This window comes from Streptomyces sp. NPDC006208, from assembly GCF_040613775.1.
In the GTDB taxonomy this organism is placed as follows: Bacteria; Actinomycetota; Actinomycetes; order Streptomycetales; family Streptomycetaceae; genus Streptomyces.
Genome location: NZ_JBEXSW010000026.1, coordinates 57,672 through 113,882 on the forward strand (window position 1 = coordinate 57,672; position 56,211 = coordinate 113,882).

Consider the following 56,211-nt stretch of genomic DNA (forward strand, 5'->3'; position numbering starts at 1 on the left):
GAAGTGCCGAGTTCTGAGGATCACGGCCAACGCTAGCGTGATGAGGGACATTCGAGTCGAGGGGGTTGACAGGCGAGGAGCGGAGCTGTAAATCGCCAATCCGGCGACCTGCACCACTCGGGAAGGGATCCGAGTGTCACGCAATACTGCGAATGCCGGCCTCCGCACTCGGATCCGCCGACGGCGCGTCCGCCGAGTACTTCCCGGAACTGCTGGAGATCGGCCTGGGCGACAGTCCGGCAGGAACATCTGGAGGAAGCCGACGAGCGTGGGCACCTATGTCCCGGGGCGGGGCACCATCATCGAGGATTCCTACCTCAAGGGTGTCGAGGAAGGGCGCACCGCGGAGCGCTCGCAGATGATCACGCGCGTTCTTGAGAAGCGCGAGATGCCCACGCCGGCGGATGTCCGTGAGCAGATCACCGGCTGAGCCGACCCCGAGCTCCTTGATCGCCGGCTGGACCGCGCCTTCACCGCCACCGACGCCGCGGACCTGTTCGCCGGGGGCTGAGCGGCACAGCAGTCCTGCGCCGGGCACCGGCAGTGGTTAGGGTGCCTGGCATGGGCACAGGCAACGGTGCACACATAGGCCGGCGTCGTTTCCTCGGAGGGCTCGGCGCCGCGGCCACCGCGGCCGTGCTGCCCGCGTGCGGGGCTTCGGAGCGCGCCTCGCCGTCGCCGGCCCCTGCCCGGCCCCCGAGCGGGCCGCGCAGGGCGCGGCCGCTGTTCCTGGGGACGTACACCTCCGCCGAGGGTGGCGGGACCGGGATCGGGATCGCCACGTACGACGACCGCACCGGGCACATCACGGGGACAGGGGTCGTCGACGGCGTCGCCGATCCCTCGTACCTCGCCGTGCATCCCTCCGGGCGTACGCTCTACGCGGTCAACGAGCGCGAGGACGGCGGCGTGACGGCCGTGCGGCTCGCCGAGGACGGCAGGCATCAGGTACTGGGCACCCGCTCCACCGGCGGGGACGCCCCCTGCCATCTGTCGGTGCACCCGAGCGGGCGCTGGCTGCTGAGTGCCAACTACGGCTCCGGAAGCGTGGCCGTGCATCCGATCGGGGCATCGGGTGCGCTCGGGGAGCGTACGGATCTTGTCGCGCATACGGCCCCGCCGCCCGGGCCGGGTCAGGACGGGCCGCACGCCCACCAGATCGTCACCAGCCCGGACGGCGGCCATGTCCTCGCCGTCGACCTGGGCAACGACACCGTGTACACATACCGCCTCGACACGTCGGCAGGGCGGCTCGCCAGGGTCTCGCACGCGACCGTGCGACCGGGGGCGGGCCCTCGCCACCTCACGTTCCATCCCTCCGGCCGCTTCGCGTACCTCGCCGCCGAGGTGGACAACACGGTCGTGGTGTGTGCCTACGACCCGCGCACCGGCGCACTGCGCCCCGGGGCACCGCAGCCGACCGGCACCGGGCCCGGCACCAGCTACCCGGCCCAGCTGGTGGTGACCGGCGACGGTGCCTACGCCTACCTGGCCAACCGCGGTCACAACAGCCTGACCCGGTACGCCGTCGAGGCGGGCGGCGCCCGTCTGCGGCTCCTGGGCACCGTCCCCGTCGGCGGCGACTTCCCGAGGCACATCGCCCTGTCGCCCTCCGGCGGACTGCTGTTCGCGGCGAACCAGCGCTCCGGCACGGTGACGGTCTTTCACGTCGACCGTCGTACGGGCGAACTGCGTTCCGCGGGCCGGGGCTTCATGTCGCCGGTCGCGGTGTGTGCGCTGCCGCTGTAGCCGGTCTCGGCACCGGGGCCGTTTTGCAGCGGCAATGATGATCACACTAGAGTCGCCGTCGCCGCGATCCAAGGTCGTTCACTCGGGGGAGCCGAACTCATGCGTGTCAAGCCGTTGTTCGCCGCTGTCGCAGCCCTGTTCGTGCTCACCGCCTGCGGAGGTGACGGAGGTGACGCAGGCGGCATCGGCCCGGGGGGCTTCGGGAACGGCGCAGGGCAGGCGGCACAGGGAGGCGACAACCCGGCGGACCCGAACGAAGGCACCCTGGAGAACCCCACGAGGAACGGAGGGGTCAACGGATCCGCGCCCGATGATGCGACAGGCTTCCTGGGCCTGCCCAAGGCGGGCTCCATGGCTGCGGCCGCCGAGTTCATCAACGGCTACACGAGGTGCGACGACATCTCCGTGGATCCCCAGGACGACGACTTCTTCCCCGGCGACGAGGACTTCGACGCCGACTGGTCCGTCACCGAACGCGGCGCCTGCGGCCGCGGCACCCGTATCTTCATGATCAAGGATGCCAAGGCGTTCCAGGCCGCGTACAAGGCAGACCTCGACAAGCGTCTCGTCGACGACCCGGAGGAGGACCTCGGGGGCGGATTCGTCATCGGGCAGGACTTCGCGGTCATCTCCACCCAGGAGTCAGCGGCCTACTCCCTGCTCCAGCGTGGCGGACTCCTGATGCTGAACTGCCACCCGAGCTTCGGCCCGCCCAGTGGCTTCCGCAAGGAGAAGGCGCTCGTGGACGGGTGCGTGCTCACCGACTACTTCGAGGACTGAGCCGGGTCCACGCCGCTCCGGCCCGTCCTCAGCGCGGCGACGGCCCACTTGGCCCGGCTCGAGAGCTCGCTCAGCGACCGCCGGGACTCCTTGGCGATGGTCTTGAGCAGGACCTTGCCGTGGGCCATGGCCTCCTCCGCGAGTTCGGGCCGGCCGGCCTCGACCGCCGCGAGCACCAGTTCCAGATGCTGCTCGGTGATCCTCCGGCCCAGGCCCCGACGGTGCCACTCGGCGGCACTCGTGTCCGGGGCGGGTCCCTCGGCGGCGCTGCCCAGGTCCAGGGCCAACTGGCGGTCCCGCGGCTGGGCGGCAGGTGCGTCCAGCCCTATCGCCGTACGCACCCGTTCCAGAGCGCGCCCGGCCGACGGGAGATCTCCCGCCAGCCGGTGCAGCTCCGCCAGCTTGGTGCAGGCCACGGCCCGGTCCCAGGCCGTGTCCTGCAACGAGACGAAGTTGTGGTGTGCGCGTGCCGCCTGCGGATGGTCGCCGATCAGCTCCAGTTCGCGGCTCAGCGCCGCCAGCCGCTCCGCCTTCGGGCCCGTGTCGTCCAGCATCCGGATCAGTGCGGCGCGTACGAACTCCGTCCGGCCCTGACGGCGGGCCAGCGCGATCCAGGTGAACTCGTCCTCCGCGGCAGGGTCCTGTCCGAACTCTGCCGCGTCCTCCTGCCGGGCCCACTCGGCCAGTTCCGACGCCGAGGACGGTGGCAGGTGGTTACCGGCCGCACGGACCAGGGGCAGATCCTCGGCGTGACCGTGCAGGCCGACCAGCACGGCCGCAAGCCGTCGCTCCCGGAAATGCTCGGTCCGTTCGGCCGCCTCGCGCTCCAGCAGGTACCGCAGCAAAGGAAGATCGTCCGCCCGGCGGTCGAACTGCGCCGCCCGCAGCACACCCGCCCGTCGCGCCGGGTCCGACCCGGCGTCCTCCCACGCCGCGAGCCCACCGGTGCGCATGCGCTCCAGGTCCGCCCGGCCGGGGGCGAGCGCGGCGTCGGGGAGCGGCACACGCACCCGATCGTCCAGGAACTGGTACGCCATCAGCTCCGCGGAGTTCAGCAGCACATGATCGGGATCGGTGCGCCGTGCCACGGAGTCCAGCCGGAAGGCCAGCTCGACGGGGGAGCGGCGGGGCAGGCCCAGGCCGTCGAGCAACGCGGCGCGCTGGGCGTCCAGATCGGGGGCGTAGGACGCGCGCATCTCGTCCTCCTCCTCGCGTATCTCCGCGAGCAGCTGCTTCTCGTCGAGGCAGGGGCCGATCTCCATGCGGTGAAGCCCCCCGCCCCCGATGATGATCTCGAGCGCGTCGGTCACGCTCTCGCCGATCAGCCCGGCCTCCCCCTCCGACGACGCGTAGAGCACCGCGCCGTCCGCGCAGACGAAGTAGGTGCCGCCGGTGTCGTCACCGGCGACGGGCTCCAGCGATGCTCCCGAAGCGAGGCGGACGTCCTCGCAGTGGTAGGCCCGGTCGATGTCGAAGTCGAAGGGGAAAGCGGCCAGTTCGGCCAGATCAGGACGCTGCCGCAGCAGTGCGAGGGTGCGATCGATCACGCCTCCGGATCCTACTTCGGCTGCAGCAGGTCCCAGCGGTTGCCGTACAGGTCCTCGAAGACAGCGACCGACCCGTACGCCTCGTGCCGCGGCTCCTCCAGGAAGCGCACCCCGGCCGCCGTCATCCGGGCATGGTCGCGCGCGAAGTCCTCGGTGTGCAGGAAGAAGCCCACCCGGCCGCCGGTCTGTGCGCCCACGCTCGCGTGCTGCGTCTCGCCGGCGGCCCGGGCCAGCAGGAGGCCCGTGCCGTGCGGCGCGCCGCCGGGGCGGACCACCACCCAGCGCGAGCCTCCCCCACGGTCGGTGTCCTCGACGAGTTCGAAGCCGAGGGCGTCGGTGTAGAAGGCGATGGCCTCGTCGTAGTCGCGGACGACAAGGGTGACCAGAGCGATGGTGGGCATACGGAGAACGTTATACGTATGACGACGGTGGAACAATGCATGCCATGCCTCCGTCGCACGTGTCGCCGCTTCTGCCGCACCTCCTGGACCGCGCCCGGGCCCTCGCGGTCCCCGGCCGCCGTCGCATCCTGGGGCTGGCCGGAGCGCCCGGCTCGGGGAAGTCGACCCTCGCCGCCCGGCTGGTCGACGCCCTGGAGGGCCTGGCCGCCCTTGTTCCCATGGACGGCTTCCACCTTGCCCAGAGCGAGCTGGTGCGCCTGGGCCGTGCCCATCGCAAGGGCGCCCCCGAGACCTTCGACGCCGCCGGGTACGCGGCCCTGCTCGGCCGCCTGCGCCGCCCCGCGCCGGACGCCGTCGTCTACGCGCCCGCCTTCGACCGGACACTGGAGGACCCGGTCGCCGGCAGCATCCCGGTCGGTCCCGATGTCGCCCTTGTCGTCACCGAGGGCAACTATCTGCTCCATGACGAGGGCGACTGGGCGCACATCCGCCCCTTCCTCGACGAGGTCTGGTTCCTCGAACTCGACAGGGAGGTCCGGGTCCGCAGGCTCGTCGACCGGCATGTGCGCCACGGCAAGGAGCGCTCGTACGCCGAGCGCTGGGTGCGCGACTCCGACGAGCCCAACGCCCGCCTGATCGGCCGCGGCCGGGACCGGGCCGACCTCGTGGTCCCGATGGCGTAGCACCATCCCGGCCGCCCCGCCGTTCATCTGCGCTCGGTACGCTCGAAGTCCTGACACGTGCGAGCACGGAGGGCGGTTCACGTGGGGTTGTTCCGGCGAGGGCCGAAGCGTGACGGACGCGATGCGCCCCGCGACCCCGAGTTCTCCTTCTTCTCCACCGGTGAAGGCGCCCGCTTCCGCAGCCTCGTACGCGAGGCCTTCGCCGAACAGGGCCTGGAGGTGACGGTCTACGCGGACGTGGTGACCGACAGCTCGGGCCGTCAGTTCGGGCTCGGCAATCTCGCAGCGGTCTGTCACAACGACGAGCGCGGGCCGCGCGCCTGGTCCGAAGTGGTCCACCAGCACGTCGGTCTGGTGCTGCGCACCATGGAGGCGCCCTCCGCCCTGGACACCCTGCCCACCGAGCAGATCCGCGCGCAGCTCTACCCCCGCGTCGTGGGCGCCGACGGGCTGGACCCCAAGAGCTTCGGCTATGCGCGGCCCGTGGCCCCGGGGCTGTTCGAGATCCTCGCGCTCGATCTGCCCGAGAGCGTCATGATGCTCACCGACGAGGCGCTCGAACCGCTCGGCGATCTCCCGTACCTGCGTGACCAGGCGCTCTACAACCTCCGCGGACTGCCCGTCGAGGTGCACGAGACGATCGAGGACTCCGACGGCATGCGCTTCGAGGTGGTGCTCGGCGACTCCTTCTACACCGCCAGCCGCGTGCTGGCGCTGGACGCGGTCGTCCGTCAGGTCACCGGCGAGGAGCTCTCCGCGGACGGCGCCCTGGTGGCCATGCCCTTCCGGCACCAGCTGGCCTTCCACGCCATCCACGACCTGGGCATGGTCGCCGCCCTGAACGCGATGGCCGCGTTCGCCGCCGCGGGCTTCGAGGACACCCCCGGTGCGATAAGTCCGTATGTCTACTGGTGGCGCTCCGGCACGCTCACCCAGCTCAGCGACCGCACCGAGGACGGCGAGGGCCTGCGGATCGTGGTCGACGAGGAGTTCCACACGCTGCTGGCACGGCTCCTCGCCGAGGAGGACCCCGGGACCGGCGGTGAAGAGGCCTGAGCGCAGTGGTCACGCTGCATCGGACATCCGGCCGGACGAGCACGGTATGCCCGGGGCAGGCGGCCCGGTCCCTGCCTGGTTAGTATCCGCAAAGGGGGAGCCGCCGATGGAGGCGTCATGCGCAAGGCATCCCGTTCGCGCCTGGTGACCGACCGCGCCCGGCTCGGGCACAAGATGCGTTACGCCCTGAGCCACCCGCGGCGCGTGCTGCCCTACCTGCGGCGGGCGGGCCGGGACTGCTGGCTGCGGCTGCGGCACCGCGGGAGCCACATCGCCTACTACCGGGCCGTGATGGCGTCCGACACCGCGAGAAGTCCGGAGGCGGCGGTCGGCGGCCGGCCGTCGCATGCGCGCTGGCTGGCCATCGGGGAAATGCAGTACGACTACCTCGTGCGGCACGGTCTGAAGCCGCAGGACCGGATGCTGGAGATCGGGTGCGGCAATCTGCGCGCCGGATGGCGGTTCATCGAGCACCTGGAGCCCGGCCACTACTACGGCATCGACATCTCGCCGGACATCCTCGTCGAGGCCAAGAAGACCGTCGTCCGCTACGGCCTGCAGGACAAGCTCCCCTATCTGACGCCCGTGGACAATCTGACGCTGGACTTCCTTCCCGGGTCCTTCTTCACGGTCGTCCACGCGCACAGCGTGTTCTCGCACTCCCCGCTGGAGGTCATCGACGAATGCCTCGCGCACGTCGGGCGGGTGCTGGCCCCCGGCGGCTGGTTCGACTTCACCTACGACCGCACCGAGGGGAGCGAGCACCAGGTGCTGGGCGAGGACTTCTACTACCGTACGGAGACGTTGATCCAACTGGCCGAGAAGCACGGTCTCGCCGCCCGCCACATGGAGGACTGGGAACAGCTGCCGCACGGCCAGTCGAAGCTCCGGATCACCCATCGCGCAGCTGCCGCGTCCCCTGACACCAGGACCACCGAGGAGACTTCATGACGGCCACCGCCCCGGCTCCGTTCACCGCAGACGACTACCGGGCCCGGATGGCCCGCGCCGCCGGAGCCGCCGCCGACGCCGGGCTCGCCGGGGTGCTGATCGCACCCGGACCCGACCTGATCCATCTGACCGGCTACCGGCCGGTGGCCACCGAACGCCTCACCGTCCTCGTCCTCACCGCCGGCCAGGACCCCGTCCTGGTCGTCCCCACCCTGGAGGCGCCGGACGCCGAGCACGCCGCGGGCGCGTCCGCGCTCACCCTGCGCGACTGGACCGACGGCACCGACCCGTACGCCGCCGTCGCGCCGCTGCTCGATGTCTCCGGCCGGTTCGCGGTCAGCGACAACACCTGGGCGATGCATCTGCTGGGCCTCCAGCGGGCGCTGCCGGGCACCTCGTACACCTCGCTCACCGACGCGCTGCCCATGCTCCGCGCGGTCAAGGACGCGCAGGAGCTGGCCAGGATCGAGGCGGCCGGAGCGGCAGCCGACGAGGCGTACGGCGAGATCCTCAAGGTGCCCTTCGCGGGCCGCAGGGAGACCGAGGTCGCCGCCGATCTCGCCGCGCTGCTGCTGCGGTTCGGGCACTCACAGGTCGACTTCACCGTCGTCGGATCGGGGCCCAACGGTGCCAACCCCCACCACGAGGCGGGCGACCGGACCATCGCGGCGGGCGACATGGTCGTCCTCGACTTCGGGGGTCTCAAGGACGGCTATGGCTCCGACACCACCCGTACCGTCCACGTCGGCGAGCCGACCGTCGCCGAGCAGCACATCCACGACGTCGTACTGGAGGCGCAGCAGGCGGGCGTGGACGCGGTGCGGCCCGGCGTCGCCTGCCAGGAGGTCGACCGGGCCGCCCGCGAGATCATCGAGGAGGCCGGGTACGGAGATCTGTTCATCCACCGCACCGGCCACGGCATCGGCGTCACCACTCACGAACCGCCCTACATGATCGAGGGCGAGGAGCGGCCGCTCGTCCCGGGGATGTGCTTCTCCGTGGAGCCGGGGATCTACCTCCCGGGCCGGTTCGGCGTCCGGATCGAGGACATCGTCACGGTCACCGAGGACGGCTGCCGCCGCTTCAACAACACCGACCGCCGGATGGCGATCGTCTCGTAACCCATCGAAATGCCGAGCGCCCTCGGTGCGCGTCAGGGTGCGATTCTGGCCTGGAAGTCGTACGGATAGGGCGGCGTGCGCGCGCTTGCCGCGTCCAGCTTCGCGGTCTGGCCGGCCGTCAGTTCCCAGCCGGTCGCGCCCAGGTTGTCGGTCAGCTGCTCGACCGTACGCGGCCCGATGATGGGCGCGGTGACTGCCGGCCGCTCCCGTACCCACCGCAGCGCCACCTGCGAGGGCGTCCGGCCCGCCTCCTCGGCGACCTCGTGCAGGGCGTCGAGCACCCGCCAGGTCTCCTCGGTGTCGTTCCTGCGCCAGCCTTCCTCGCCCGACTGCTCCTGGACGCGGGCCTCGCGTGAGCCGGCCGGTGCCGAGACCATCCCGCGCCGGTATTTGCCGGTCAGCCAGCCGCCCGCGAGCGGGCTCCAGGGGATGACGCCGAGCCCTTCGTTCGCGCTGAGGGGGGCGAGCTCCCACTCCAGTTCGCGGTGCAGCAGGTTGTAGAGAGGCTGGAGGGCGGCGTACGGCTCCCAGCCGCGGTGGCGCGACACGTCGAGGGAGCGCTGCAGCTGGGAGGCCGTCACGTTGCTGGCGCCGATGTAGCGGACCTTCCCGGCGCGCACCAGGGTGTCCAGGGTGGCCAGCGTCTCCTCGATCGGAGTGGTCGGGTCCCAGATATGGGTCTGGTACAGGTCGATGTAGTCCGTGCCGAGACGCCGCAGGCTGGCCTCGACGGCACTGATGATGTGCTTGCGGCTCAGCCCGGCGTCGTTGGGGGCGTCGCCCATCCTCCCCCACACCTTGGTCGCGATGACCAGGTCGTCGCGCCGGCGGCCCGCCAGCCAGCGGCCCAGGATCTCTTCCGAGCCGCCGCGCGCGTACATGTCCGCAGTGTCGATGAAGGTGCCTCCCGCCTCGGTGAAGGCGTCGAGGACGGCATGTCCGCCCGCGTCGTCACCGAAGCTCATGGTGCCGAGGCACAGTTCACTGACGCGCAGTCCGGTCCTGCCGAGGTTCCGTTGCTCCATGGCTGCGACGGTAGGAGATGGAGTGGGCTCGAAGGCAACCGTATGCGGGAGACTCAGTCGTCGGCGAGCACCACGCAGCTTTCCGGCGGCAGCTCCAGCGCACCGTCCGCGCCCGGCGCCCGTACCTCCCCCCAGGCGGCCGTGACCCGGCCCCCGCCGCCCAGCGGGATACGGGCCGGCTCCTTGGCCAGGTTGACCGCGATCCGCAGATCGCCGCGCCGGTACGCCAGCCAGCGCGCCTGCTCGTCGTACGCGACCTTCACCGCCGCCAGATCCGGGTCGGTCAGGTCCGGCAGCGAACGCCGCAGGGCGATCAGTGAGCGGTGCCAGGCCAGCAGCTGTGCGTGCGGCTCGCGCTCCCGCTCGGCCCGGTCCAGGCACGAGCGGTCGCGCGTCGCCGGGTCCTGCGGATCGGGGATGTCGTCGGCGGACCACCCGTGGGAGGCGAACTCCCGCCGCCGGCCTGCCCGTACCGCCTCGGCGAGCTCCGGATCCGTGTGGTCGGTGAAGTACTGCCACGGGGTACGGGCGCCCCACTCCTCGCCCATGAAGAGCATCGGCGTGTACGGGCCGGTCAGCACCAGCGCCGCCGCACAGGCCAGCAGCCCGGGGGACAGGCTCGCCGAGAGCCGGTCGCCCAGTGCCCGGTTGCCGATCTGGTCATGCGTCTGGGAGTAGCCCAGGAAGCGGTGGGCGGGCGTGGAGACCACATCGACGCCGCGGCCGTGGGTGCGGCCGCGGAAGGTGGCATACGTACCGTCGTGGAAGAAGACGCGGGTGAGGGTCTTGGCCAGTGCGGCCATCGGGGCGCGCGCGAAGTCGGCGTAGTAGCCCTGCGACTCGCCGGTCAGCGCGGCGTGCAGGGCGTGATGGAAGTCGTCGTTCCACTGCGCGTGCACTCCCAGGCCGCCCGACACGCGAGGCCTGGTCGTCCGGGGATCGCACTGGTCCGACTCGGCGATCAGGAACAGCGGCCGGTCCGCATCGGCGGCGAGGTCGTCTACGGCGGCGGCGAGCTCCTCCAGGAACGTCAGCGCCCGGGTGTCCGCCAGCGCGTGTACCGCGTCCAGCCGCAGCCCGTCGATGCGGTAGTCGCGCAGCCAGGCCAGTGCACTGCCCAGCAGATAGGCGCGCACCTCGTCGGAACCGGGGGCGTCGAGATTGACCGCGGCGCCCCAGGGGGTGTGGTGCGTCTCGGTGAAGTACGGACCGAAGGCGGGCAGATGGTTCCCGGACGGGCCGAGGTGGTTGTGGACCACGTCCAGCACCATGCCGAGGCCGCGTCCATGGGCCGTGTCGACAAAGCGTTTGAGTGCCTCGGGGCCGCCGTAGGGCTCGTGGACCGCCCACGGCGACACCCCGTCATAGCCCCATCCGTGCACGCCCGGGAAAGGGCACAGCGGCATCAGCTCGATATGGGTGACACCCAGTTCGGCCAGTTCCCCGAGCCGTTCGGCCGCCGCGTCCAGCGTGCCTTCCCGGGTGTAGGTGCCGACATGCAGCTCGTACAGGACCGCGCCGCGCAGCCCGCGCCCCGGCCACGGGTTCCGCCAGGAGTACGCCCCGTGGTCGACCACCGCGCTGTGGCCGTCCGGGCCGTCCGGCTGGCGGCGCGAGCGCGGATCGGGCCGCACCGGCCCGCCGTCCAGCGCGAAGCCGTAGCGCGCGCCGTCGGCCGCCTCCGCCTCGACCGCCCACCAGCCCGTACGTCCCTCGGCACGCTCCATCGCATGCTCGACGCCCTCCAGCCACAGCACGACCCGCTCCGTGGCCTGCGGCGCCCACACTTCGAACAGCACTGGCGGTCCCCTCGTCGTCGATGCTCCTCCTTCCCCATCCTGGCAAGATCGGGGTCTTCAAGCGGGGTCCTTGGGCCATTAAGGTCACGGGCCATGACGACGTCGCCGCTGCCCGCCTTCCCGCCCGGCTTCCTGTGGGGCGCATCCGCATCCGCCTTCCAGACCGAGGGCGCGGCCGACGCCGAGGGCAAGGGCCCGTCGGGATGGGACGCCTTCGCGGCCCAGGGCCGTATCAAGGACGGCGCCGACGCCTCGCGCGGCACCGGCTTCCACGAGCGCTACCGCGAGGACGTGGCCCTGCTCACCGGGCTCGGCGCGGACGCGTTCCGATTCTCCGTCAGCTGGCCGCGGGTGATCCCCGGCGGCAGCGGGCCGGTCAACAGCCGGGGGCTGGACTTCTACGACCGGCTCGTCGACGAGCTGTGCGCCCACGGCATCACACCGGCGCCCACGCTCTACCACTGGGACACCCCGCTCCCGCTGGACGAGGCGGGAGGCTGGCTGCGGCGGGAGACGGCCCAGCGCTTCGCCGAGTACGCCGCGGTGGTCGCCGAGCGCCTCGCCGACCGCGTACCGATGTGGATCACCATCAACGAACCGGCCGAGGTCACCCTGCTCGGCTACGCACTCGGCGAGCACGCCCCCGGAAAGCAGCTGCTCTTCGACGCCCTGCCCGCCGCCCACCACCAGCTGCTCGCCCACGGTCTCGCCGTCCAGGCGCTGCGGGCCGCAGGCGCGGACAACATCGGCCTCGCCGTGTCCCATTCACCGGTACGCACCGCGGGGACGAGCGACGAGGACCGTTTGGGCGCCGAGCTGTACGACACCGTCACCAACTGGATGTTCGCCGACCCGATCCTCACCGGGGCCTATCCCGACGAGAACTTCGCCGCACTGATGCCCGGCCCGGTGGCCGAGGACCTGGCCGTCATCTCCGCGCCGCTGGACTGGTACGGGGTGAACTACTACCAGCCGATGCTGGTCGGAGCGCCCGCCACGGACGCGCTCGACGACTTCGCCGGGATCGCCATGCCCGCCGAACTCCCCTTCGGCATAAGGAGACTGGAGAGCGAGCAGCGCACCGACTTCGACTGGGCCGTCGTGCCCGACGGGCTGCGCGAGCTGCTCGTCGGCCTCAAGGACCGGTTCGGCGACCGGCTGCCGCCGATCCACATCACCGAGAACGGCTGCTCCTACGACGGAATCGACGACCAGCGCCGGATCTCCTTCCTCGACGGTCATCTGCGCGCACTGCACCGGGCCATCGACGCGGGGGTCGACGTACGCGGCTACTTCACCTGGTCGCTGACCGACAACATCGAGTGGGTGGAGGGCGCGTCGCAGCGCTTCGGGCTCGTCCACATCGACTACGACACGTTGGAGCGCACTCCGAAGGCCTCGTACGCCTGGTACCGCGACGCGATCGCCGCCCAGCGGGCCGGGTCAGGGAACTGAACGGATCTTCCAGACGAGGATGCCGCCGAGCGCGGTCACCACGGTCGCCGTCAGGTACAGGCCCGCGTATCCGCCCGCGTAGGCGACCACCGGCGCGGCGAGCGCCGGGCCGAGGACCTGGGGCGCCGAGTTGGCGACGTTGATGACACCCAGATCCTTGGCGCGGTCGCCCGCCTGCGGCAGTACCTGGGTGATCAGCGCCTGGTCGACCGCGATGTACGCACCGAAGCCGAGCCCGAGCAGCGCGGCCGCGCCCATCGCCACCGGCCAGGTGTGCCAGAACGTCAGCAGCAGCGACGCCACCGCCATCACCGCGGAGGAGACCGCCACCAGGGCCTTGCGCCGACCCAGCCGGTCGGACACCACCCCGCCGGCCACCGCCGTCACCACGACGCCCGCTGTGTACAGCAGCGTCAGGATCAGCACGCCCTTGTCCGGATCCGGATGGTGCACCGCGTCCTTGAGGAAGTACAGCAGATAGAGCGTGCCCATCGCGTTCCCGAGCATCACCAGGAACCGGGTGAGCCAGGCCCAGCCGAAGTCGGGATGGTCCCGCGGGCTCACCCAGAAGTCCTTCAGCCGCACCGATTCCCTTGCGGTCGGCCGCACTTGGGGGTCCGGCATCAACAGGACGAAGGGCAGCGCGAGCAGGACGGTCAGCGCGGCCAGCAGCAGATAGCCGGGCACGATCCCGGTCGCCACCGTGGTCACCAGCAGCGCGCCGACCACCAGTCCGAGCGTCTGCGGAATCCCGATGAACCCGGACACCGCTGCCCGCTGGTCCACCGGCACCTGGTCGGGCACCACGGCACTGGTCCCGGCCAGCATCGCGTTCAGGCCGAGCTGCGCCAGGCACCACCCGAGTGCCACACCGGCCACGGTCGACTGCACCGCCGTGACGGCGAGGCCGACGGCGCCGAGGGCCGCACCGCCGACGATCCACGGCCGGCGGCGACCGAATCGCCCGCCGGTACGGTCCGACAGCGCGCCCGCGAGCGGGTTGGCGACCACCGCGACCAGCGCGCCGAGCCCGGTCACCCAGCCCAGGGTGACCTCCTTGCCCGACGGGTCGAGCGTGTCGATCTGCTCGGCGAGCAGCACCTGGATCGGTGTGAAGAAGGCCATGTACAGGCCGAGGTTGGCCAGGACGAGGGCGGATGTCCAACCGCCGCCGACTCGCGTCAGCGGGCCGGTCCGAGGCTCGTGCGTCTCCATGGGCGGCTCGCCATCGCTCAGTGCGGTGCGGTGCGGTGCGGTGAGGTGAGGGGTGGCGCTGTGCGGTTGTGTGCGGCGGTGTTCGCCGCGGGGCGGTTCTGCGCGGGGGTGTCCGGAGCTTACGGACACCCCCGCGCGCGATCAATGCCGCGGACCGGGAACGAAGTGGACGCGTTCCTGGATCACCGGATGTCCGGCCTTGGCGAAGTTCGCCGCCATCGGGAAGTTGCCCTGGTCCGTCGCTCCCGCGATGAACTCGGCGCCCTGCTCGGCCAGGAAGTGCGTGCACTCCACGAGCAGGTCGTACGCATGGCCCCTGCCGCGCTGCTCCGGTACCACACCGATGAAGCCGACGCACGGCCCCGACGGATTGCGCGCCGGGACATGCAGGCCCACCAGCTCACCGCCAGGGGTGAAGGCCAGCTGCCACCACTCGCGCGGCGAGGGGCACCAGTGGAAGAAGTCCAGCTCCTCCTGGGCCGCCTTGTCCAGGCCCTCCTCGGCGATGGCGGCCAGGGCATGCGCGTCCAGCGTCACGGAGTGCACCCGGCGCAGTACGTCGAGGATCACGGCGTCGTCGGGCTCCGGGCGGAACTCCAGCCGCCCGGGGCGCTCCGGCAGCCCGCACTGCGGGGTCCACCGGTACTGGTACCGCTCGACCAGCACCTTCATCCCGGCCTCCGAAGCGGCCCGCATCCGGGCCTCACCGGCCGCCAGGGCCGCCGGGTCCTCGCGCCAGCCGGCGGGCAGGATCAGTTCGTACTCGACCTGGAAGGGGGAGGTGCGCAGCAGTTCCGCACTCGCCTCCTCCTCGCCCTCGGCCATGTCGAACCAGTTGAGATTGACCGGGGTTTCGTCGTCGGGTCCGCCCCACCAGGCGGCCCGCGCGACCACCTTGCCGTCGCGCAGCGCGACGCGCTTCCAGTCGGGGCGGTGCGTGGCGCGGGCGAGCGCGCGGCCCACGCCGAGCGGGTCGGGCAGGGTGTCGAAAAGATGCGCGTCGCTCGCGTCGAGCGCGCGGATGACCAGATCGGTCATAGGAGATGTCCTCCGGGAGAGAGTTGTGTGATGCGCTCCCGGTCAGACTGCGAACGCCGGGCGGACGGGGCGGGAGCGCGGGAATCGTGTGGCGTGCACGGCACTCGCCTCCTTCCGTCGGGCACGGGCGTCGGGATCACGCTAGACGGAGCGAGCTGCGGGCGTCCAGCGCATTCCGGACGCCCGCACAACAGGCCTACTCCCAGACGTAGTTGATCGCGCGCTCGAAGTTGACGTAGCCGCCCCGGGCGAAGGCCTTCGCCATCGGCACGTTGGCGAGATCGGTCGCGGCCCGGATCCTCGGCACGTCCTGGGATGCGAGAATCCGGGTGCCCTCGGCCAGGATCTCGTCGATGTGGCCCCGGCCGCGATGGGTGGGCAGCACACCCACGTAGGCGATGATGTGGTGGTAGTTGTTCCTGGCCGGCACCACGAAGCCCACCGGCTCGCCGGTGCCCGGGAGTTCGGCGATCCGCCACCACTCGCGTGGTGAGGTGAAGCCCGCGAGTTCCTCGTCGAAGTGCTTCTCGGCCGCCTCGCGGTGGCTCAGCCCGGTCGCGAGATCGGCCTGGCTATGGGCGTCGAGCGTGCCCGCCGTCACCGGAGTCATCAGGGCGAGCAGATCCTCGCGGTCCGTGACCTGCCGGAAGGCCAGGGTGCCCGAGGGCTCGGGTACGGGCGTCCCGGCGCGCCATTCGAGCCGCAGCCGCTCCACGAGCAGCCTCGCCCCGGATTTCTCCAGCACGCCGGTACGGGCTTCGACCGCCGCGCGGGCGGCCGGGTCGTCACGCCAGTCGGGCGGGATGAACCGCCCGTACTCGGGGCGCGGGTGACCCGCGGGGACGACGGCGGCGGTCGCGGTCTCGAGCAGTCGCAGTCCGATGTCGGCCTGCTCGGCGACGGGCAGTTCGGCGTCGATGTCGAAGAAGTCCAGTGCCACCGGGGCCTCGCCGTCGGCCGTGGTCCACCAGGCGATTCTCGCCAGCACGCGGCCGTCGCGCTGCGCGATCCACAGCCACTCGGGACGGCGGCGCCCAGTTGCGAGATCGTCCTCGAGTTCATGGTCGAGGGTGTACGAAAGCCTGCGGAACAGCTCGAGTTCGTCCGGGCCGGAAAGCGGTCGGACGGTGACGCCGTCGTCGGGCGTCGGCACCGATGGTGCAGAGGTCATATGTGCTTCTCCAGTGAATGGCCGTGCGGAAATGGTCGAACCAGCGCTTGGACCCTAACCACCCGGCGAATGCCGTGCGAAAACCTTTTCGTAGCGGAATCATTGCTTCCATGCAGGTCAGCGGCTGGTGAGTGAGGGACGGGGCCGTCGGCTCTTCTGGACACCCACCGACTTCGGACCGACAATCACGGTTGTGACGTCCTCCTACGAATTCCACACGTATCCCGCTCCGGCCCGGGTCTCCGACGCCGAGCGCGAGCGTGTCCTCGACGTGCTCAGGGAGGGCGCGGCGCAGGGCAAGTTGTCGCACGAGACGTTCGTGCACCGGATGGAGCTGGTCCTGGCCGCGCGCAGGCCGGAGGAGCTGGAGCCGCTCACCGCCGACCTCGTCCAGGAGAGCCGCTGGTCCCGCGCGCTGTACCGGACGGTGGGCCGGATCTCGGCGTTCTCGGTGCGGCTGCGCCGGGCGTGGCAGGCGGAGAAGCTGCCACCGCTGCAGCTGCCCGAACCGAGCCCGTTCCCCCTGCGGATCGGGCGCGACCCGGCCAACGGACTGCGGCTCAGCCATGACACGGTCTCCAGGCTTCACGCCGAACTGAGCCGCCAGGGCCAGGTGTGGGTGCTGCGCGACCTCGGCTCGACCAACGGCACCACGGTGAACGGCATCAGGGTGACCGGCTCGATCGTCGTGCAGGACGGGGACATGGTCGGCTTCGGACGGATGAGCTTCCGCCTCACCGCACGCTGAACCGGACGTGGGGAGTGTGGGTCCGCCCCCGACCGGTGGGCCTGCCGGGGGCGGACGCCGGCAGGCCGTTTCATGAGCGCGCCGTCGGCGCGCGGGGCCCCGTGAACCGGTCCCGTCCGAGCGGGTGGACGCGTGCCCGGCGCGGGGGCGACGGGCCGGCCGTTACGTGAATCCGCTGTCGGCAAGCGTGGCTGCGTGCGGTCGGTCCGACCGGCATCTGCGCTCCCGGTGCGGCGCGCGGACGACGGGGCGTGCCGGCCCGGCTGCTCAGCCCGTCCCCGCGGCCACCTCCGAAGCGTCCCCGCGGATGAGCAGCGCCACCGGGCACTCCGCGAACAGGTCCGACAGCCGCACCCCCGAGCCGCCCGTGAACGTACGCGCGGGATCCAGCAGATCGCTCCAGCCGCCCTCGGGGAGCGTCAGCGCCGTCTCCCGCCAGCCGCCCGACTGCTCCAGCCGCAAGGAGAGCCGTGTGACCGCCGTGAGCACCTTGCCCGAGCGGATGAACGCGACACAGTGGCCGGCCGCCGGGCCGTGCGCCCGCAGCGGTGCGTACGTCCCCGATGACCCGAACAGGTCGGGACGGGCCCGTCGCAGCCGCAGTGCCGTGGCCGTGAGCGCCAGCTTCTCGTCGGAGAGCCAGCGCCGGCCGCGGAGCTCGTCCAGCCTTTCCGGCAGCGGTTCGCCGAGGCGGGCCGGCCGGCGGTTGTCAGGGTCGACCAGGGCGAGGAACTGCCGCTCGGAGCCCTGGTACACATCGGGCACCCCCGGCATCGTCAGATGCAGCAGCGTCGCTCCGAGGACATTGGCCCGTACGTACGGATCCAGCTCTCGCGCGAACTCCGCCACGTAGTACAGCGGCGGGCCTGCCGGGCCCGCGTCCACGAACGCGGCGACGGCCCGCTCGTACGCCGCGTCCGCCTCCGTCCAGCTGGTGCGCAGCCCCGCCTCACGCACCGCCTTGAGCAACGCGGGCTCCAGCCGGTCCGCGCGCGGGACGCCGAACCCGACGGCCGTCTGCCACGTCACCCATGCCAGATGCGGATCGGGGGCCCGCCCGCCCTCCAGCCCGGCGGCCGCCTCGGTGATCCGGGGCAGGAACTCCGCCCACCGCTCGGGGCACTCGGACAGGACCGCGATCCGCGCCCGCACGTCGGCGCTGCGCTTGGTGTCGTGCGTGGTGAGCACCGTGCCGGTGGCCGGCCAGTCGCGGGCCAGACGGGTGCAGTACCCGTGGAAGTCGTCGGGAGTCAGCGCCGGACTGCCCGGGTCCCCACCGACCTCGTTCGCCGAGAGCAGCGGCGTATAGCGGTAGAAGGCGGTGTCCTCCACGGACTTGGCGCGCAGCGCCGACGCCGTCTGAGCGAACCGGGCCCGGAACGCCGTGTGGTCAGGACCGTCGCCGAGCCGTCCGAGTGCCAGGTCCCGTACGACGTCGACCGCCGCCGCCTCGTCCGTCACCGCGAAGGTCTCCTTCGCGCGGCGGGCCGCGGCCTCGGTCAGTGCCGCCTCGCCGTCGAGGAGGTACGGGCGGTAGACGGGCACCCGTACGAGCAGCTCCCGCACCGCCGCGCGCAGCGCCCACGGCGCGTGGTCGCGCAGCGCGGGATCCGCGGCGCAGATCCCCCGGGCGAGCCGTCCGAGCGCAGCCGTCTCGGCGGCCAGCTCATGCGTGACCACCTTGTACGCAGCCCGCCGCACCGTCGCCGCCCAGCGGCCCCCGCGGTCGGCGGACGGCTGGGTGAACTCCCGGTAGCGCTCGGCCAGTTGCCCGGCGCCGTCCCGATCGGTGAACACGCCCTCGACATGCCGCAGCGCGTCGTACCCCGTCGTCCCCGCGACCGGCCAGCCGGCCGGCAGCCGCTCGTCGCCGGTCAGGATCTTCTCGACCACGATCCAGCACGCCCCGCCGGTCGCCTCGTCGAGCCGGCGCAGATACCCCGCCGGGTCGGCCACCCCGTCCGGATGGTCCACCCGCAGCCCCTCCACGACCGCGTCGTGCACCAGCTCGAGGATCTTGGCGTGGGTCGCGTCGAAGACCTCGGGGTCCTCCACCCGCAGGCCGATCAGATCCGAAACGGTGAAGAACCGGCGGTAGTTCAGCTCGGTACGGGCCAGGCGCCACCACGCCAGCCGGTACCACTGGGCGTCCAGCAGCTCGGGCAGCGGCAGCTTCGCGGTGGACGCGCGCACCGGAAAGCGCTGCTCCCCGTAGTGCAGGACATCACCGTCGACGCGCATCCCGGACAGCTCGTCGCCGATCCGTCCCGCCAGGACCGGTAGCAGCACCTTGCCCCCGCCCGCCTCCCAGTCGATGTCGAACCAGCGTGCGTACGGCGAACCGGGGCCCTCGCGCAGCACCTCCCACAGGGCACGGTTGTGGCGCGGCGCAGCGGCCATGTGGTTCGGGACGATGTCCAGGACGAGGCCGAGTCCGTGCTCACGGGCGGTACGGGACAGCTCCCGCAGACCGGCCTCGCCGCCCAGCTCCTCCCGTACCCGCGAGTGGTCCACCACGTCGTAGCCGTGGACCGAGCCGGGCACCGCCTCCAGCACCGGTGACAGATGCAGGTGCGAGATGCCGAGCGAGGCGAGATAGGGCACTGCCGAGGCGGCGGCCGAGAACGGGAAGTCCGGCTGGAGCTGGAGCCGGTACGTGGCGGTGGGCGTCATGCGAACGTATGTACCCGGATCGCGGGCTTCTGTGTCATCCGTCCCTGCGTCGGGGTGAACCCGCGGGGGCAGCACGGCCCCGGCCGCGGTGCCCCCGGGGAGACGGCACGGGGCCGGTCGCCGACCGCCCCGCTACGCCGGTCTCCTCAGCACGGTCAGACTCCGTCCGATCATTCTGATCCGGTCGCCGGCCTCCACCTTCGGCCCCTGCCCGGGAGGCACCCCCTCCGGGCGGGCCGTGTCCACCACCACCTGCCACTGTGCGCCGTGGTTCACCGGCACCGTGAAATCCAGGGTCTCCGCACTCGCGTTGAACATCAGCAGGAACGAGTCGTCGGAGATCCGCTCGCCGCGCGGACCGGGCTCGGAGATCGCGTGGCCGTTCAGGAACACCGTCAGGGCTCTGGCGTGAGCCGCCTGCCAGTCCCGCTGGACCATCTCCTCGCCGTGCGGGGTGAACCAGGCGATGTCGGTCAGCTCGTCATGGGTGCCCTCCACGGACCGGCCGTGGAAGAAGCGCCGGCGCCGGAACACCGGGTGGTCGCGCCGCAGCCACACCATGGTCTTGGTGAAGGCCAGCAGCGTGCCCTCCTCGTCCGTGTCCTTGTCCGGCCACTGGACCCAGGAGATCTCGTTGTCCTGGCAGTACGCGTTGTTGTTGCCGCCCTGCGTACGGGCGAACTCGTCGCCGTGACTGAGCATCGGCACGCCCTGCGAGAGCATCAGCGTGGCGATGAAATTGCGCATCTGGCGTTCGCGCAGCTCCAGCACGTCCTCGTCGTCGGTCCCGCCCTCCGCGCCGCAGTTCCACGAGCGGTTGTGGCTCTCGCCGTCCCGATTGCCCTCGCCGTTGGCCTCGTTGTGCTTGTTGTCGTACGAGACCAGATCGTGCAGCGTGAAGCCGTCGTGGCAGGTGGTGAAGTTGATGGAGGCCAGCGGCCGCCGGCCGTCGTCCTGGTACAGATCGGAGGAGCCGGTCAGCCGGGAGGCGAACTCCGCGAGCTTGCGCGGCTCGCCGCGCCACAGGTCGCGCACCGTGTCGCGGTACTCGCCGTTCCATTCGGTCCACAACGGCGGAAAGTTGCCCACCTGGTAGCCGCCCTCGCCCACGTCCCACGGCTCGGCGATCAGCTTCACCTGGCTGACCACCGGATCCTGTTGCACCAGGTCGAAGAACGAGGAGAGCCGGTCCACCTCGTGGAACTGCCGGGCGAGTGTGGCCGCGAGGTCGAAGCGGAAGCCGTCGACATGCATCTCGGTCACCCAGTAGCGCAGCGAGTCCATGATCAGTTGCAGCACATGGGGGCTGCGCATCAGCAGGGAGTTCCCGGTGCCGGTGGTGTCCGTGTAGTAGCGGCGGTCCTCGGAGAGCCGGTAGTACGAGGCGTTGTCCAGGCCCCGGAAGGAGAGTGTGGGCCCCAGATGGTTGCCCTCCGCGGTGTGGTTGTAGACCACGTCGAGGATGACCTCGATGCCCGCCTGGTGCAGCGCCCGTACGGCCTGCTTGAACTCCAGCACCTGCTCGCCCCGGTCTCCCCAGGAGGCGTACGCGTTGTGCGGTGCGAAGAAGCCGATGGTGTTGTAGCCCCAGTAGTTGTTCAGCCCCGAGTCCACCAGCCGGTGGTCGTTGACGAACTGGTGCACCGGCATCAACTCGAGTGTGGTGACCCCCAGTTCGGTCAGATGGGAGATCACGGCGGGATGCGCGAGCCCGGCGTAGGTGCCGCGCAGCTCCGGCGGCAGCTCCGGATGCCGCATCGTCAGACCCTTCACATGGGCCTCGTAGATCACGGTGCGGTGGTAGTCCGTGCGCGGCGGCCGGTCGTCGCCCCAGTCGAAGTACGGATTGACCACCACGGAGGTCATGGTGTGCGGTGCCGAGTCGAGGTCGTTGCGGGAGTCCGGCCGCCCGAAGTGATACCCGTACACCGCCTCGTTCCACTCGATCTCGCCACTGACCGCTCGGGCGTAGGGGTCGAGCAGCAACTTCGCCGAATTGCACCGCTGGCCGCGCTCGGGCACATAGGGGCCGTGGACCCGGAAGCCGTACCGCTGACCCGGCATCACCCCAGGCAGATAGGCATGCCGCACGAATGCGTCGGTCTCGCGCAGCTCCACCGCCGTCTCTGAGCCGTCGTCGTGCAGCAGACACAGTTCGATACGTCGCGCGGCCTCTGAGAACACCGCGAAATTGGTTCCGGCGCCGTCGTACGTGGCGCCGAGCGGATACGCCTGTCCCGGCCAGACCTGCATAGATATGACTCTTCCACTTCTGATCCGGGTACTGGGGGCAACTTGGCCAAGATCCTCCCCCAAAGATGGGCAAGCTCCTAGGACTTCGGGCCGTCCTACCGGGTGACCGCACGAAACAATGGGAAAAAGGGGGACAAGTGCTCAGATCAGCGCACCGCCATCTGGGGAAATTGGTGGCGGGTGCCGCCATAGCGGTGACCGCGACCGCTGCCATGATCGCCATCACACTGCCGGGCCCGGCGGGTGCCGACGACCCCGGCGACGAGCGCCGGAACGGGATTCAGGGACCGCCCGGCGCCGGTGACAGCGCCGGGAAGGGCCGGGGAGCCGCCGACACGCCGCACGCGGGCGTCATCGCCGCTTCGCCGCGGGAGGGGGAACACGGCGTGGGCCGGGACCCCCTCACCGACGAGGAGTTGAATCGGGCGGAAGCGCTCGCGCTCACCCCGGCCGCCCGGACGGCCGGGGAAGATGTCACGGGTGACCGCGGCCCGCACCACCTGACCACCAACCTTGCCGAACCGCTGCCGTCGGAGGCGGACTCCGGACCGCGCCGTGCCGAGGTCAGTTTCTACGACTACCGGACCGACGAGCTGATCACCAAGACCGTCAACCTCGACACCGGCGCGGTCGAACGGACCGGCACCCAGCGCGGTGTCCAGCCCTCCCCGCACCGCGAGGAACTGCGCGAGGCGCTTGCCCTGATCCTGGCCGACCCGCTCGGCGGCGACCTCAAGGGCGACTACAAGCACGCCACGGGCCGGCCGCTGACCACACCCGACCAGCTGTGGTTCAACGGCGACGTCTACCGCACGTACCGGGAGGAGCACGTGCCGGACAAGCTCGCCGCGTGCGGTGAGCACCGCTGCGTCCGCATGGTCACCAAGGTCAAGGACGGCGCATGGATCGACACGCGCGATCTGATCGTGGATCTGAGTGCCAGGACCGTTGCTCGCGCCGGCTGACCCGCTCCCGCCTCGGACCGCCGCACGGCCTTCCGTTCCGCACGGATCACCCGTGCACATGTGCGTTCCGTATGGCCGTATGCCCGCACTTCCGTACGTCCGTACTTCCGTACTTCCGTCACGAGGAGTTCGTACCTGATGCACGTCAACAGAGTCTCGCGCGCCCGCAGGCGGGGCGCACTGCTCGCCGCGGCCGTGCTGCTGGGCAGCGTCGGCGCGGCGGCCGGCCCTGCCTCCGCCGCTCCGTCCGGCGAGGTCACGGCCGCCAAGGCCGCTCCGGCCCGGCCGGACTGCAGCAGCGCCTACCGTATCGAGCAGACGCTCGACGGCGGCACCACCTGGCGCATGTGCTGGCGCTACGACACCGAGTCCGGCCTGATCCTGGACAAGGTGTCGTACCGGCCCAAGGGCGAGCCGCGTCCGATCCGGGTCATCAACAGCGCCAAGCTGGCGCAGATCCATGTGCCGTACGACGACGGCCGTGCCGAGTACGACGATCTGACCGGGGCCGGGTTCGGCTGGGGGCTGCAGAACATCAAGGGCGCCGAATGCCCGGGCGGCACCGTCAAGAAGGTGAAGGTGCCGGAGATGGGCACCTTCAACGGCCTGTGCACGACCACCCGTTCCCGTGGTCACGCCTACCGGCTGGCGAACGACCTGGGCAGCAAGGTCTGGCAGGCGCAGGGCAAGGACCTGCTGCTCTACACCGTCAACAAGGTGTCCTGGTACGAGTACATCACCGAGTGGCGCTTCTCCTCCGACGGCACCATCGCCGCCAACGTCGGTGCGACGGGCAAGCTCGCGCCCGACGACTACAACGGGACCGACGGACGTGGCTGGCCCATCGGCAAGGGTGCCCGCGACTACGCGACCAGCCACTCCCACAACGTCTTCTGGCGCCTGGACTTCGGCCTGGACGGCAGCAACAAGGGCCGGGTCGAGCAGTACGACTCCAAGGTCACCCCGCCGAGACGCAACGGTGCACCGAAGGTGAGGACGACCCGGACGCCGGTGACCAGGGAACTGGCCGGGGACGCCCGCACGATGCGCTGGTGGCGGGTGGTGAGCGCGAGGGGAAGGAACAAGGACGGGCACCCCCGCTCGTACGAGATCGTGCCGGGGCCCTCCGCCAAGCACGCGGGCCGCGGATTCACCAGGCACGACATCTACTTCACCCAGAACCGCGCCTGTGAGCAGTTCGCCAGCAACAACATCCGCGACTGCGGCCAGGGCGCCCCCAAGAGCGTGGACGGGTGGGTCAACGGCGAGAAGCTCGTCAACCCCGTCGTCTGGGTCAACATCGGTTTCCATCACATCGCCCGGGACGAGGACCAGCAGCCGATGCCCGTCCACTGGCAGGGCTTCCAGCTGGCCCCCAGGGACGTAACCGCTATGAATCCGCTCACTCCGGCCGATCTCGCCGGTCAGAACGGGCATCACAATCATGGGAGTTGAGGAACCAGCCTGACGATCCTGCTGCACCGCCTCCTGTACCCGGAGTACGCTTCCTTGATCGTTGAAGGGGCCAGGAAGGCGGTGCGCGGGTGAGCTCGGGAGGGCTGGAGCTACCCCCAGGTGACACAGGTCATGAGGGGGACTCCGCCGAGGTCACGCCAGGAGCGGTCTCGCTCGCGCGGCCGATGGAGATCGGGGCGGAGCTGGACTGGGGCGCGGACGCCTGGAGCGAGGTGCGTACGCGCGCCCAACGTGCCGGGCGGGCCTACATCTGGCTGAATCTGGTGGAGCAGCGTCTGCGGGCCGTGGTGGCCGCCGTGCTGCGCCCCATCTACGAACCGGTCCACGGCGACGACTGGGTGGTCGCGGCGGCCGGCCCGGCGGGCCAGGAGTGGGTCCAGCGTGCCGTTGCGGTACGGGAGGTCTCCCGGCGCAAGGGTTATCTGCTGGACCCGGCCGACGACAATGTGCTGTCCTTCCTCACCCTCCCGCAGCTGCGGGAGCTGATGGTCCAGCACTGGCCCTGCTTCGAGCCCTACTTCGACGACCGGCGCGACGTCGAACTCGCCCTGGACGAGCTCGAGGTCGCCCGGAACGTGGTCTCCCGCAACCGTGCGCTCAACGAAGCGGTCCTCGCCCAGGCGGAGCGGGCCTCGTCCCGGCTGCTCGAGATACTCGGCAGCGGGGCCGGTGTGCCCTCCGCGGACCGCCTCCGCGTGGACGCTGTCGAGGATCTGGTCGGTGACCGGTACGCGGACGTCGTCTCCGTCCACCCCGACCGCGTCCGGCTGCAGCGCCAGCTGCCCGCCGAGGACCTCTTCGGCGGCGCGCGCCGTGTCGACGCGATCGGCATAGGCCTGAACCTCCTGGTCCAGAACTTCTCCGGGCGCAGACTTGTCAGGCTCGCCGAGTCGGGCTGCCGGGTCCGGCTGCTCTTCCTCAATCCCGCGAGCAGTGCCGTCAAGCGCCGTGAGCGTGAACTCGGAATCAAGAAGGGTGAGTTGAGCCGCACGGTGGAGATGAACATCCTCCATATGCGCCGGGTGCGCTCGCGGCTGCGCGACCCCGACGCCTTCGAGATCCATGTCTTCGACGAAACCCCGCGCTTCACCGCGTATCTGGTCGACGGCGACGGACCCGACGGGCTCGCCGTCGTCCAGTCCTATCTTCGCAAGGCCCGCGGCATGGAAGCACCCGTCCTGGTGCTTCGCGGCGGCGGACGCGCGGTGGTGCGCTCGGGGCACGACAGCGAGACCGGACTGTTCCAGACGTACCGCGAGGAGTTCGAGTCGGTCTGGGCCGACTCGCGGCCCGTGTCCTGACTGTCAGTGGTGCGTGCCAGAGTGGTCGACGACTGGGGGAGCACCACCGCACCACCGCACCACCGAGGAGGGGGCACCATGGCCTGGCACCGTGAGCCGCTGGTCGGCTTCGACCTGGAGACGACCGGCACCGATCCGCTCGACGCCCGCATCGTGACGGCCGCCGTTGTCGGTCTGCGGGCCGGGGGGCCGGTGCGGCGGCGCACATGGATGGCGGACCCCGGCATCCGGATTCCGGCGCAGGCCTCGGCCATCCACGGCATCAGCAGTGAGCGCGCGGCGGCGGAGGGGCGGCCCGCGCCCGAGGTCGCCGACGAGGTCGCCGAAACGCTGACCGGCTACTGGGCGCAGGGCGTACCGGTCGTCGCGTACAACGCCGCCTTCGATCTGACGCTGCTCAGCGCGGAGCTGCGGCGCCATGGCCTGCCGTCGCTGAGCGAGCGGCTCGGCGGCCGCCCGATCGGTCCGGTCATCGATCCGTACACCATCGACCGGGCGGTGGACCGCTACCGCAAGGGCAAGCGCACGCTCGAAGCGGTCTGCGTGGAGTACGGCGTGACACTGGACAGCGCGCACAACGCGGAGGCGGACGCGCTCGCCGCCGTGCGGGTGGCCTGCGCGATAGCCGAGCGGCACACCTCGGTCGCGGAGCTGTCCCCGGACGACCTGCATGAGCGTCAGGTGCGCTGGTACGCGCAGTGGGCGGCCGACTTCCAGCGCTTCCTGCGCAAGAAGGGCACCGAGGACGCCGTCGTCGACCCGTCCTGGCCGCTGCGCGAGCACGCGCCGGTCTCCGGCTGACACCGCCCGGGAGGGCCACAGACCCTTCTATCCCGGTCCTGCCGGGCTCGCGTGCGAAAGAAAGGCTCTGGAAGGACTAGAAGGCATACCAGCGCACCTCGGGGTCGTCTTCGCGCAGGGACGCCACCCGGCGGCGGAACTCGGCAAGGGCTTTGGGGTCGGCCGGGGCGTGCTGGGCCACCCAGGCGCAGCCGGCGGTCTCGCGGGCGCCGCGCAGGACCGCGCAGCCGTCCCATTCGCGGACATCCCAGCCGTATGCGTCGGTGAACGCGTCGTAGGCGGCGGGGGCGAGGCCGTAGCGGTCCCGGGACAGAGCCATGACCACCAGGTCGTGCTCGCGCAGGTCCGACGAGACCGTCTCCAGATCCACCAGTACGGGACCGTCCGGGCCGACATGGACATTGCGGGGCAGGGCGTCCCCATGGATCGGGCCCGGCGGGAGACGGGGCGTGAGCGTGGCCGCCGCCTCGGCGAAACCGTCCCGGCGCGCCCGCAGATACGCCGCGTCGGCCGGGTCGATCGCCTCGCCCGCCAGGCGCAGCCAGCGCTCGACCCCGCCGAGGAGGTCGCGGCGGGGCAGCTCGACGGCGGGCGACGGCAGGGCGTGGATCAGGAGCAGCAGCCCGGCCAGGTCCGCGGGCTCCGCCGGACGTACCGCATCGGCAAGCCGGTGCCACAGCGTCACCGGATGGCCCGCCACGAGCCGGGGCTTCGGCTCGGCGGCCCGCACGGCAGGGACACCGGCCTCGGCCAGCCAGGAGGCGACGGCCAGTTCGCGCTCGGCCCTGGGCAGCAGCTCGGCGTCCCGGCCGACCTTGACCACCAGGTCGCCGGCCGCGAAAACCGCGTTCTCGCCGAGCGCCAGCAGCGTCGCACCGGCCGGGAGCCCGGCGGCCACCAGTACCTCGCGTGCCCGCGTCTCGTCCATCCGGCCTCCTGCCTCTTGCGCGAATTCGCCAAAGTTTCGCATCCGCGCAGGCCGTCTTGACGAACCGACGGGCCGTCAGCACGATGACCAAGGCCCGCCAGGGCGGCAAGATCCGCCGGATACACCCATGTTCAGGACGAGCCGCCCGAAGGAGTCGATGACGTGACATTGGCGACCGCAACGGCGCGGACGGGCAAGCGCACGGACCATGGCGCCTGGTTCCTCGTCCTGCCGGCCCTGATCCCCATCCTTGTGCTGAGCGTCGGCCCTCTTCTCTACGGCATCGCGCTCGCCTTCACCGACTCCCAGGCAGGGCGCACCGAACCCACCGAGTGGATCGGGACGCTGAACTTCCGGGACCTGCTGCACGACACCCTGTTCTGGGAATCGTTCCGGATCGGCCTGCTGTGGGCGGTCGGCGTCACCGTCCCCCAGTTCCTGCTCGCCCTCGGCCTCGCACTGCTGCTCAACCAGCAACTGCGGATGCGCTGGCTCGCCCGGGCTCTCGCGATCATCCCCTGGGCCATGCCCGAGGTCGTCGTCGGCATCATGTGGCGGCTGGTCTACAACCCCGACGCGGGCATCCTCAACGAGACCGTGCGGGACCTGGGCCTCGGCGACGGCCGGGACTGGCTGACCGGCCTCGCCACCGCGCTGCCCGCCGTGATCGCGGTCGGTGTCTGGGCCGGTATGCCGCAGACCACCGTCGCTCTGCTCGCTGGCTTGCAGAACACCCCGCACGAGCTGCACGAGGCCGCCGCGCTGGACGGCGCCGGCGCCTGGCGCCGGTTCCGTACAGTCACCTGGCCCGCGATCAGACCCATAGCGCTTGCCGTCACCGCCCTCAACCTGATCTGGAACTTCAACTCGTTCGCCCTGGTGTATGTGCTCACGGGCGGCGGCCCCGGCGGCCGTACCCGGCTTCCCATGCTCTTCGCCTACGAAGAGGCCTTCCGCTACGGCCAGTTCGGATACGCGGCCGCCATGGGGTGCGTCATGGTCGCCGTCATCTCCGTGATGCTCGCCGTCTTTCTCGCAGGGCGACTCAAGGGAGGGGATCAGTGATGGCGGCCCTCGGCACCGGCAGGTCCGCACGCGCCGGCCAGTACGTGGCGCTGCTGTGTTACCTCGCCTTCCTGGCCTTCCCGTTCCTCTGGCTCATCTCCACCGCCTTCAAGCCGGCGCGCGAGCTGGGCTCGCTCCACCCCACGTGGATCCCCGAGAACGCGACGCTCGACAACTTCCGCCAGGCCTTCGACGAGCAGCCGCTCCTGCAGGCCGCGGGCAACAGCCTGGTCGCGGCGCTCGCCGCCGCACTGATCGCCGTCGTCATCGCGACGCCCATGGCGTATGTGATGGCCCGCAACCGCAACAGACTCACCGCCGCGTCGACGGGATGGGTCGTCGTCAGCCAGGCGTTCCCCTTCGTTCTGGTGATCATTCCGCTGTTCCTGATCCTGAAGAACCTGCATCTGATCAACACCCTGTTCGGAGTGGTCATGGTGTACGTGGTCTGGTCGCTGCCGTTCGCTCTGTGGATGCTGGTCGGGTACGTACGGGCGGTGCCGCTCGAGCTGGAGGAAGCCGCGGCCGTCGACGGCGCGGGCCGGCTCCGCACCCTGGTCTCGGTCACCGCGCCGCTGCTCGCACCAGGCATCGTGGCCACCGCGCTCTTCGCGTTCATCACCGCGTGGAACGAGTTCTTCTTCGCGCTCGTCCTGCTCAAGACCCCGGAGAAGCAGACCCTGCCGGTCGTCCTCACCCACTTCCTGGGCGCTGAAGGCGTGGCAGACCTCGGGCCGCTCGCCGCGGCGGCCTTCCTCGCGACGCTTCCCTCTCTCGTCGTGTTCGCGGTGATCCAGAAGCGGATCACCGGCGGGATGCTGGCCGGGGCGGTGAAGAGCTGATGCGTGCACGACTGCTGACGGCTGCGGGCGCCGCGCTGGCACTGCTGCTGACCGGCTGCGGCGGCGCCGACGGCGAGGGGGACGGACGGATCCGGCTCCGCTTCCAGTCGCTCGCCTGGCAGAAGGAGTCGGTCGACGCCAACAGAGAACTGGTGCAGGAGTGGAACGCCGCCCACCCCGATGTCCAGGTGGAGTATGTCCAGGGCAGCTGGGACAGCGTGCACGACCAGCTGCTCACCTCCTTCGAGGGCGGCGAGGCACCGGACATCATCCATGACGCCTCCGACGACCTGGCCGACTTCGCGTACGGCGGCACTCTCGCCGATCTGAGCGAGTTGCTGCCCGAGCGGCTGAAGAACGACATCCCGCAGCAGAGCTGGCTGACCACGACGTTCGGCAAGGGGATCTACGGCGTCCCGTTCCTTCAGGAACCCCGGGTCCTGATCGCCAACAAGAAGATCCTCGAGGCGTCCGGCGTACGGATGCCGACCGCCGAAAGGCCCTGGAGCTGGGAGGAGTTCCGTCAGATCACCGCGGAACTGACCCGGCAGATGGGGGACGGGAAGTACGGCGTCGCCTGGCCTTTGAGGGAGCCGGTGTCGGTGACCCTCAACCTCGGACTCTCCGCGGGCGGGCGGCTGTTCCACCGCGGTGACGACGGCAAGGTCACCATCGACTTCACCGACGGCGACGGCGTGGTGGCCCGAACGATCCACGACCAGATCAACAGGGACGGGAGCGCGGCCCGCAGCACGCTCGGCATGGGCGGCTCGGATACTCTCCCGGGGTTCTTCGGCGGCAAGTACGCGATGGTGCCGCTGGGTTTCTCCTACCGGCAGCAGATCGTGCAGCAGGCGCCCGAGGACTTCGAGTGGACGGTGCTGCCCGCACCGGCCGGTCCGGGCGGACCGGCTCAGGGCGTGAGCCCGCAGACCCTCTCGGTCGCCCAGGACAGTGCGCACAAGAAGGAGGCGGCGCAGTTCATCGACTTCATGCTGCAGCCCGCGAACATGGTGCGGCTGGCCCAGGGCGACTGGATGCTGCCGACCGGCACGCAGGCGCTGCGCGATCCGGCGCTGCACACGCAGAAGGACGGCTGGGCGACGGGAGCGGAGCTCGCGACCCATCTGCGTCCGGCGCCCGCCCAGTCGGTGCGCGGCTATCCGGAGTGGAAGGACAAGGTCGCCACCCCGGCGTACCAGGAGTTCTACAGCGGTGCGATCGATGTGCAGGAGCTGGAGAAGCGGCTGGTCGAGGACGGGAATCTGGTGCTGGCCCGCTATCAGCGCTGACTGCGGGCCGGCCGGCAGCGCTGCCGCTCGACCGGGTGCGGGCGAGGGGGCGTTGAACGCCGTCTTCTCCCTGACGGCCGTGCACTGCATGCGACCTATTGGGCGAGACGTCTCGTCTCGTTTATGCTGACGCCATGACGACCACCGATCGCGCCCATATCGCCATGTTCTCCATCGCCGCCCACGGGCACGTGAACCCGAGCCTCGACGTCGTACGGGAGCTCGTCGCCCGTGGGCATCGCGTCAGCTACGCGATCCCCGCCTCGTTCGCGGACCGGATCGCCGAGACCGGCGCGGAGCCGGTGGTCTACGCCTCCACCCTGCCGACGGACGATGAGCCGGAGGCCTGGGGGACCGAACTGATCGACAACATCGAGCCGTTCCTGCACGACGCCGTCCAGGTGCTGCCTCAGCTGGCCAAGGCGTTCGAGGGGGACGAGCCCGACCTTGTCATCCACGACATCACCGCGTACCCCGCGCCGGTGCTCGCCCACCGCTGGGGCGTGCCCGCCGTCTCGCTCTGGCCCAACCTCGTGCCGTGGGAGGGGTACGAGGAGGAGGTGGCCGAGCCGATGTTCGCCGAGCTCAAGGAGTCGGTGCGCGGCAAGGCGTACTACGCGCGCTTCGGGGCCTGGCTCGCGGAGAACGGTATCGACACCCACCCCGACCGGTTCGTCGGGCGCCCGCGCCGCGCCGTCGTCCTGATCCCCAAGGTGCTGCAGCCGCAGGCCGACCGGGTCGACGAGTCGGTGTACTCGTTCGTCGGGGCCTGCCAGGGCGACCGTGCCGGCCAGGGGGAGTGGGAGCGGCCGGCGGACGCCGAGAAGGTCGTGCTGGTGTCGCTCGGGTCCGCCTTCACCAAGCAGCCGGCGTTCTACCGCGAGTGCGTGAAGGCGTTCGGTGACCTGCCCGGGTGGCATGTCGTGCTGCAGATCGGCAAGTACGTCGACGCGTCCGAGCTCGGTGCGGTCCCGGCCGACGTCGAGGTCCACGACTGGGTACCCCAGCTGTCGGTCCTTCGGCAGGCGGACGCGTTCATCACCCACGCGGGCGCGGGCGGCAGCCAGGAGGGACTCGCCACGGCGACCCCGATGGTCGCGGTCCCCCAGGCCGTGGACCAGTTCGGCAACGCGGACATGCTGGTCGGCCTGGGCGTCGCACGCCGCCTGGACACGGAGTCGGCGACGGCGGACGCGCTGCGGGAGGCGGTGGTGTCACTCGTGGACGACAAGGAGGTGGCCGCGCGGCTGGCGACGATCCAGGCGGGCATGGCATCCGAAGGCGGTACGCGACGAGCGGCGGATCTGATCGAGGCGGAGCTTCCGGCCCGGTGAGGCCGCCGGGGCAAAGGCCTGCGCGGTGTTCCGGTCTCGCTCCTTCACGCCTGCCCGGCGCCCCGGAGGACCTCGTGTGCCAACCGCTGCCGGGCCTCGGCCGGTTCGGCGAGGATCGCGGTCTGCCGGAGCAGCGTGTTCGTTGCCCCCACCCGCGGGCCGACGGCGCCGAGCCGCGGTTCTGCGGAGTGCGTGAGCGCCGGGTTCCCGTTGCGCGGCCCGGCCCCGGGAACAGGAGTGTGCCCCGCCCGGCCGGGAGGGCGGGGCGGGGCACAGGTGGAGTGTCAGACGCGGACCGGCTCGCGGTGGCCGTCGTCGTCCCGGTGCGGGGCACGGCCCGCCACGGGCGCCGCCGGCTCCTCGTGGGACAGGTCCGGCAGCCAGTTCAGCCACTTCGGGAAGTACCAGTTCCGGTCTCCCAGCAGTGCCATGACGGCCGGCAGCAGCACGCCCCGGATGACCGTCGCGTCGATCAGGACCGCGGCCGCCAGGCCGATACCCATCTGCTTCATCGACTGCATCGACAGCGTGCCGAAGATCGCGAACACCGCGACCATGATGACCGCCGCGCTCGTCACCACGCCCGCCGTGGTCACCACGCCGTGCGTGATCGCCTCACGGGTCCCTCGGCCCTGCAGCTTCGCCTCGCGGATCCGCGACACCACGAACACGTGGTAGTCCATCGACAGACCGAACAGGATCACGAACAGGAACAGCGGCAGCCAGGAGATGATCGCGCCCACGCCCTCCGCGCCGATCAGGGACGCGCCCCAGCCGTGCTGGAAGACAGCCGTCAGGATGCCGTACGCCGCGCCGACCGACAGCAGGTTGAGGACGATCGAGGTGACCGCGATCGTCAGCGACCTGAACGAGAGCAGCATCAGCCCGAAGGCGAACACCACGACGAAGGCGAACACCGGCGCGACGGCCCCGGCCATCTGGTCGTTGAAGTCCATCGAACCGGCGACCTGACCCGTGATAGGCGCCTCGAGCCCGTCGACCTTGCCCAGCGTGGCCGGCCGTACCTCGTCCCGCAGCATCGTCAGGCTCTTCTCGGCCTTGTCCTGGTCGGAGCCGCCCACCAGGGGCACGTACACGAACGCGAGGTTCTCCGCGTCGTGCTTCACGACCTCGACCGGACCCTGGGACGCACCCGAACTCACCGCGCGCTCACGGAAGTCGGCGATGGCCTGCTGCACCGGCGCGGCATTGATGTCGTCCGCCTTGACGACGACCTCGGCCGGATCCGCCCCGCCGGGGAACGCCTCGTTGAGACGGTCGTACGTCGCCACGATCGGCAGTGAGTCGCCGAACTCCTGGTCCAGCGTGAAGTTCTGGGTCTTCATGCCCACCGCGGGCAGCGCTATCGCCACCAGCGCCCCGGTCGCCACGAGGAGGGAGACCAGCGGCCGCTTGAGCACACCGCCGAGGACCCGGGTCCACACGCGGCTCTCACCGCCGCCGCCGTTGCTGCCCCGCTTGATGCGGTTCAGGAACGGGATCCGGCCCTTCTCCACCCGCTCGCCCAGCAGCGAGAGCAGCGCGGGCAGCACCGTCACGGAGCCGACCATCGCGACCGCCACCACGATCAGCGAGGCGAGACCCATCGACTCGAACTCGCCGATCCCGGTGAAGAGCATGCCCGCCATCGCCACACACACCGTCACGCCGGAGACGACGATGGCCCGGCCGCTGGTCGCCGCGGCGATCAGGATCGCCGTGCGGCCGTCGCGACCCGCTGCGCGCTCCTCGCGCTCGCGCCGCAGATAGAACAGGCAGTAGTCGACGCCGACCGCCAGACCGACCAGCAGCATCACGGAGTTGGCCGAATCGCCCATCGGCATCAGATGGCTGGCCAGACCCATCAGACCCATCGTCGCCATGATGGCGGTGATGGCGAGCAGCACCGGCAGCAGCGCCGCCACCAGAGCGCCGAAGGCGATCAGCAGAATGCCGAGCGCCACCGGCACCGCCGAGTACTCGGCACGCTGGAAGTCCTTGCCGAAGGCCTCCTCGAAGGTCTTGCCCATGCTGGCGCCGCCGATCTGTTCGATCCGCAGCTCCTTGTGCTTGTCCTGGACGCCGGCGACGGCGTCGAGCACCGGCTCGATCCGCTCGGGCGCCGTGTCGGGGTCGCCGCGCACATCGAACTGCACCAGCGCGCTGAACCCGTCCCTGGAGATGGACTTGCTGTCGTACGGCGAGGTCACCGCGGACACTTCACCGGTGTCCTCGACCGCCTTCATCACCTCGTCGACGGCCTTGCGGAAGGCGGGGTCGGTCGCCTTCACCGAACCGTCCCTCGCCTGCATCAGCACCGTCTCGCCGGCCGGCTCGTCGATGCCGGCCTCCTCTGCGATCCGGGCCGCCTGGGTGGTCTCGCCCGACAGTTGGTCGCTCTCCTTGAGTTCGACCCTGCCCGCGGCCGAGCCCGCCACCATGGCAAGCAGCACGAACAGCACCCAGATCCCCACGGCGGCCCAGCGGTGCTGAGCGCTCCAGCCGCCTGCCCGCGCGGCTATGCCGCGCGGACCCCCTCCTGCTCTCCCCATGACCCGCCAGTCCCCTCATGCGTCTGCGTGCGTGTGTGTCCGCGTGTCTTCGCGTATTTGCGTCTTTGCGGGCGTGTGTGCGCGATGTCGGCGATGGACGACTGGTGCAGGTCTGCCGACGGTCCGCACGCAGAGCCCTCTATGAAGCTAGGGGCAGAATCCGGTCGTCTCGTCCTGCTGGCCGGTGACTCGAACAGTCGGGTGTCTCCTCCTTACGGACGGGGGGCATCCCCGACAAGGAGGATGGAAGCCCCTTACATCTAAAGGCGGTTGGGGGTGCAGTCCGTTGTGCGGGGACCTGGCCGGTTTCTTATTGCGAAAGGTTGTTGAGTAAGTCACAGCTGCATGAAGGTCTTGATCTGGGCGCGTCAATCGGTCAGGGTTTCGAACCAGTCCCCGCAAGATTTGCGTCCGCGGGGGCGTTCCCCCCACAAATTGATGACGAGGAGTCCCCTCTTCATGGCAACTCACAAGCGCTCGAGCAGGATCAAGCTGACCGCGGCCATCACCGCCGTCGCTGCCGCAGCCGGAGTCACGCTTCTCAACACCTCGTTCGCAGGCGCAGCGGCGCCCGCAGAGGGCAAGATCTACGGCGCCAACGCCGAAGGTTCGGTCACGGGCAGCTACATCGTGCTGCTGGACGAGAAGGCCGACAAGAAGGATCTGGCCACGGAGTACGGCGGCACGCTGAAGCGCAGCTACAGCTCTGCCGTCAACGGCTTCTCCGCGAGCGGACTTTCGGAGACCGAGGCCAAGCGTCTCGCTGCCGACCCGGCCGTCGCCAAGGTCGTCCAGAACAAGAAGTTCTCCATCAACGCCACCCAGGACAACCCGCCGTCCTGGGGTCTCGACCGGATCGACCAGGCCGACACCGCGGGTGACAGCAAGTACACCTACCCGGACGCCGCGGGCGAGGGCGTCACCGCCTACGTCATCGACACCGGTGTCCGCGTCTCCCACAAGGACTTCGAGGGCCGTGCCTCGCACGGCTTCGACGCTGTGGACAACGACGACTCCGCCGACGACGGCAACGGCCACGGCACGCATGTCGCCGGCACCATAGCCGGTGCCGCGCACGGCGTCGCCAAGAAGGCGAAGATCGTCGCCGTCCGCGTGCTCGACGACAACGGCTCCGGCACCACCGAGCAGGTCGTCGCCGGCATCGACTGGGTCACCAAGAACCACCAGGGCCCGTCGGTCGCCAACATGAGCCTCGGCGGGGGCGTCGACGAGGCCCTCGACGAGGCCGTCCGCAAGGCCATCGCGGCCGGTGTCACCTTCGGTGTCGCCGCCGGTAACGAGTCCTCGGACGCCGGCCAGGGCTCGCCGGCCCGGGTGAAGGAAGCCCTCACCGTCGCCTCCTCCACCAAGGAGGACGGACAGTCGGACTTCTCCAACTTCGGTGAGGTCGTGGACATCTACGCGCCGGGCTCGGACATCACCTCGGCCTGGAACGACAGTGACGAGGGCACCAAGACCATCTCCGGGACCTCCATGGCGACCCCGCACGTCGTCGGCGCCGCCGCGGTCTACCTGGCAGGCCACCAGGAGGCCACCCCGGAGCAGGTCGCCGAGGCCCTCACCGGGGGCGCCACACCCGACAAGATCACCAACCCGAGCGCGGGCACGCCCAACAAGCTGCTGAAGGTCGTCGAGTAACCGACTTCTCGCGGCTGCCGTGCCCTCCCCCACGGGGCATGGCAGCCGCCCTATCGTTGGCACATGACGACGAGGCATGCGGCACTGCTGCGCGGCATCAACGTGGGTGGACACAGAAAGGTCCCTATGGCCGAACTCCGCGCCCTGGTCGAGGAGTTGGGCCACACCGACGTGGCCAGTCATCTGCAGAGCGGCAATGTCGCCTTCAGTAGCGCCGGCGAGGACGAGCAGGAACTCGCCGACGGCCTGGAGCGCGCCATCGAGCAGGTATTCGGGTTCCATGTCGACACCCTGGTGCGCAACGGCTCCTACCTGAAGGCTGTCGTCGACAACTGCCCCTTCCCGGCCGCCGAGCTGGAGGCCAAGCAGCTGCATGTCACCTACCTCTCGGAGCAGGCCGACCCCGAGCGGCTGGCCTCGGTCGACCCCGCCGCCTTCCTGCCGGAGGAGTTCCGGCCGGGAGACCGGGCGCTGTATCTGTACGCGCCGGACGGCCTCGGCCGCTCCAAGCTCGCGGATGCCCTCAGCAGGCCCAGCCTGTTCAAGGGCGTCGTCGCCACCACCCGCAACTGGAACACCGTCGTCAGACTGGCGGAGATGACCCGTGACTGATCCCTTGTCCACGGACGCCGTCAGTGCCGCGATGGAGGCGGAGTTCCGCCTGCTCGATCCGACGGTGCGCTCCTCGGCCGAGCAGCTGGCGGAACTGCTGCACCCGGACTTCCTGGAGGTCGGCACCTCGGGTCAGCTGTGGGACCGGGAGTCGGTCATCGCCGCGCTCACCGCACGGAGCGCGCCCGCGCCGCGGACGATCACGACATCACGGATGAGCGGCGTACAGCTCGCCCCCGATGTCGTCCATCTGACCTTCGACACCGAGTCGGGGGCGCAGCACGCGCACCGCAGCTCGCTGTGGCGGCTGACCGGGAGCACCTGGCTGCTCTACTTCCATCAGGGCACGCGCTTCGGCGACGAGGGCCCGATCGCCACGCACGACAACCACGGGCTCGCTGACGGGTAGGGCGGCCTCAGCGAGCACAAGTGGCCCACTGAACCAGTACTCATGTGGCCCGAGGTGATGTGACACTTCCGGCCTAGGGTCGCCGTATGACCGCACTCGGGCCTTCTGCCACCGTCGACTTCTACTTCGACCCCGCCTGTCCCTTCGCATGGATCACCTCGCGCTGGATCCTCGAGGTCGAGCAGGCGCGCGGCCTCGATCTGCGCTTCCGTGTGATGAGCCTGTATCTGCACAACGTCGGCAATGAACTGCCCGACTGGTACCGCGAGTTGGTCGACCGCTCGATCGGACCTGTACGGGTGGCGGCTGCGGCGGCGCAGCAGCACGGCGAGCACGTGCTGCGCGATCTCTACACCGCGCTCGGCACCCGGATCCACCGTGACAAGAACACGGACTTCGACGAGGTCGTCGCCCAGTCCCTGGCCGAGGTCGGCCTGCCCGCCGCCCTCGCCGCTGCGGCGCACGACGATGCCTATGACGAGGCGGTGCGCCGCAGCCACGACGCGGGCAAGGACCCGGCCGCCGGCGGCTATGTGGGCACGCCGACCATCCACCTCGACGGGGCGGTCTGGTTCGGCCCCGTACTCAACTCGATCCCGCGCGGCCAGGAGGCCGTACGGCTCTTCGACAGCTTCCGCGTCCTGGCAGGCCATCCCGACCTGTTCGAGCTCAAGCGCACCCGCACCGGCAGTCTGACCTTCGACTGACGCGCGAGGAGCTATCGCGCCGGCTCCTGTCGCGTTTGTTCAAGAACGCGGTCCGTGCCCGGGCATAGCGTCCCGGGCATGGACAAGGACACCGTGTACCCCCATCTGACCGAGTGCGCCGCCGAGGCCGCCCGTATCGCCCAGGGTGTCGCAGCCGGGCAGCTTCCCGCGCCGACACCCTGCACGGACTGGGACGTCCGAGGCCTCGCCAACCACCTCGTCCTCTACACCTCCCACGGACTGGAACACCGCGCCCTGCGCAAGCCACTGCCCGATGCGCTCGCGTCCCGTGACTTCACCGCCGACACCGACTGGGCCGCCCGGTACGCGGCTCAGCTGGACCGGGCCCTCACCGCCTGGTCCGATCCGGCGGTCTGGGAGGGAGAGGTGGATCTCGGTTTCACGACGATGCCCGCGGCGGAGATCGCCTCCCTCATCACCAAGGAACTCGCGGTCCACGGCTGGGACCTCGCCCGCGCCACCGGCCAGGAGCACCGAATCTCCGACGGTGCGGGCGCGCTGGTCCTCGCCGTCGTCGAGCAGCACGCCGACGTCTACCGCCAGTACGACGGCTTCGCCACGCCCGTCCCCGCCCCGGACTCGGCCCCGGCCTTCCGGCGCGCACTGGCCGCCACGGGACGTGACCCGGGCTGGACCGCCCGGACAGGGCCTGGCGTGCCGGGAATTCAGTTGCCTCGCGTCGCCCCGAGCTGACTGGATTCTCCTCATGACAGCCATTCAGGGCACATACGATGATCTGTTCACTGCCGTGCCCAGCGCGCTGGCGGCACTGCTGGACGAGGGAGACGCCGGTGGCTCGGTGGCCGTCTTCGTGGACGGCCGGCCGGTGGTGGACGTCTGGGGCGGATTCACCGACGCCGACCGTACGATGCCGTGGCAGCGCGACACGATCGTCAACGTCTGGTCCGTCACCAAGACGATGACCGCGCTGTGCGCGCTGGTTCTCGCCGACCGTGGCGAACTCGACCTGGCCGCGCCGGTCGCCCGGTACTGGCCGGAGTTCGCCGCGGCGGGCAAAGAGAAGGTGCTGGTACGCCACCTGCTCGCGCACACGGCCGGCCTGCCCGACTGGGACGGGCCGGTGGCAGAGCTGTACGACTGGACGTCCGCCACGGCACGACTGGCAGCGCAGGCTCCGCAATGGGAGCCGGGCAGCGAGGCCGGATACCACTCGCTCACCCAGGGATTCCTCGTGGGCGAGGTCGTACGCCGCATCACCGGCCGGACCCTGGGCGCGTTCTTCGCCGACGAGGTTGCCGGCCCGCTGGGCGCGGACTTCCACATCGGCCTGCCCGCCGAGCACGACCACCGGGTGGCGCTCACGATCCCGCCACAGTCCCGGGACGACGGCTACGCCGCGAGTGCCCCCGGCGGCGGCGCGGCTCCCGCCGCCGGGACCCCGATTCGGGTCCACGACGGGAACAGCGTGGCCTGGCGCCGTGCGCAGATCCCTGCGGCGAACGGGCTCGGCAACGCCCGCTCGGTCGCCCTCGTCCAGTCCGTGATGGCCTGCGGAGGATCGGTGCGGGGAGCGCGGCTGCTGTCGCAGGCGGGTTGTGACCGTGCCCGGGAGGAGCAGTTCCACGGCGATGACCGCGTCCTGGGCATGCCGATGCGCTGGGGTCTGGGCTACGGACTCTTCGGCAACACCTACGGGTGGGGCGGTTGGGGCGGCTCACTGGTCATGATCGATCCGGACGCCCGTATGGCAGTGGCGTACGTGACACATCAGATGCGCGAACCGGCGGACGACAATCGGGGCCTGGAGATCGTCACGGCCGCGTATGACGGGCTCACGGGTCTGCGCGCCTGATCCCACGGGTCACATGGCAGCACAGGCTCGCCGGCACAGGTGCTTCCGGTCAGGCGCTGACCGAGAGCGCCCGCCGGCCCTGCCGTGTCCGCGCCGCCTCGTCGAACCGCGCGACCAGCAGCCGCGCCAGCTCGGGGGAGGGACCCAGCACATCCGCCAGCGCATCGGCGCCCGCCTCGTGCGCGCCGGCCGCGATGCGGTCGGGAAGGCGGCCCGGGGCGATCACGTACGGGGCGACCGCCACGCGGTGCACGCCCGTGGCGCGCAGCTCTCGTACGGCGTCCTCGGTACGGGGAAGAGATGCGGAGGCGAACGCAGGCCGCACGGCGCACCAACCGGTGTGCCGCAGCTCCCGCGCCATTTCAGCGATCACTGCGATCGCCTCCGGGTCGGTGGAACCCGCCGCCGCCAGGACCAGGCCGGTGGAGCCCCGGTCGGCAGGGGTGAGGCCCGCCTCGTACAGCCGGCGCTCCACCGCGCCCAGCAGCAGGGGGGACGGGCCCAGTACCTCGGCCTGGCGGATGCGCAGGCGGGGGTGCCTGGCCCGTGCGGAGTCGAGGACGGACGGGATGTCGGCCTTGGCGTGAAAGGCCCGTGTCAGCAGCAGCGGCAGTGCCACCACGTCCTGTACGCCGTCGTTCGCCATCCGCTCCAGGACCTGCGGCACGGAGGGCGCGTTGAAGTCGAGGAACGCCGTCGATACGCGCAGCCCCGGCCGCAGCGACCGCACATGCCGGGTGAGGGCGTGGACGGTCGCCGCGTGCCGCGGATCGCGGCTGCCGTGGGCGATGACGAGGAGGACGGGGCCGTGCATGGTGGAACTCAGCTCTTGACGAGGAGGCCGCGGCTGCGCAGGACGCGGCGTTCCAGGGGCGAGAAGAACAGGAGGTCGATGCCGATGCCGACGATCAGGATCAGGATGATCGTGGCGAGCACACCCGACATGTCGCTGTAGGTACGGAAGTTCTCCATCAGCTGGCCGAGACCCGTCCCGAGGTCGGGCGAGTTGGCGATCAGTTCGGCCGCCATCAGCGAGCGCCAGGAGAATGCCCAGCCCTGCTTGAGTCCGGCCAGATAGCCGGGCAGCGCGGCAGGCAGCAGGACATGCCGGATGCCGTTGATCCCGGTTGCGCCGATGGTGCGGCCCGCCCGCAGATAGAGCGGCGGGATCTGGTCGACGCCCGCCACCAGGCCGTTGGCGATGGACGGTACGGCTCCGAGCAGGACCACGGCGTAGATCGTCGCGTCCGTCAGCCCGAACCAGATGATCGCGGCCGGGACCCACGCCACCGACGGCAGGGACTGCAGACCCGACAGGATCGGGCCGATCGCCGCCCGCACCGGCCTGACCCGGGCGACCAGCAGACCGAGTGGCGTACCGATGGCGACGGAGACGGCGAAGCCGAGGGCGCCGCGCGAGAGGCTGGTCCAGATGTAGCCGAGGAGGGTGCCGTCGAGCCACATCTGCGAAATGGAGTGCCAGACATCCACCGGCCCGGGCAGGACGTAGTCCGGCTTGAGGTCGGAGGCGGCGGCGAACTGCCAGACCGTGATGACCAGGACGACCGCGATCAGCGGCGGAACGATCTTGGAGAGCAGGATGCTGCCGACGGACACCCGTTCGGCAGCCGGTGCCGTGTCGAGCGCGTCCAGGCCGGCTTCGAGCCCGGCCAGATCATGCTTCGCGGTGGTGTCAGTGCTGGCCATGGCGGCGGATCTCCCCACGCAACTGTTCAGTGATCTCGACGGAGAGCTCCGCCACCGCGGAGTCCTCGATCCGGCGCGGCTGCGGGATGTCGATCTGCCACTCGCGGGCGATGCGCCCCGGCCGCGACGACAGGAGCACGACGCGCTCCGCGAGGCGGACGGCCTCACGGACGTTGTGGGTGACGAAGAGGACCGAGATGCTGGTCTCGGACCAGATGCGCGTCAGCTCCTCGTGCAGCACATCGCGCGTGATGGCGTCGAGCGCGGCGAACGGCTCGTCCATCAGCAGGAGCTGGCTGTCCTGGGCGAGCGCGCGGGCGAGCGCGACACGCTGTCGCATACCGCCCGAGAGCTCGTGCACCCGCTTGCCGTACGCGCCCCGCAGCCGTACGAGTTCGAGCAGCCGCTCCGCCTCGTCGCGCCGGTCCGACTTGGCCATGCCCCGCATCTTCAGGGCGAGTTCGATGTTCTTGCCCGCGGTGAGCCAGGGGAAGAGCGCATGCTCCTGGAACATCAGCGCCGGACGCCCGCCGGGTACCTCGATGGCCCCGGCGGACGGCAGGTCGAGCCCTGCGACCAGATTGAGCAGCGTGGACTTCCCGCAGCCGGAAGCCCCCAGGAGGGTCACGAACTCACCGGGACCGACGTCGATGCTGACATCGTCCAGCACCAACTGCTGGGCGCCGGCCCGGCCGAACGACTTCGACACATGGTCGAGACGTGCGGCGTACGGCACCGTGTCGGCGACCGCTGTGGCCTGCTTGACGAGAGTGGTTGCCATGAGTCTCACCTCCTGAGGGCGTTACGGCGATGGCTGCGGTTACTTGACGCCGAGGCCGGCGTCGGCGACGGTGGGCTGTCCCTCTGCCTTCAGCACCTTGTTGAGCAGCGTCAGGTCGTAGATGCCCTCGAGCAGCGGGTCCTCGAGCAGACCGGCCTTGACCGCGTGATCGGCCTCGTCGCGCAGCGTCGAGGCGAGCGGGTCGTTGATGATCTCGACGTTCTTGAACGCCGGGTCGAGCACCTCGGCGGGCAGCTCCTTGCCGGAGTCCGCCTTCAGCCTGCTGTTGACCGAGGCCTTGGCCTTGTCGGGGTTGGCGGCGATCCACGCGTTGGTCTTCACCGAACCGCGCAGCACGGCCTCGACGACATCCGGGTGCTCCTTGAGGAACTTCTGGGAGACGATCACGTTCGTGATGACGAACTTGCCGTCCTTCCACAGCGTCTTCTCGTCGAGCAGCACCTTGCCGCCGCCCGCGACCAGCTTGGACGCGGTGGGCTCGGGCACCCAGGCGCCGTCCAGCGCGCCGGACTCGAAGGAGGCGGGGATCTCCTTGTTGTCCTGGCGGACGACCGTGACATCGCCCTTGCCGGTGTTGGCGTCGACCTTCAGGCCCTTCTCCGACAGGTAGTTGAGCAGCGCCACGTCCTGGGTGTTGCCGAGCTGCGGGGTGGCGATGCGCTTGCCCTTGAGGTCGTCCAGGGACTTGATCTTCTCGGAGTTGACGACCAGCGAGACACCGCCGGAGGCCGAACCGGAGATGATGCGCAGGTTCTGGCCGTCCGACTTCGTGAAGCCGTTGATCGAGGGGGAGGGGCCGATCCAGCCGATGTCGATGGCGCCGGCGTTGAGGGCCTCGATCTCGGACGGACCTGCGTTGAAGACCTGCGGCTTGATCTCGGTGCCGCCGAGCTCCTTCTGGATCAGGCCTTCCTGGAGGCCGACCAGGGCCGTGGCGTGGGTGACGTTGGCGAAGTAACCGATCTTCACCTCGTCGAGGCCGCCGATCTTCTCACCCTTGGCGGCGGGGGCGACCTTGTCGTTGTCCTTGGCCTCGGAGCCGTAGCCGCAGGCGGTGAGCGCCACGGCCAGCAGGGGCAGGGCGGCTGCTGCGGCGAGGCTGCGGCGCAGGGTGGTACGGGTGGCAGGCACGGGAGGCTTTCCTCTCGTTGGCCCGGCGGTCACGCTCTTACGGCGTGGCCGGGAAGTCGGCGTGTTTTCGGCGGTGCGGGGTGCGGGGGGTGTGGGCGCGCAGGCAGTGCGCGTACGTCATCGCGCACATCGCGCCACTCCGCCCGTGCCCGCGCCGAGGGCGCCGCTGCCGACGCGGCCGCCCTCCTTGGCGAAGGTCGAGTAGATGTCGCTCATCATCAGAAGTCCCAGGCTGCGTCGTCGTCGGCGGACTGTTCGGCCGGTGCGGCCTTGGCGGTGGCGAACGCGTCGCCCGCCATGCCGGCTGCGAGGGTCGTGCCGTCCGCGGGGTCGATCAGCAGGAAGGATCCGGTACGGCGGGAGTGCGCGTACGAGTCCAGCGCGAGGGGCTCTGCGGTGCGGACCTTCACACGGCCGATGTCGTTGGCGACCAGCTGCCCGGGGGCCGGGTGCTGGGACAGATCGTCCAGGGTGAGCTTGGACGGGATCTCCTTCACGATCGCCTTGACCGTGCGGGTGGTGTGCTTGAGCAGCACCCGCTGGCCCACCGTGAGCGGCTGGTCGGCGACATGGCAGACCGTTGCTTCGACGTCCTGCGATGTCGCGGGGGCGTCATCGCTCGGGACGACGAGGTCGCCGCGGGAGATGTCGATGTCGTCCTCCAGCAGGAGGGTGACCGACTGCGGGGTCCAGGCGACATCGACCGGCGTGCCGAGCAGGTCGATCCCGGCGATCTTCGACGTACGGCCGGACGGCAGCACCGTCACGCTCTCGCCGACGCGGAAGGTGCCGGCCGCGATCTGGCCCGCATAGCCGCGGTAGTCGGGGTGCTCGGCGGTCTGCGGGCGGATCACGTACTGCACCGGGAAACGGGCGTGGCAGCTCGTCAGATCGTGGCTGACCGGCACGGTCTCCAGGTGCTCGAGCACCGTCGGGCCGCCGTACCAGTCCATGTGGGCGGAAGGGTCCACGACGTTGTCACCGACGAGCGCGGAGATCGGGATCGCGGTGATCTCCGGGACGCCGAGCTCGCTCGCGTACGCGGTGAACTCCTCGGCGATCTTGGCGAAGACCGGCTCGGCGTAGTCGACGAGGTCCATCTTGTTCACCGCGAGCACCACGTGCGGGACGCGCAGCAGCGCGGCGATCGCGGCATGGCGGCGGGTCTGCTCGACCACGCCGTTGCGCGCGTCGACCAGGACCACGGTGAGCTCGGCGGTGGAGGCGCCGGTGACCATGTTCCGCGTGTACTGCACATGCCCGGGGGTGTCGGCCAGGATGAACCGGCGCCGCGGGGTGGCGAAGTAGCGGTAGGCGACATCGATGGTGATGCCCTGCTCCCGCTCCGCCCGCAGACCGTCGGTCAGCAGCGCCAGGTCCGGAGCCTCCTGGCCACGGCTGCGCGAGGCGTGCTCGACGGCCTCCAGCTGATCGGCGAGCACCGACTTGGAGTCGTGCAGCAGTCGGCCGACGAGCGTGGACTTGCCGTCGTCGACGGAGCCCGCGGTGGCGAAGCGCAGCAGCGTGGTCGCCGACAGCTGGGCGGTGAGCTGCTCGGTGGTGCTGGTCATGGTTAGAAGTACCCTTCGCGCTTGCGGTCTTCCATCGCGGCCTCGGACAGCTTGTCGTCGGCGCGGGTCGCGCCCCGCTCGGTGAGCCGGGAGGCGGCGATCTCGGCGATCACGGCGTCCAGCGTGGTGGCCTCGGAGTCCACCGCGCCGGTGCAGGACATGTCGCCGACCGTGCGGTAGCGGATCAGCCGCTTCTCGACCGGCTCGGTGTCCTTGGGGCCGCCCCACTCGCCTGCGGTCAGCCACATGCCACTGCGGGCGAACACCTCGCGCTCGTGCGCGAAGTAGATCTCCGGAAGCTCGATCTGCTCGCGCTGGATGTACTGCCACACGTCCAGCTCGGTCCAGTTGGACAGCGGGAAGACGCGGACGTGCTCCCCGGGCGCGTGGCGGCCGTTGTAGAGCTGCCACAGCTCGGGGCGCTGGCGGCGCGGGTCCCACTGCGAGAACTCGTCGCGCAGCGAGAACACCCGCTCCTTGGCGCGCGCCTTCTCCTCGTCGCGGCGGCCTCCGCCGAACACCGCGTCGAAGCGGTGCTGCTGGATGGCCTCGGTCAGCGGCACGGTCTGCAGCGGATTGCGGGTGCCGTCGGGGCGCTCGCGCAGCTTGCCCGCGTCGATGTACTCCTGCACGGAGGCGACGTGCAGCCGCAGCCCGTGCTCGGCGACGGTGCGGTCGCGGTACTCGATGACCTCGGGGAAGTTGTGCCCGGTGTCCACATGCAGCAGCGAGAAGGGGATCGCGGCGGGCGCGAAGGCCTTCAGCGCCAGGTGCAGCATGACGATCGAGTCCTTGCCGCCCGAGAACAGGATCACCGGCCGCTCGAACTCACCCGCCACCTCACGGAAGATGTGCACCGCCTCGGACTCCAGGGCGTCCAGGTGGGTCAGCGCGTACGGGCTGTCGCTGGTCTCGGTCACGACATTGACACTCGTGGTCATGCCAGGCCCCTCTCGGTCAGCAGCGCGTGCAGCGCCGCAGCGGACTCCTGCACGGTCTGGGTGTGGGACTCGATCCGCAGGTCCGGGGCCTTCGGCTCCTCGTACGGGTCGTCCACACCCGTCAGCCCGCTGAGCTCGCCCGCCGCCTGCTTGGCGTACAGCCCCTTCACATCGCGCACGGAGCACACCTCGACCGGAGTCGCCACATGCACCTCGAGATACGGGGTGGCTTCCTGCTGGTGGCGCCCACGCACGGCTTCGCGGCTGTCGGCGAACGGCGCGATGACCGGGACCAGGACCTTCACACCGTTCGAGGCGAGCAGCTCGGCGACGAAACCGATGCGCTGGACGTTGGTGTGCCGGTCGTCGCGGCTGAAGCCGAGGCCCGCCGAGAGGAACTCGCGGATCTCGTCGCCGTCGAGGACCTCGACGCGGTGCCCCTCCTCGCTCAGCCGGCCCGCCAGCTCGTACGCGATGGTGGTCTTACCGGCGCTCGGCAGCCCGGTGAGCCAGATGGTGGCCCCTGTCACGTGCTTCTCCAAAGAACTCTGATCGGTCGTCATCAGCCGTGCAGCCCGCATTCGGTCTTGCCGCGGCCCGCCCAGCGGCCGGCGCGGGCGTCCTCGCCCTCCAGCACCCGGCGGGTGCACGGGGCACAGCCGACGGAGGCGTAGCCGTCCATGAGCAGGGGATTCGTCAGGACACCGTGCTCGGCGACGTACGCGTCCACGTCGTCCTGCGTCCAGCGGGCGATCGGCGAGACCTTGACCTTCTGCCGCTTCTCGTCCCAGCCGACGACCGGGGTGTTCGCCCGGGTCGGGGACTCGTCGCGGCGCAGGCCCGTCGCCCACGCGTCGTACGCGGCCAGTCCGTCTTCGAGAGGCTTGACCTTGCGCAGCGCGCAGCACAGGTCGGGGTCGCGGTCGTGCAGCTTCGGGCCGTACTGCGCGTCCTGCTCGGCGACCGTCTGACGGGGCGTGAGGGTGATGACATTGACGTCCATCACCGCGTCCACCGCGTCGCGGGTGCCGATGGTCTCCTCGAAGTGGTAGCCGGTGTCCAGGAACACGACGTCCACGCCGGGGAAGGCACGCGAGGCGAGATGGGCGACGACCGCGTCCTCCATCGATGAGGTGACGCAGAAGCGCGGGCCGAACGTCTCGGCGGCCCACGTGAGGATCTCGAGGGGTGATGCCTCCTCGAGATCCCGGCCCGCGGCCTCGGCGAGCGTCCGCAGTTCCGCCGCGGTGCGCGCCTGAGTGGTCGTCATGATGATTCCTCCCCGCCGTGGTTGCTCTGCACGCCCCGGGACAGGAGCCCGAGGAACGACAGGCGGAACGCCCGGTTGCAGGAGGCGCATTCCCATGCGCCGTGACCCGCCTCGGAAGGGCGCAGGTCCTCGTCCCCGCAGTAAGGGCAGTAGAACGGCGCAGCTCGCTCGCTCACAGCGCCTCCCCGGTCCGGGCATTGTGCAGTCCCGGTATGTGACCCTCTGTCATGAGCCCCTGATGGCCCGCGTCGGTCATGACAGGGCCTCCTCGCTCGCGCGAGCGGCCCACGTCGCGAAGCGCTCGCCGTCCTCGCGCTCCGCCTGGAAGCGGCCCAGCACGCGCTCGACGTAGTCCGGCAGCTCGTCCGAGGTGACCTTCAGGCCACGGACCTTGCGGCCGAAGCCGGACTCCAGGCCCAGTGCGCCGCCCAGGTGCACCTGGTAGCCCTCGACCTGGTTGCCGTCGTCGTCCAGGACCAGCTGGCCCTTGAGACCGATGTCCGCCACCTGGATACGGGCGCAGGCGTTGGGGCATCCGTTGATGTTGATGGTGATCGGCTGGTCGAACTCGGGCATCCGGCGCTCGAGCTCGTCGATCAGGGACGCGCCTCGCGCCTTGGTCTCGACGATGGCCAGCTTGCAGAACTCGATGCCGGTGCAGGCCATCGTGCCGCGCCGGAACGGCGAGGGGGTGACCCGCAGATCGAGCGCCTCAAGGCCGGCGACCAGCGACTCGACCTGGTCCTCGGTCACATCGAGCACGATCATCTTCTGCTCGACGGTGGTGCGCAGCCGGCCCGAGCCGTGCGCTTCGGCCACCTCGGCGATCTTGGTGAGGGTGGCACCGTCCACCCGGCCGACGCGCGGCGCGAAGCCGACGTAGAACCGTCCGTCCTGCTGCCGGTGCACACCGACGTGGTCGCGCCACTGGGACACCGGCTGCTCGGGGGCGGGGCCGTCGATCAGCTTGCGGTTCAGGTACTCGTCCTCCAGCACCTGACGGAACTTCTCGGCGCCCCAGTCGGCGACCAGGAACTTCAGACGGGCGCGTGTGCGCAGACGGCGGTAGCCGTAGTCACGGAAGATCGAGATGACGCCTTCCCATGCGTCCGGGACCTCGTCCAGCGGCACCCAGGCACCGAGCCGCACCCCGAGCTTGGGGTTGGTGGACAGGCCACCGCCGACCCAGAGGTCGAAGCCGGGGCCGTGCTCGGGGTGGTTCACACCGACGAACGCGACGTCGTTGATCTCGTGGGCCACGTCCAGCAGCGGGGAGCCGGAGATCGCGGTCTTGAACTTGCGGGGCAGGTTGGAGAAGGCCTTGTTGCCGATGAACCGGCGGTGGATCTCCTCGATCGCCGGGGTGCCGTCGATGATCTCGTCCTCGGCGATGCCCGCGACCGGCGAGCCGAGGATGACACGGGGCGTGTCACCGCATGCCTCGGTCGTCGACAGGCCCACGGCCTCGAGCCGGCGCCAGATCTCCGGGACGTCCTCGATGCGGATCCAGTGGTACTGGACGTTCTGCCGGTCGGTGAGGTCGGCCGTGCCGCGGGCGAACTCCTCGGAGATTTCGCCGATCACCCTCAGCTGCTCGGCGGTCAGCCGGCCGCCGTCGATGCGCACTCGCAGCATGAAGTACTTGTCGTCCAGCTCCTCCGGCTCCAGGATCGCGGTCTTGCCGCCGTCGATCCCGGGCTTGCGCTGGGTGTACAGGCCCCACCAGCGCATCCGTCCGCGCAGGTCGGCACCGTCGATGGAGTCGAAACCGCGGTGGGCGTAGATCGTCTCAATGCGTGTCCGCACATTGAGACCGTCATCGTCCTTCTTGGTCTGCTCGTTGGCATTGAGCGGCGTCATGTGGCCAACGGCCCACTGACCCTCGCCACGGTGGCGTCCGGCCTTGCGGCGGGGCGTGGCGGAGGCGGGCTTTTCGGGGGTGGCGGCCATGGCGAAATGTCCTTCGAGACTGCAGGAGGGCGGCTCTGATCTGCACACTCGTGCGCAGGGCGCGACGATGCGCAGGGCGGGGCAGAAATCAGGAGAAGTGCGGCGGTGCTGGGCTGTCAGCAGGCCGGACAGATGGCGCTGGACATGCGGCCGAGGTCGACGTGCCGCCGACTCACCAAGGCAATTCCAGTTCCAGACATGACGGAAGCGTGTCACGGGACTTTGGACCCAGTCCAGCTTCGTCCATCATGTGGACAGAGATGTCCCGTATCGCGAGACGATGTGTCCCGGGTCACGCACCTTGATCGGGGGCGGCCCGGGACAAGGCCGGATCGTGGTCAGACTCCGGCACCCGGCCAGGGGCCAGGTGCCGCCGTCTCCGGCTCTTCCTCGGCCTTCGTGTCGAAGAGCGTGAAGCCACGGCGCAGATAGTTGTCCATGGCGTGCGGGCCGTCCTTGGAGCAGGTGTGCAGCCACACCCGCTTGGTCGGCGGCAGCTCGGGCCACCGCTCAGCCAGGTCCCACGCGCGCGCCGTCGCATACGACAGCAGGTGTCCGCCGATCCGGCGGCCGCGGAACGCCGGGATCAGCCCGAAGTAGACGATCTCCACCGACCCGCCGTCCTGCGCCTGAAGCTCCACATAGCCGGCCGGGGTCCCCTTCTCGTAGGCCACCCAGGTCTCCACGCCCGGCCGCCCGAGCGACTTCTGCCACTCGGCGTACGTCATGGCGAGCCGGTCGGTCCAGTGGATGTCGCCGCCCACGGCCGAGTACAGAAAGCGGCTGAACTCCGGCGAGGGGACCTCGGCCCGCACGATCCGGACATCGTCCCCGGGCTCGGCCGCAGGGCGCAGATCCGCGGGCGAGGTCTGCTCCAGGGACCAGGTCGTCACAGTGATGCTCATACCAGCCAGGGAATCACGCCCGCTTCAGAAGACGGAGTCCAGGTCCGCCCTGCCGGACCGCCGGTGCCCCGGACCGGTCCCTCCGGGCGCTGCCTCCACCGCTCAGGACGGACCCGCCGGGCTGCCGGTGGCCCAGGCCCGGGCACGCCGGGCGGCCCGCTGCACCGCCCAGGTCCACCCCGCCGGGCTGCCGGTGTGCCTCAGACCCGGCCCCGCCGGGCCCCTCGCACCGCCGGAGCCGTCGAGTGCGGCAGCAGATCGCCCGGATGCTCCGGGCCGATCAGCTCCACGTCGACCTCCTCGGCGAAGCGGTAGGGCCGGTGCGCCAGGATCTGCGCCAGATGGCGGCGGAGCCGCGACATCTCCGCCCGTACGGTCACCGTGCGCGTCGGATCCTCGAAGATGTCCTGCGCCAGCTGGGCCGCCGTCCGCCCGTCCCGGTGCCGCGCCAGCAGATACAGCAGCTCGGCATGGCGTGGACTCAGCTCGTGCGCCCAGCTGCCCGAGGTCCCGTGGACCGTCACGGACGGCTGCCGGGGCCGGCTCAGATCCAGCACCACCCGCCCCGCCGCGACCGGCTCGGCATGCTCCTCGTCCGCCCGTACCAGCCAGCCGCCGGGCAGCGGCTCGACCGTGCACATCCCGAGCGAGGGCAGCCACAACCGCCCGGCCCGTACCGCCTTCGGCAGCCGTCCCGAGGGCGCCGTCCCGATCACTGCGGCCGGCCAGCCGTTCACGTCCACGGCCAGCGCCCGCCCGGTCAGCCGTGCCAGCAGCGGCGCGGCGACCGTGCGTAACCGGTCCAGCGAGGCGAAGTGGCGGTTGCGCAGCTCGGCTTCCGCGAGCCGGGCGATCGAGGTCACCAGTGTGAGCGTGGCGGGATGCATCGTGGACAGCGGCCCGCTGATGTCGACGACCCCGATCAGCCTGCCGTCCCGGGGGTCGGTGATCGGGGCGCCCGCACACGTCCAGGTGTGGTGGCTGGAGACGAAGTGCTCGGCGGAGTGCACCTGGACCGGCCGCCGGGTCACCAGCGGGGTGCCGACGCCGTTCGTCCCGACCAGCCCCTCGTTCCAGTCCGCGCCCAGGACGAAGCCGTGCGAGTCGCCCTTGCGCAGCACCGCAGCGCTGCCCTCGCGCCACAGCAGCCGCCCCTCGGTGTCCGCCACCACCATGATGTGCTGGGCCGCCTCGGCGATGGACACCAGGCTCTCGCGCAGCACCGGAAGCACTTCCACCAGCGGCGAGGTGAGCCGGCGCCGCTCGATCTCCTCCAGCGGCAGCACCCCGGCCCGCTGGTCCCGGTCGGGGTCCAGGCCGTTGCGCAGCATCCGCTCCCAGGACTCGCTGATGTCCGCCCGCGGCCCGACCGCCGGTCTGCGGCCCGACAGGGCTGCATCCCGCACGCCCTTCAGCAGCCGGGTGGCCTCGACGGTGTCCATGGCGGCGAGCCTGGACAGGTCGAGGGATGAGTTCTGCACCGGGTCCTCCTCGGCGACGCCAGCGGCCGGATGCGGGGGCGGCCAGCCCATCGTCCCCTGCGGGCCGCCGACGCGCTGGGATATGCCCCACAAAGATGCAACCCTTTGCAACCCTCGCGAACGGGCGTGCGGGTGTACGAAGGTGACGGAACACCGGTTCGCCGGAGTGCCGTGCGCCGCACTGCGGTGCGCATGGCAGCGTGCGGGGTGGTGCCGTGTCGGCGCAGCACCACCCCGCACGGTCGTCAGCGGCGCGATCGGTCCGTCATACGACGGCGCGCGCCCGCTCGACGACCGGCACCAGATCGAGCGGGTGGGGCAGCGTGCCGAACGCCGCTCCCCAGTCACCGCCCAGCCGCGACGCACAGAACGCGTCGGCGACCTCGGGCGGCGCCCAGCGCACCAGCAGCGAGCCCTGCAGCACCACCGCCATACGCTCCACCACCCGGCGTGCCCGTGCCTCGATGCCGTTCAGATCGGCCAGTTCGGTCAGCAGCGCCTTGATCGCCCTGTCCAGCCGGTGATCGGCGCCGCGCGCCCGGCCGACCTCGGTCAGATACGCGTTCAGCGCGGCCGGCTCCCTTTGCAGCGCACGCAGCACATCCAGTGCCTGCACATTGCCCGAGCCCTCCCAGATCGAGTTCAGCGGCGCCTCCCGCAGCAGGCGCGGCATGCCCGACTCCTCGACGTAGCCGTTGCCGCCCAGGCACTCCAGCGCCTCGGTGACCACCGGTGTGCACTGCTTGGTCACCCAGTACTTGGCCGCCGGCACCGCGATCCGCAGGAACGCCTGCTCCTGCTCGGTGCCCGCGTCGTACGCGGCCGCGAGCCGCAGCGCCAGCGTCGTCGCCGCCTCCGACTCCAGCGCCAGATCGGCCAGCACGTTGCGCATCAACGGTTTGTCGATGAGCAGCCCGTCGAACGCGCTGCGGTAGGCGGCATGGTGGACCGCCTGCGCCACCGCCTGCCGCATCAGCGCCGCCGACCCGGTGACACAGTCCAGCCGCGTCGCCGCCACCATCTCGATGATGGTGCGCACCCCGCGACCCTCCTCACCGACCCGGCGCGCCCACGTGCCGTCGAACTCCACCTCGCCCGATGCATTGGAGCGGTTGCCCAGCTTCTCCTTCAGACGCTGGATGCGGAACACGTTCCGCTCCCCGTCCGGCATCACCCGCGGCACCAGGAAGCAGGTCAGACCTTCTGCCGCCTGGGCGAGCACGAGGAAGCCGTCGGACATCGGGGCGGAACAGAACCACTTGTGGCCCGTGAGGACATATTCGCCCTCCACGGCCAGCGGCTCGGCCCTGGTCGTATTGGCGCGCACGTCGCTGCCGCCCTGCTTCTCGGTCATCCCCATCCCGAACAGGGCGCCGGTCTTCAGGGCAGGGGGCCGCAGTGCGGGGTCGTAGACATGCGAGGTCAGCCGGGGCTCCCACTCGGCTGCCAGGTCCGGATCGGTGCGCAGCGCCGGTACCGCGGCGTGGGTCATCGACAGAGGGCAGCCGTGCCCGGCCTCCGTCTGCGACCACACCAGGAATCCGGCGGTGCGCCGGACATGCCCGCCGGGCCTGCCCCAGGCGTTCACCAGTCCCGAGGTGACCGCCTTGCCCAGCAGCCGGTGCCAGGCGGGATGGAATTCCACCTCGTCGACACGGTTTCCATAACGGTCGTGGGTGCGCAGTTTCGGGGGATGGTCGTTGGCCTGCACCCCCCAGGTCTGCGCCTGAGCGGAGCCGGCGGATCGGCCGAGGTCCGAGAGTTCCTCCCGTACCTCCTGGAGAAGTCCGGGTGCCACATGCCGCTCGACCGCCTCCAGCAGCGCCCGGTCGGCCGTGAAGACGTCGTACCCCACCAGGGGCGGGGGCTGGTTGGTCACTGTGTGGGTGGTGCCTGCCATGCCGATACGGTAAGGAGGTGCAGGCAGCAAACGAAACACCCGACCGGCCGACGGGCCGGCTCCACCGGGCCCGGGTCCTCTACCGCAACGTCTCGAAGCGGAAGATGGCATGGCTGCTGCTCAAGGACACCGTCAATTCGTGCATCGAGTACCGCATCCTGGGCCTCGCCGCCGAGGCGGCGTTCTTCACCCTGCTGTCCGTGCCGCCGCTGATGCTCGGCCTGCTCGGCCTGCTCGGCTACATCGACAACTGGACCGACACCACCACCGTCGCCTCCATCGAGGAGAACATCCTCAGCGCGGTCGGTACGGTCCTGTCCGAGCGGGGCGTCAACGACATCGCCAAGCCCCTGCTCGAGGACGTCACGCACGGCGGCCGCCCCGACATCATCTCCATCGGTTTCGCCATCGCCCTGTGGTCCGGCTCCCGCGCGGTCAATGTCTTCATCGACACCATCACCGTCATGTACGGCCTGGACGGGCAGCGCGGCATCGTCGCCACCAGGCTGCTGGCCTTCCTGCTCTACATCATCGCCCTGCTGATCGGCGCGGTCGTGCTGCCGCTCGCGGTGGTCGGCCCCGACCGGGTCGTGGAGTTCATGCCCTGGGGCGCGGAAGTGGTCGCCGTCCTGTACTGGCCGGTGGTGATTGTGTTGTCCATCGCCTTCCTCACCACGCTCTATCACGTGTCCGTGCCCGTGCGGTCACCCTGGGTGGAGGACATCCCCGGCGCGCTGGTGGCCCTCGGGATGTGGTTCCTGGGCAGCTTCCTGCTGCGGATCTACCTCACCAGCACCGTCGAGGGACCGACGATCTACGGCTCGCTCGCCGCGCCCATCGCGTTCCTGCTGTGGATAGGGATCTCCGCCTTCGCGGTCCTCGTCGGCGCCGCGGTCAACGCGGCGATCGACCGGGTCTGGCCGTCCGTGGCCACCGCCGCGGCCCGCGCGGCCAACGAGCGGTTGCGGGCCGAGAACGCGGCGGCGCTGCTGGCCCAGGCCAGGACCGCGCACGCCTTCGAGGACGACGATGACGACGACGATGACGACGGGGACGAGGGTGGCGGGGACATGCCGTCCGAGTTCCCCGAGCGGTGGTCGAAGTTCCTGCCCCCGGACGATGTGAAGTCGCGCCTGCACACGGGCCGGGACAACGGCCGCGAGAAGGACCACCACAACAACCGGGAGTAGGCGTCGGGAGCGGCCCCCGGGAGTAGCCTCGCCGGTATGTACGAGGAACGGCCGTCCCTGCTGGACGGGGCCGTCGTCTGGTCGCGGACCACCGGCGCGCCCTCCGGCACCGGGTCCCGCGTACTTCCCGCCTCCGAACAGCCCGTGCTGCCCGACGGCTGCATGGACCTGCTGTGGTCCGGAGGCCGGCTCCTGGTCGCGGGTCCGGACACCCGCGCGCACCGGCCCGGCAGCCCACCCGGGACGGCGTGGGCAGGGGTGCGCTTCGCACCCGGAGCCGCGCCCGGGTATCTGGGCGTACCGGCGCACGAGCTGCGCGACCAGCGGGTCGAGCTCGCCGATCTGTGGGGCGACGCCGAGGCTCGCCGGCTCGCCGAGCGGATCGCGGGCGCCGGCGACCAGCTTGCCGAGCTCGAGGCCGTCGCCTTGTGGCGGGCGGCCGCCGCCGGGCCGGCGGACCCCCGGCTGGCGGCGGTCGTACGGCACCTCGACGCCGGCGGCACGGTCGGCGGGGCGGCGGATGCCGCCGGGCTCGGCGCCCGGCAGCTGCACCGGCGTTCGCTCGACGCCTTCGGGTACGGCCCCAAGACGCTGGCCCGCATCCTGCGGCTGCAGCGGGCCCTGGCCCTGGTGCGCCGGGGCGTCCCGTACGCGGCGGCCGCGCTCCGCGCAGGCTGCGCGGACCAGGCGCATCTCGCCCGGGAGATGCGCGCGCTGGCCGGGATGACGCTCGGCGACTACGGGGCGTCGGGCGCCGTCGGGGTGTCGGCGAACAGCGAGACGCCGTTGCCGTCGGGGTCGAGTACGACCGCGTAGCGCTGCCCCCAGAACGCGTCCCAGGGCTTGAGGTGGCCCCGGTACCCGGCCTCGGTCAGCCCCGCGTAGACGGAGTCCACCTCGGCGGGGCCGTCGCAGGCGAAACAGAGCCCGATCCGGTCGCCGCCCGTCGGCCTGGTCCACTCGGGGTCGAACGAACGGACGGTCTCCTCCGTGTCCCACAGCAGCCGCAGCCCGCCGGGGAGCGTGTGCTGGACATGGGGAGCGGTGTCGGCGTCGGCGGGGATGTCCAGTCCGAGCCGGCGGTAGAAGGCGAGCGAGGTGGCCATGTCGGCGACGACGAGGCCGATGGCGTCGGGTCGAGGAGTCATGACTTCACCGTAGGCAGTGCCGTCGCGGCCGGTCTTGAACGAATCGGACGTCATGGATCCGTAAGGACGGTGCGGCGGTGAGGGCGGGGCGGGACGAGGAGACTTGCGGTATGCACAACATCCTGGTTGTCGACGACGACCCGACAGTTGCCGAAGTGGTCACCGGATATCTGGAGCGCGCGGGTTTCACCGTGGACCGGGCGGCGGACGGGCCGCAGGCACTCAGGCTCGCCGCCGGGCGACGGCCCGACCTGGTCGTGCTCGACCTGATGCTGCCGGGCATGGACGGCCTGGAGGTCTGCCGCAGACTCCGGGCCGGCGAGCTCGGCCGCGTACCCGTGATCATGTTGACCGCGCGCGGCGACGAGGACGACCGGATCCTCGGGCTCGAAATCGGGGCGGACGACTATGTGACCAAGCCGTTCAGCCCCCGCGAGCTGGTGCTGCGGGTGGAGTCCGTGCTGCGCAGGGGCGCCGGCGGTGCGGGGGAGCGGCGGCCGGGGCCCGAGCTGTCCGCGGCGGGCATCGTGCTGGACCCGGCGGCCCGGCGCGCGGTCAAGGACGGCCGCGAACTTGCCCTGACACTGAGGGAGTTCGACCTGCTGGCGCATCTGATGCGGCATCCGGGCGAGGCGATCGGCAGGGAGAGGCTGATGCAGGAGGTGTGGGGCTGGGAGTTCGGCGACCTGTCGACGGTCACCGTCCATGTCCGCCGGCTGCGCGGCAAGATCGAGGACGACCCGGCCCGTCCGAGGCTGATCCAGACGGTGTGG

Annotated in this window: 51 protein-coding genes and 1 pseudogene (1 of these 52 cut by a window edge); 26 read left to right on the forward strand and 26 right to left on the reverse strand. The window is 70.7% G+C overall.

Features of this window, described 5'->3' with window-relative positions; genetic code table 11:
- The first annotated feature begins 268 nt into the window (after positions 1-268).
- From ABZ208_RS21990 to ABZ208_RS22000, 3 genes are all read left to right on the forward strand, one after another.
- Entirely contained in the window at positions 269-430 is a 162-nt protein-coding gene (locus ABZ208_RS21990) for a hypothetical protein (RefSeq protein WP_356911147.1), read from the forward strand.
- Between the two features lie 131 nt (positions 431-561).
- Positions 562-1,749 carry a lactonase family protein gene (locus ABZ208_RS21995; RefSeq protein ID WP_356911148.1) on the forward strand — a complete coding sequence of 396 codons (1,188 nt, stop codon included), beginning with the start codon at positions 562-564 and terminating at the stop codon, positions 1,747-1,749.
- Between the two features lie 99 nt (positions 1,750-1,848).
- Positions 1,849-2,529, forward strand: coding sequence for a hypothetical protein (locus ABZ208_RS22000; RefSeq protein WP_356911149.1), 681 nt, complete (start codon positions 1,849-1,851; stop codon positions 2,527-2,529).
- Here the strand turns inward: ABZ208_RS22000 and ABZ208_RS22005 are convergent.
- Positions 2,514-4,076, reverse strand: a complete 1,563-nt coding sequence (locus tag ABZ208_RS22005; protein WP_356911150.1) for a hypothetical protein — start codon at positions 4,074-4,076, stop codon at positions 2,514-2,516. The genes ABZ208_RS22000 and ABZ208_RS22005 overlap by 16 nt on opposite strands.
- Positions 4,077-4,087: 11 nt before the next feature.
- Complete coding sequence (locus ABZ208_RS22010) at positions 4,088-4,477, reverse strand: VOC family protein (protein ID WP_356911151.1); 390 nt, start codon at positions 4,475-4,477, stop codon at positions 4,088-4,090.
- A 44-nt stretch (positions 4,478-4,521) separates the two neighbouring features.
- Here ABZ208_RS22010 and ABZ208_RS22015 point away from each other — a divergent pair, with 44 nt between their 5' ends.
- The 4 genes from ABZ208_RS22015 (at position 4,522) to ABZ208_RS22030 (ending at position 8,288) form a co-directional block, all read left to right on the forward strand.
- Positions 4,522-5,160: a nucleoside/nucleotide kinase family protein gene (locus ABZ208_RS22015; RefSeq protein ID WP_356911152.1), complete on the forward strand. Its 639-nt coding sequence runs from the start codon at positions 4,522-4,524 to the stop codon at positions 5,158-5,160.
- An 81-nt stretch (positions 5,161-5,241) separates the two neighbouring features.
- A complete protein-coding gene (locus ABZ208_RS22020; RefSeq protein WP_356911153.1) occupies positions 5,242-6,216 on the forward strand; it encodes a hypothetical protein in 975 nt (324 codons plus the stop codon).
- Positions 6,217-6,333: 117 nt separating this feature from the next.
- The gene (locus ABZ208_RS22025; RefSeq protein ID WP_356911154.1) at positions 6,334-7,167 is read left to right on the forward strand and encodes a class I SAM-dependent methyltransferase; all 834 of its coding nucleotides are present in this window, start codon (positions 6,334-6,336) and stop codon (positions 7,165-7,167) included.
- Positions 7,164-8,288, forward strand: coding sequence for an aminopeptidase P family protein (locus tag ABZ208_RS22030; RefSeq protein ID WP_356911155.1), 1,125 nt, complete (start codon positions 7,164-7,166; stop codon positions 8,286-8,288). The genes ABZ208_RS22025 and ABZ208_RS22030 overlap by 4 nt, the downstream gene beginning before the upstream one ends.
- A 32-nt stretch (positions 8,289-8,320) precedes the next feature.
- On the opposite strand, the gene ABZ208_RS22035 is transcribed toward ABZ208_RS22030, so the two are convergent.
- Positions 8,321-9,313, reverse strand: coding sequence for an aldo/keto reductase (locus tag ABZ208_RS22035; RefSeq protein ID WP_356911156.1), 993 nt, complete (start codon positions 9,311-9,313; stop codon positions 8,321-8,323).
- Between the two features lie 53 nt (positions 9,314-9,366).
- A complete protein-coding gene (gene treZ, locus ABZ208_RS22040) occupies positions 9,367-11,112 on the reverse strand; it encodes a malto-oligosyltrehalose trehalohydrolase (protein ID WP_356911157.1) in 1,746 nt (581 codons plus the stop codon).
- A 93-nt stretch (positions 11,113-11,205) separates the two neighbouring features.
- On the opposite strand from treZ, the gene ABZ208_RS22045 reads away from it, so the two are divergent.
- A complete protein-coding gene (locus tag ABZ208_RS22045; protein WP_356911158.1) occupies positions 11,206-12,567 on the forward strand; it encodes a GH1 family beta-glucosidase in 1,362 nt (453 codons plus the stop codon).
- Here ABZ208_RS22045 and ABZ208_RS22050 read toward each other — a convergent pair.
- From ABZ208_RS22050 to ABZ208_RS22060, 3 genes are all read right to left on the reverse strand, one after another.
- The gene (locus ABZ208_RS22050) at positions 12,556-13,782 is read right to left on the reverse strand and encodes an MFS transporter (protein WP_356911159.1); all 1,227 of its coding nucleotides are present in this window, start codon (positions 13,780-13,782) and stop codon (positions 12,556-12,558) included. The two genes, ABZ208_RS22045 and ABZ208_RS22050, sit on opposite strands and share 12 nt — an antisense overlap.
- Before the next feature lie 141 nt (positions 13,783-13,923).
- Positions 13,924-14,820, reverse strand: a complete 897-nt coding sequence (locus tag ABZ208_RS22055) for a GNAT family N-acetyltransferase (protein ID WP_356911160.1) — start codon at positions 14,818-14,820, stop codon at positions 13,924-13,926.
- A gap of 196 nt (positions 14,821-15,016) precedes the next feature.
- On the reverse strand, positions 15,017-15,991 hold the full coding sequence (locus tag ABZ208_RS22060; protein ID WP_356911161.1) for a GNAT family N-acetyltransferase: 975 nt from the start codon (positions 15,989-15,991) through the stop codon (positions 15,017-15,019).
- Between the two features lie 193 nt (positions 15,992-16,184).
- Here ABZ208_RS22060 and ABZ208_RS22065 point away from each other — a divergent pair, with 193 nt between their 5' ends.
- The gene (locus ABZ208_RS22065) at positions 16,185-16,739 is read left to right on the forward strand and encodes a DUF1707 and FHA domain-containing protein (protein ID WP_356911162.1); all 555 of its coding nucleotides are present in this window, start codon (positions 16,185-16,187) and stop codon (positions 16,737-16,739) included.
- Between the two features lie 267 nt (positions 16,740-17,006).
- Here ABZ208_RS22065 and treY read toward each other — a convergent pair whose 3' ends face one another.
- Together treY and glgX are read right to left on the reverse strand one after the other, a co-directional pair.
- Positions 17,007-19,412 (reverse strand): malto-oligosyltrehalose synthase, encoded by a 2,406-nt coding sequence (gene treY / locus ABZ208_RS22070; protein WP_356911163.1) that lies wholly within the window; start codon positions 19,410-19,412, stop codon positions 17,007-17,009.
- A gap of 132 nt (positions 19,413-19,544) precedes the next feature.
- A complete protein-coding gene (glgX, locus tag ABZ208_RS22075) occupies positions 19,545-21,665 on the reverse strand; it encodes a glycogen debranching protein GlgX (protein ID WP_356911164.1) in 2,121 nt (706 codons plus the stop codon).
- 137 nt (positions 21,666-21,802) lie between these two features.
- On the opposite strand from glgX, the gene ABZ208_RS22080 reads away from it, so the two are divergent.
- From ABZ208_RS22080 to ABZ208_RS22095, 4 genes are all read left to right on the forward strand, one after another.
- Entirely contained in the window at positions 21,803-22,630 is an 828-nt protein-coding gene (locus ABZ208_RS22080) for a Tat pathway signal sequence domain protein (RefSeq protein ID WP_356911165.1), read from the forward strand.
- Between the two features lie 138 nt (positions 22,631-22,768).
- Entirely contained in the window at positions 22,769-24,085 is a 1,317-nt protein-coding gene (locus ABZ208_RS22085; protein ID WP_356911166.1) for a copper amine oxidase, read from the forward strand.
- An 89-nt stretch (positions 24,086-24,174) separates the two neighbouring features.
- Positions 24,175-25,407, forward strand: coding sequence for an SAV2148 family HEPN domain-containing protein (locus tag ABZ208_RS22090; RefSeq protein WP_356911167.1), 1,233 nt, complete (start codon positions 24,175-24,177; stop codon positions 25,405-25,407).
- 78 nt (positions 25,408-25,485) lie between these two features.
- Positions 25,486-26,208, forward strand: coding sequence for a 3'-5' exonuclease (locus ABZ208_RS22095; RefSeq protein WP_356911168.1), 723 nt, complete (start codon positions 25,486-25,488; stop codon positions 26,206-26,208).
- 76 nt (positions 26,209-26,284) lie between these two features.
- Here the strand turns inward: ABZ208_RS22095 and ABZ208_RS22100 are convergent, their stop codons facing one another.
- Positions 26,285-27,136: an aminoglycoside phosphotransferase family protein gene (locus tag ABZ208_RS22100; RefSeq protein WP_356911169.1), complete on the reverse strand. Its 852-nt coding sequence runs from the start codon at positions 27,134-27,136 to the stop codon at positions 26,285-26,287.
- Between the two features lie 162 nt (positions 27,137-27,298).
- Between ABZ208_RS22100 and ABZ208_RS22105 the strand changes: the two genes are divergently transcribed.
- From ABZ208_RS22105 to mgt, 4 genes are all read left to right on the forward strand, one after another.
- Positions 27,299-28,201: a sugar ABC transporter permease gene (locus tag ABZ208_RS22105; RefSeq protein WP_328394904.1), complete on the forward strand. Its 903-nt coding sequence runs from the start codon at positions 27,299-27,301 to the stop codon at positions 28,199-28,201.
- Positions 28,201-29,043: a carbohydrate ABC transporter permease gene (locus ABZ208_RS22110; protein WP_356911170.1), complete on the forward strand. Its 843-nt coding sequence runs from the start codon at positions 28,201-28,203 to the stop codon at positions 29,041-29,043. The genes ABZ208_RS22105 and ABZ208_RS22110 overlap by 1 nt, the downstream gene beginning before the upstream one ends.
- Positions 29,043-30,335, forward strand: coding sequence for an extracellular solute-binding protein (locus tag ABZ208_RS22115; RefSeq protein ID WP_356911171.1), 1,293 nt, complete (start codon positions 29,043-29,045; stop codon positions 30,333-30,335). The genes ABZ208_RS22110 and ABZ208_RS22115 overlap by 1 nt, the downstream gene beginning before the upstream one ends.
- Positions 30,336-30,469: 134 nt before the next feature.
- Positions 30,470-31,669 carry a macrolide-inactivating glycosyltransferase gene (gene mgt, locus ABZ208_RS22120; RefSeq protein WP_356911172.1) on the forward strand — a complete coding sequence of 400 codons (1,200 nt, stop codon included), beginning with the start codon at positions 30,470-30,472 and terminating at the stop codon, positions 31,667-31,669.
- A gap of 284 nt (positions 31,670-31,953) precedes the next feature.
- On the opposite strand, the gene ABZ208_RS22125 is transcribed toward mgt, so the two are convergent.
- Complete coding sequence (locus ABZ208_RS22125) at positions 31,954-34,221, reverse strand: MMPL family transporter (RefSeq protein ID WP_356911173.1); 2,268 nt, start codon at positions 34,219-34,221, stop codon at positions 31,954-31,956.
- A gap of 459 nt (positions 34,222-34,680) precedes the next feature.
- Here ABZ208_RS22125 and ABZ208_RS22130 point away from each other — a divergent pair, with 459 nt between their 5' ends.
- The 6 genes from ABZ208_RS22130 to ABZ208_RS22155 all read left to right on the forward strand — a co-directional run bounded on the left by ABZ208_RS22130 (position 34,681) and on the right by ABZ208_RS22155 (position 39,442).
- A complete protein-coding gene (locus ABZ208_RS22130; protein ID WP_356911174.1) occupies positions 34,681-35,880 on the forward strand; it encodes a S8 family peptidase in 1,200 nt (399 codons plus the stop codon).
- Positions 35,881-35,943: 63 nt separating this feature from the next.
- The gene (locus ABZ208_RS22135) at positions 35,944-36,492 is read left to right on the forward strand and encodes a DUF1697 domain-containing protein (protein ID WP_356911175.1); all 549 of its coding nucleotides are present in this window, start codon (positions 35,944-35,946) and stop codon (positions 36,490-36,492) included.
- On the forward strand, positions 36,485-36,901 hold the full coding sequence (locus ABZ208_RS22140) for a nuclear transport factor 2 family protein (protein ID WP_356911176.1): 417 nt from the start codon (positions 36,485-36,487) through the stop codon (positions 36,899-36,901). Before ABZ208_RS22135 ends, ABZ208_RS22140 begins: the two co-directional genes overlap by 8 nt.
- A gap of 86 nt (positions 36,902-36,987) precedes the next feature.
- A complete protein-coding gene (locus ABZ208_RS22145) occupies positions 36,988-37,608 on the forward strand; it encodes a DsbA family protein (RefSeq protein WP_356911177.1) in 621 nt (206 codons plus the stop codon).
- Positions 37,609-37,686: 78 nt separating this feature from the next.
- Complete coding sequence (locus tag ABZ208_RS22150; RefSeq protein WP_356911178.1) at positions 37,687-38,322, forward strand: TIGR03086 family metal-binding protein; 636 nt, start codon at positions 37,687-37,689, stop codon at positions 38,320-38,322.
- Positions 38,323-38,335: 13 nt separating this feature from the next.
- Positions 38,336-39,442, forward strand: a complete 1,107-nt coding sequence (locus ABZ208_RS22155) for a serine hydrolase domain-containing protein (protein ID WP_356911179.1) — start codon at positions 38,336-38,338, stop codon at positions 39,440-39,442.
- Positions 39,443-39,491: 49 nt separating this feature from the next.
- On the opposite strand, the gene ABZ208_RS22160 is transcribed toward ABZ208_RS22155, so the two are convergent.
- The 14 genes from ABZ208_RS22160 to ABZ208_RS22225 all read right to left on the reverse strand — a co-directional run bounded on the left by ABZ208_RS22160 (position 39,492) and on the right by ABZ208_RS22225 (position 53,100).
- The gene (locus tag ABZ208_RS22160; RefSeq protein WP_356911180.1) at positions 39,492-40,256 is read right to left on the reverse strand and encodes a sirohydrochlorin chelatase; all 765 of its coding nucleotides are present in this window, start codon (positions 40,254-40,256) and stop codon (positions 39,492-39,494) included.
- Positions 40,257-40,264: 8 nt separating this feature from the next.
- On the reverse strand, positions 40,265-41,149 hold the full coding sequence (locus tag ABZ208_RS22165; RefSeq protein ID WP_328394882.1) for an ABC transporter permease: 885 nt from the start codon (positions 41,147-41,149) through the stop codon (positions 40,265-40,267).
- The gene (locus ABZ208_RS22170; protein ID WP_328394880.1) at positions 41,136-41,930 is read right to left on the reverse strand and encodes an ABC transporter ATP-binding protein; all 795 of its coding nucleotides are present in this window, start codon (positions 41,928-41,930) and stop codon (positions 41,136-41,138) included. The genes ABZ208_RS22165 and ABZ208_RS22170 overlap by 14 nt, the downstream gene beginning before the upstream one ends.
- Positions 41,931-41,969: 39 nt before the next feature.
- Positions 41,970-43,082 (reverse strand): aliphatic sulfonate ABC transporter substrate-binding protein, encoded by a 1,113-nt coding sequence (locus ABZ208_RS22175; RefSeq protein WP_356911181.1) that lies wholly within the window; start codon positions 43,080-43,082, stop codon positions 41,970-41,972.
- 218 nt (positions 43,083-43,300) lie between these two features.
- Positions 43,301-44,653: a GTP-binding protein gene (locus ABZ208_RS22180; protein WP_356911182.1), complete on the reverse strand. Its 1,353-nt coding sequence runs from the start codon at positions 44,651-44,653 to the stop codon at positions 43,301-43,303.
- Between the two features lie 2 nt (positions 44,654-44,655).
- Entirely contained in the window at positions 44,656-45,594 is a 939-nt protein-coding gene (cysD, locus tag ABZ208_RS22185; RefSeq protein WP_356911183.1) for a sulfate adenylyltransferase subunit CysD, read from the reverse strand.
- Positions 45,591-46,157 carry an adenylyl-sulfate kinase gene (cysC, locus tag ABZ208_RS22190; protein WP_356911184.1) on the reverse strand — a complete coding sequence of 189 codons (567 nt, stop codon included), beginning with the start codon at positions 46,155-46,157 and terminating at the stop codon, positions 45,591-45,593. The genes cysD and cysC overlap by 4 nt, the downstream gene beginning before the upstream one ends.
- Positions 46,157-46,864 carry a phosphoadenylyl-sulfate reductase gene (locus ABZ208_RS22195; protein WP_356911185.1) on the reverse strand — a complete coding sequence of 236 codons (708 nt, stop codon included), beginning with the start codon at positions 46,862-46,864 and terminating at the stop codon, positions 46,157-46,159. Before ABZ208_RS22195 ends, cysC begins: the two co-directional genes overlap by 1 nt.
- Positions 46,861-47,040 (reverse strand): hypothetical protein, encoded by a 180-nt coding sequence (locus ABZ208_RS22200; protein WP_328394868.1) that lies wholly within the window; start codon positions 47,038-47,040, stop codon positions 46,861-46,863. The genes ABZ208_RS22195 and ABZ208_RS22200 overlap by 4 nt, the downstream gene beginning before the upstream one ends.
- A 76-nt stretch (positions 47,041-47,116) precedes the next feature.
- A complete protein-coding gene (locus ABZ208_RS22205; RefSeq protein WP_328394866.1) occupies positions 47,117-48,814 on the reverse strand; it encodes a nitrite/sulfite reductase in 1,698 nt (565 codons plus the stop codon).
- Positions 48,815-48,930: 116 nt separating this feature from the next.
- Entirely contained in the window at positions 48,931-49,014 is an 84-nt protein-coding gene (locus ABZ208_RS22210) for a putative leader peptide (protein ID WP_313904670.1), read from the reverse strand.
- Between the two features lie 138 nt (positions 49,015-49,152).
- The gene (locus tag ABZ208_RS22215; RefSeq protein WP_356911186.1) at positions 49,153-49,719 is read right to left on the reverse strand and encodes a GNAT family N-acetyltransferase; all 567 of its coding nucleotides are present in this window, start codon (positions 49,717-49,719) and stop codon (positions 49,153-49,155) included.
- Between the two features lie 200 nt (positions 49,720-49,919).
- Positions 49,920-51,200 carry a GAF domain-containing protein gene (locus tag ABZ208_RS22220; RefSeq protein WP_356911187.1) on the reverse strand — a complete coding sequence of 427 codons (1,281 nt, stop codon included), beginning with the start codon at positions 51,198-51,200 and terminating at the stop codon, positions 49,920-49,922.
- 265 nt (positions 51,201-51,465) lie between these two features.
- Entirely contained in the window at positions 51,466-53,100 is a 1,635-nt protein-coding gene (locus ABZ208_RS22225) for an acyl-CoA dehydrogenase family protein (RefSeq protein ID WP_356911188.1), read from the reverse strand.
- A 17-nt stretch (positions 53,101-53,117) separates the two neighbouring features.
- Between ABZ208_RS22225 and ABZ208_RS22230 the strand changes: the two genes are divergently transcribed.
- Both ABZ208_RS22230 and ABZ208_RS22235 read left to right on the forward strand, forming a co-directional pair.
- On the forward strand, positions 53,118-54,290 hold the full coding sequence (locus ABZ208_RS22230; protein ID WP_356911189.1) for a YihY/virulence factor BrkB family protein: 1,173 nt from the start codon (positions 53,118-53,120) through the stop codon (positions 54,288-54,290).
- Between the two features lie 36 nt (positions 54,291-54,326).
- Complete coding sequence (locus ABZ208_RS22235) at positions 54,327-55,106, forward strand: helix-turn-helix domain-containing protein (protein ID WP_356911190.1); 780 nt, start codon at positions 54,327-54,329, stop codon at positions 55,104-55,106.
- Here ABZ208_RS22235 and ABZ208_RS22240 read toward each other — a convergent pair.
- On the reverse strand, positions 55,028-55,438 hold the full coding sequence (locus ABZ208_RS22240; RefSeq protein WP_356911191.1) for a VOC family protein: 411 nt from the start codon (positions 55,436-55,438) through the stop codon (positions 55,028-55,030). The two genes, ABZ208_RS22235 and ABZ208_RS22240, sit on opposite strands and share 79 nt — an antisense overlap.
- Before the next feature lie 110 nt (positions 55,439-55,548).
- On the opposite strand from ABZ208_RS22240, the pseudogene ABZ208_RS22245 reads away from it, so the two are divergent.
- Positions 55,549-56,211: pseudogene (locus ABZ208_RS22245) on the forward strand (response regulator transcription factor) (its annotated part continues 33 nt past the right edge of the window); the annotation flags it as partial.

What these genes read in the sequence shown, in the direction of transcription:
- ABZ208_RS22135 (WP_356911175.1), top strand. Translation starts at nt 35,944, where the DNA reads ATGACGACGAGGCATGCGGCACTGCTGCGCGGCATCAACGTGGGTGGA.
- ABZ208_RS22150 (WP_356911178.1), top strand. Translation starts at nt 37,687, where the DNA reads ATGGACAAGGACACCGTGTACCCCCATCTGACCGAGTGCGCCGCCGAG.
- ABZ208_RS22180 (WP_356911182.1), bottom strand. Translation starts at nt 44,653, where the DNA reads ATGACCAGCACCACCGAGCAGCTCACCGCCCAGCTGTCGGCGACCACG.
- ABZ208_RS22100 (WP_356911169.1), bottom strand. Translation starts at nt 27,136, where the DNA reads ATGGACGAGACGCGGGCACGCGAGGTACTGGTGGCCGCCGGGCTCCCG.
- ABZ208_RS22055 (WP_356911160.1), bottom strand. Translation starts at nt 14,820, where the DNA reads ATGACCGATCTGGTCATCCGCGCGCTCGACGCGAGCGACGCGCATCTT.
- ABZ208_RS22015 (WP_356911152.1), top strand. Translation starts at nt 4,522, where the DNA reads ATGCCTCCGTCGCACGTGTCGCCGCTTCTGCCGCACCTCCTGGACCGC.
- cysD (WP_356911183.1), bottom strand. Translation starts at nt 45,594, where the DNA reads ATGACCACGAGTGTCAATGTCGTGACCGAGACCAGCGACAGCCCGTAC.
- ABZ208_RS21995 (WP_356911148.1), top strand. Translation starts at nt 562, where the DNA reads ATGGGCACAGGCAACGGTGCACACATAGGCCGGCGTCGTTTCCTCGGA.
- ABZ208_RS22160 (WP_356911180.1), bottom strand. Translation starts at nt 40,256, where the DNA reads ATGCACGGCCCCGTCCTCCTCGTCATCGCCCACGGCAGCCGCGATCCG.
- ABZ208_RS22085 (WP_356911166.1), top strand. Translation starts at nt 22,769, where the DNA reads ATGCACGTCAACAGAGTCTCGCGCGCCCGCAGGCGGGGCGCACTGCTC.
- glgX (WP_356911164.1), bottom strand. Translation starts at nt 21,665, where the DNA reads ATGCAGGTCTGGCCGGGACAGGCGTATCCGCTCGGCGCCACGTACGAC.
- ABZ208_RS22030 (WP_356911155.1), top strand. Translation starts at nt 7,164, where the DNA reads ATGACGGCCACCGCCCCGGCTCCGTTCACCGCAGACGACTACCGGGCC.
- ABZ208_RS22195 (WP_356911185.1), bottom strand. Translation starts at nt 46,864, where the DNA reads ATGACGACCACTCAGGCGCGCACCGCGGCGGAACTGCGGACGCTCGCC.
- ABZ208_RS22205 (WP_328394866.1), bottom strand. Translation starts at nt 48,814, where the DNA reads ATGGCCGCCACCCCCGAAAAGCCCGCCTCCGCCACGCCCCGCCGCAAG.
- ABZ208_RS22035 (WP_356911156.1), bottom strand. Translation starts at nt 9,313, where the DNA reads ATGGAGCAACGGAACCTCGGCAGGACCGGACTGCGCGTCAGTGAACTG.
- ABZ208_RS22130 (WP_356911174.1), top strand. Translation starts at nt 34,681, where the DNA reads ATGGCAACTCACAAGCGCTCGAGCAGGATCAAGCTGACCGCGGCCATC.
- ABZ208_RS22110 (WP_356911170.1), top strand. Translation starts at nt 28,201, where the DNA reads ATGGCGGCCCTCGGCACCGGCAGGTCCGCACGCGCCGGCCAGTACGTG.
- ABZ208_RS22050 (WP_356911159.1), bottom strand. Translation starts at nt 13,782, where the DNA reads ATGGAGACGCACGAGCCTCGGACCGGCCCGCTGACGCGAGTCGGCGGC.
- ABZ208_RS22145 (WP_356911177.1), top strand. Translation starts at nt 36,988, where the DNA reads ATGACCGCACTCGGGCCTTCTGCCACCGTCGACTTCTACTTCGACCCC.
- ABZ208_RS22010 (WP_356911151.1), bottom strand. Translation starts at nt 4,477, where the DNA reads ATGCCCACCATCGCTCTGGTCACCCTTGTCGTCCGCGACTACGACGAG.
- ABZ208_RS22025 (WP_356911154.1), top strand. Translation starts at nt 6,334, where the DNA reads ATGCGCAAGGCATCCCGTTCGCGCCTGGTGACCGACCGCGCCCGGCTC.
- ABZ208_RS22000 (WP_356911149.1), top strand. Translation starts at nt 1,849, where the DNA reads ATGCGTGTCAAGCCGTTGTTCGCCGCTGTCGCAGCCCTGTTCGTGCTC.
- ABZ208_RS22235 (WP_356911190.1), top strand. Translation starts at nt 54,327, where the DNA reads ATGTACGAGGAACGGCCGTCCCTGCTGGACGGGGCCGTCGTCTGGTCG.
- ABZ208_RS22045 (WP_356911158.1), top strand. Translation starts at nt 11,206, where the DNA reads ATGACGACGTCGCCGCTGCCCGCCTTCCCGCCCGGCTTCCTGTGGGGC.
- ABZ208_RS22170 (WP_328394880.1), bottom strand. Translation starts at nt 41,930, where the DNA reads ATGGCAACCACTCTCGTCAAGCAGGCCACAGCGGTCGCCGACACGGTG.
- ABZ208_RS22115 (WP_356911171.1), top strand. Translation starts at nt 29,043, where the DNA reads ATGCGTGCACGACTGCTGACGGCTGCGGGCGCCGCGCTGGCACTGCTG.
- mgt (WP_356911172.1), top strand. Translation starts at nt 30,470, where the DNA reads ATGACGACCACCGATCGCGCCCATATCGCCATGTTCTCCATCGCCGCC.
- ABZ208_RS22215 (WP_356911186.1), bottom strand. Translation starts at nt 49,719, where the DNA reads ATGAGCATCACTGTGACGACCTGGTCCCTGGAGCAGACCTCGCCCGCG.
- ABZ208_RS22225 (WP_356911188.1), bottom strand. Translation starts at nt 53,100, where the DNA reads ATGGCAGGCACCACCCACACAGTGACCAACCAGCCCCCGCCCCTGGTG.
- ABZ208_RS22165 (WP_328394882.1), bottom strand. Translation starts at nt 41,149, where the DNA reads ATGGCCAGCACTGACACCACCGCGAAGCATGATCTGGCCGGGCTCGAA.
- ABZ208_RS22155 (WP_356911179.1), top strand. Translation starts at nt 38,336, where the DNA reads ATGACAGCCATTCAGGGCACATACGATGATCTGTTCACTGCCGTGCCC.
- ABZ208_RS22125 (WP_356911173.1), bottom strand. Translation starts at nt 34,221, where the DNA reads ATGGGGAGAGCAGGAGGGGGTCCGCGCGGCATAGCCGCGCGGGCAGGC.
- cysC (WP_356911184.1), bottom strand. Translation starts at nt 46,157, where the DNA reads ATGACGACCGATCAGAGTTCTTTGGAGAAGCACGTGACAGGGGCCACC.
- ABZ208_RS22060 (WP_356911161.1), bottom strand. Translation starts at nt 15,991, where the DNA reads ATGACCTCTGCACCATCGGTGCCGACGCCCGACGACGGCGTCACCGTC.
- treY (WP_356911163.1), bottom strand. Translation starts at nt 19,412, where the DNA reads ATGACGCCCACCGCCACGTACCGGCTCCAGCTCCAGCCGGACTTCCCG.
- ABZ208_RS22210 (WP_313904670.1), bottom strand. Translation starts at nt 49,014, where the DNA reads ATGTCTGGAACTGGAATTGCCTTGGTGAGTCGGCGGCACGTCGACCTC.
- ABZ208_RS22240 (WP_356911191.1), bottom strand. Translation starts at nt 55,438, where the DNA reads ATGACTCCTCGACCCGACGCCATCGGCCTCGTCGTCGCCGACATGGCC.
- ABZ208_RS22095 (WP_356911168.1), top strand. Translation starts at nt 25,486, where the DNA reads ATGGCCTGGCACCGTGAGCCGCTGGTCGGCTTCGACCTGGAGACGACC.